This is a genomic window from Salmonella sp. SSDFZ54, assembly GCF_004010735.1.
GTDB classification, from domain to species: Bacteria; Pseudomonadota; Gammaproteobacteria; order Enterobacterales; family Enterobacteriaceae; genus Salmonella; species Salmonella enterica.
Genome location: NZ_CP034819.1, coordinates 4,714,707 through 4,771,465, shown reverse-complemented (window position 1 = coordinate 4,771,465; position 56,759 = coordinate 4,714,707). Strand labels below are relative to the sequence as shown.

Genomic DNA, 56,759 nt, shown 5'->3' with positions numbered 1-56,759 from the left:
TTAATTTGTTGTCAGTGTTTATCATGGTGTTCTGGTCAGTTATCCTTATTTCCAATATGCAAACTGATATTAATCATAATGAAAAATAAAACTATTTTTTGTGTCTGTTATATTTTTAGTAAATCCATGAAGCTCGCTGTACCCCATCGGGATTCACAGTGATGTCACTCGCGGCGACTTAACGCCGTCGTCCTCGGTAATCATCGCACCCGGCCTGTTGCCCGAAATGTTCCCCTGTAGACATGGGCGCCGGGCAGAAGATTAATTGCTGTCAGGGAAACGCGCTGGCGCGTGGCGATAACTTACGCTGCGGGACTGTCGACGCTGTACAGAAAATCTGGCCTCCAGGCTGGCTTAAATATGCGCACATGACAATACAACCGGAAAATTTACAAAACCCATAATTTGAACTGAGAGAGAAACTTACAAACGAAGCGACGAAGATTTAAACAGCCGCAGCGACTCCGGTATCTTGCGCGCATGTTCAAATAATACTACTGTATATAAAAACAGTATTCGAGGTATGGATTATGGAATTTTTCAGACCTACAGAGTTGCGCGAAATTATTCCTCTCCCATTTTTCAGTTACTTAGTGCCGTGTGGATTCCCCAGCCCCGCGGCGGACTACATTGAGCAGCGTATCGATCTTAATGAGTTGCTCGTTTCTCATCCCAGCTCAACATATTTTAAAGAGATACCTTTTTTCTACGAGTTACCATGAAAAGGAGTTTATTCTTTTTAAATCATAGTGTTTTATTAATGAGTGATTCATATATTTACGAATTACAATTTACGAGTTATGATTTTTAAGGCAGGTGTAAGTATCCCGCATAATCGTGCCATTCACATTTAGAGATCCTCCGGCATAATCAATCTGCCAACAAAGGAGATCGCTATGCGTAAAGCCCGTTTTACTGAGCATCAGATCATTGCCGTAATTAAATCGGTTGAAGCCGGACGAACCGTTAAAGATGTCTGCCGGGAGGCCGGTATATCTGAAGCCACCTGGTACAACTGGAAGTCCAGATACGGCGGCATGGAGGCTTCTGATATTAAAAAGATCAAGGATCTTGAGGACGAGAATCGGCGTCTCAAACAGATGTTTGCCGACCTGAGCCTTGAGAACCGGGCCCTGAAAGACGTTATCGAAAAAAGCTTTAAAACCAGCCTTTAAGCGTGAGCTGGTCACTCATCTGATAACGACATTTGGACTCAGTATCCGTCAGGACTGCCGGAGTCTGAACCTGAGCAGAACGGTTTACCATTACCGTCCGGATACCACGCGTGACGAACCCGTTATTGTCGCGTTGTAGGCAGTGGCAGAGCGATACCCACGGTACGGTTTTCCAAAACTTTTCCAGGTTCTGCGGCGGCAGGGATACCCGTGGAATCACAAAAGGATCCATCGTATTTATTGTCTGCTGAAGCTGAATTTTCGCCGTAAAGGCAAACAACGATTGCCGGTGCGTAATCCCTCGCCACTGGCCACACCGGAAGCGCTGAACCAGAGCTGGTCTGTCGATTTTATGCATGATGCTCTGGTCTGTGGCTGTCGTTTTCGCACGTTCAATGTCGTTGATGGCTTTAACCGTGAGGCATTGTCGATTGAAATCGATCTGAATCTGCCAGCTTTGCGCGTGGTCCGTGTACTCGACAGGATCGCGGCAAATCGCGGCTATCCGGTCATGCTACGCATGGATAATGGTCCGGAATTTATCTCACTTGCACTGGCTGAATGGGCAGAGCAACATGCAGTAAAACTGGAATTTATTCAGCCGGGTAAGCCGACGCAGAACGCTTTTATTGAGCGCTTTAACTGAACATACCGTACAGAAATACTCGATTTTTATCTGTTCAGAACGCTGAATGAAGTGCGGGAAATCACGGAAAGATGGGTGTCAGAATATAACTGTGAACGCCCTCATGAATCACTGAACAATATGACGCCGGAAGAATATCGGCAACACAATCATTTGGCCGGGATCTCAAAAAATGCCTGGAACTAAATCGGGTCTATTTACAGGTAATACCTGATAAAGAAAGTCATATATAGAATTAATGATGGAATAATGCTGATACCTCAATTGACGCACTAAAAAATCAAAAGTTGTCATAGGTTTTATGGAGCAGGATACTTTGATGAGTAATCGATGGTGGGTAAGAAAAAAATGAGTATAAGGGAGGATTTGTGAAGTTTATTGAGACAGAGCTATTTGGAACCGTGGTTGTTCCAAATGATATCTCACAAATTTTAGAGATTATAGATGAACAGCCTGATAATTCGATTTCTCATGGCATTTTCATGTGGAGAGGTCAAGGTGATATTGGCTGGGCTATTCACAGTGCTGCCTACAGACGTTTAGCAAATTCCATTGCGGGTAGATTACCAGATGAGCAGGATATGCGCGACTATGAGCGAACTCTTATTAGTGAAGCGCGGCATCAGGGGTATGGTTTCGGAGGTGGTCGCAAACTGAGCGACTTCGAGTTGCTTGCAAAGCTCCAACACCATGGAGCAGCAACAAGACTAATTGATGTATCCAGAAATATGCTTGTCGCCTTGTGGTTTGCATGTACATCTCGGCCAGAAAGTACAGGGCTGTTGTTTGGTATTTCCGCTGCGGTAGTTCTCGGCCTCGAAGGTAGTTATGGCTATGACAACGGGAATTACAATGAAAAATTTCCGCATAGTGAAGCTGAAGGTGAACAACATGGTGATTTACCCATTGTCTGGCAACCTCCCGTTGTTACTAAAAGAATAGCTGCTCAAAGTGCTCAGTTCGTTTATAGCGATGTTTCGCATGGACGTATGGGGAGTTTGGTTCTTGACAGTGCGGTTTGCCACAATGGGGTACTGGCACTGGCGATCACGTCAGATATGAAGAAAAAATTTTTGAAAGTTCTGGAACGCTCTTTTGATATACGTTCAATAACTCTTTTTCCTGATTTTGACGGATTTTGCCGCGCTAACTCTGAGGGCTTCAGTCTCTTAAGTAATAACCGTTGGTAGTATTAGGCACTTGTCTATTCTGGAGAGCAGGAAAACTAACTATCAAAGAAGCTAGAAAATCTTTTAACAAGGCAACATCAGCTCTGATCAATGGAAGCTGATGTTGTTCTTTTGTCGGGAGAACGTCTGTTTAGGCTTTTGTTGAGGTTTCAGGTATTTTTTACACAATCTACAGCAACTTCCCTATAGCAACCAAAGGTCCAAAAACAAACCTTTCGTCAGGAAAATTACAGAAAAAACAAGGAGTTCAGTGACTAGTCCTGATATAGGTTGACAGTTTTTTGTCTGTAAAACGCCTGATGAACATCATCGGGCGTTTTGTATTTCAGGGCCAGGTGTGGCCGTTCATGGTTATAAATTGCCACGGACTCTTTTACTATTTCCCGCGCTTGCGCCAGGTCTGCAGGACGCGAGAGTAAAAACTCATTTTTCAGTATCCCGTTTATTCTCTCAGCCAGCGCATTCTGGTAGCAGTCGTAACCATCGGTCATTGAACAGGTTATTCCGTTTCGCTCATGAACTGACTGATAAAGTACCGAACAGTATTGCAGCCCTCTGTCAGAGTGATGTACCAGCGGACCTGTCGTTTTTCTCCGCCTCAGAGCCTGCCTGAACGCCTTTACCACATTTTCTGTCTGCAGGTTTTCCCCGACATGGTAACCCACGATTTTTCTGGAGCAGGCATCGGTGACCAGACTCAGATAGGCCGTGCCGCTGCGTAGTGGAAGATAAGTAATATCGGCGACCCAGACCTGTTCTGGCTCAAGGGCGGTAACCTGTTCAGGGCCGGGTTTCAGCAAGTTAGGATGCCGGTAAAAGCGATGATGGCTGTTGGTGGTTTTGTGATATGCCCGTTTCACGGGTACCAGGAGCCGGTATTCACCCAGCAGATTAAACAGACGGTCCCGTCCGATATTCAGCGTTTTATCGGCCTGCATGTTCAGCAGATAGTGCAGTTTACGCGTACCGATTCGCGGCTGACGGCACCGGGTACGGGCAACAAAATCAAGAACCTGAGCATGATGCTCCTGCCGTTTATTACATCTTGTATTGTACTGGTACCACGCCTGTCTGCTGTGCCACAGGAACTGGCATGCACGCGTAACTGTTATTTTGGGGGCCTGACTTTGCGTGAGGACTTGCCGGGCCGCTTTTTTACAACACTTACCCCGTAATCATTTTTCAGGACGTTGATAACGGACTCAAAAAACTCAGCTTTCTGGTTTGCCAGCTCAAGCTGTTCTTCAAGTTCCCTGATTCTTTGCTCGGGTGTCAGCGGGATAGTTGTCTGAGCCACAGGCAGTTTCCTCTTCACCAGGTCAGGAAGTCCGGGTCTCCAGTCAAGCCGGCCATATTTACGCAGCCAGACAAGTACGGTGGAGCGCCCCTGAATGCCATATCGCTGCTGGGCCTGTTTATAGGTCATCTCGCCTTTTTCGACCTGCTCAACGACGGCTATTTTAAAGGATAGAGGATAATCACGTTGGGTGCGTTTGAACTCAGTCATCATCACGTTCTCCGGATTTAAGTCTGGAACGTGTCAACGCTATTCAGGACGGGTCAAATACGAAAAAAAAGCCCGTACTTTCGTACGAGCTCCTTCTTGAAGATGGCGGTGAGAGGGCTGCCATATTTACGTTCATTATCATTCGCATTAATCATAATTATTTCTTTATATACAATGCGTTGCCATTATTCTTTGTTCGCTGGCGTATTGCTATCTTTTCGTAAAATCGTCATTTTATGCAGTACAGGATGCATGGCAGAATAGTGGGGATTATGCCAAAGAAAGCCAGAGAACTGTCCGCCTTAGCCGTTTCCAGGCTTAAAGCGGAAGGTCGCTATGCTGTAAGTGGTGTTGACGGATTGTATCTGCGGATCGCCAGACGCTCACGCGCATGGGGCCTTATTTATATGCTCATAGACTACATCAAGTTCTGTAAAGGGGGATTTTGCTTCTGAAATGGTCTTATAGCAACCAGTAGCATAGAGATTATTAGTTCCTGCGATTAGCTCAGGTTTAATACTGCCCGGTTTTACATCTGATGGGAGTAATATCTTGTAATATAATTTTGTTACTTCTGAGGATGTATAACGGCATCGCTAAAAATGTTCTTTCTGGTATTCAAAATTACATGTCACTGCCCACAGGAAGGATGGTTTATTATTGCTTTCTTTCATTACAATAACTTTCTCTGGATTATCTACATTTTATTTTTTAACATAAAATACATCACAACTAGAAAACTTAAACATTTTATATTAAAACTTTTTCTAATATTCGAACATTATAAATTTAATAGCCATGTAGGAATAAAATATAGCAATAAGAATCTCTAAAGAGAAATTTATCGTATATTTATGTTTCATTAATAAGAGTATTGGCTGTTTATTAATGTTTTTATTATTGTATTTAATGTGGAAGTAGTGTATCCCCCCCCCAATCCCAATGTCTACTAATGAAAATGCATTATAATAAAAGAATATATATCCTGATAATGCTACAAGGAACTTAATAAATATAATGCCATGTATATTATTTATATTCCTGATCAATAAAAAACAAATTAGCGAGGACTTTACGATGCCAAAAAAATCTAAATAAATTATTATGATACACCTTGATAATCTTGCCTGACAGTTTCATAAGATACCATTATCCACCAGTGTTAACATTTGTTTTCCCGGTCAATATAGCCCCCGATGTTGAACCCGTCAACTCTGGTAATACTGGCCAAGGGGTTTCAACAAAGGGGCTTGGTTATATATATCCCTCCAGGTCAATTCCAATACCCGGTGCTTTATTTCACCACACCCGCGATATTTTACTCATTGTTTAATGTCATTCTCATTACCTAAACGCCACAGTATCTATATTTGATTTATTTCACTGCAGGAAAAACTGAGCGCGTACCATTTACCTGATCATCCATATCGATATCTGACTCCATTTTATGCGTTTTCTTGTTTACGAATACGCTAAATATTCTGGGCGCAGTTTGAGGATCGCCCGAACAACTTCCACCATGTTTCTCCACAATATCAACAACATCTATACTGGGCTCACTATCCGGAATGTATACATAATCAACACATTGTGGTTCACGAACAAGTTTTTGTTTCTCAACTATATTTTTTACCTGCTGAGCAACAGGGGATAATTTTTCTGAATGCACATTGCTGGTTACAAGTATACACATCAGAGCAAAACCATAAATTATTTTTTTATTATGCCGCATACTAATTATTTGTCGACCTCACTGATTAAATAACTACGCAGAATAGTAGACCACTTTGAGGGAATTCAGCCCGGATTGTGCGATCTGATCAATCGCCAAAACAACCAAAATCACCAACCAGACGGCTTTGTTGAATAAATAAGATTTGAGATAAGCATCCTCGTAGTCGGTTGCTGCTGTCAGGCTATACGCATGCTTTCTGATATGCCGGTATTCCCTATAATATCAATTCTCTATCTTAACTTAGATAAATTTAATATTATAAGAAATGATTCGTTTTAAAGAAATATTATATGTTAATTCCTAAATTTTTTCGATGAAAAACATCAGGGGAAATAAATTTAATAAGATTGATATTTTCACTTGAATCCATGAAAATCACGATAACTAAAAAATCATGAAAAAACGTTAAAACTCTTCTTTCTGGCAACCCGTTTTGATTATCTTTTAACTCTTTTCCCAGCTTTTCTCTTAAGAATTGTAGATGGTCATTGAAATTTAATTTATATGGTAAGTCATCCTTGTTTTTTTGATAGACCACAAGTTCAGAAAAAACAAACTTCCCATCAGACTTGATGGGAAGCAAACTCTCAGACTCATAAGTGGATCTGATTCTAAAACCAAGAGAAACACTACCATCTGGAATATCAAAATATTCTATTCCACCTTTATCTTGAGGGCGATTTCTTATTCCATTAGTTATCAAATATAAATCAAATTGTGGATGAATAGTTGTAAACCTTAGAAAGCTAATGCATTCAGTAATATTCATATTATTTCCTTAAATATTTTATGATATGCTTGTTTTGGTTAAGTTGCTCATTAATATATTTATACCAATCAACCTTAGATAATTACGCTACGGATTTTTTATACGTCTCACTACATTCTAGGCCAGTTTACCAGCCCCGGCAGCATCTCCAGCTATTGGTATTGCAGCAAAAAGAGAAAAAACAGCCTCAACATAACTCCCTCGGCACAAGCTTATTCCTGCATTCAGCAGGTCAGGAAAAATGCTAGGCCCTGGAACAAGGCCAGCCACATCAAGTTCCGTCTGTAATCCATCTAACCAGCCATCACCTTCATTTTTTTCTGCCGGTGTTTCCTGTTTTACTGGTGGAGTTGCTTCTTCTGCGCTTTTTCCGATGCAGGGAACTATATCCAACAAATCTAAAAGATTCTCAAGAAAATAGTTGGGTTATTTATCATGTATTATATCATTCCTGTCTAAGTCTGTTATCTTTACATAGCCAGCCTCAGGTCAATATTCATCTATTTCAAGCCATTTCCAGAATTGATAAATCCCTCCTTTAGAAGCCTATAATATTAGGGGAAGATAACTCTCTCAGAATCATCAAATGTATTTGACAGTCCACTTTACTCAAATTTTCAATTTTTATTTCTCCGCCAAAAATGTATGCAGGTTCCAAACTAAACATTTCATTATCAGCTAATACGCCTGGTTGTTTAACTGCCCGGTCAAAAATGTAATTATCATTACAATCAAATAAATCAAACTCTTCAACACTTGAAAATGCAAGAAAAGATTCAATTTCACTATTTAATTCATCTGTTGTTTTTACCATAAAACCATTTTCGAAAAAAATTATTTGATTAAATAAAGGCTGAATCGTAATATTTCTTCCGGTAGACTCACCAAAAACATATAATTCGCCAAAGGCACTCCTGGCTATGACATGGTATGCGTCCATTTCTTTAAATGGAGTATCTTCTAGCCATATATCCAGTACATCTTCATACTCATCAGGATTGACAAGACTAAACAATCCATTTTTATACGTTCCCCATCCCTCTGTTTTCCAGTAAGAAAGTAGTTTATCCGGAAGAATTCCTTTCCATTTTGTCATACTTTTCTCTGGAACAGCGCTATAAGATGTAGCTTCTCCAAATTTCTCAATGAAGTAACTAAAGTCTTGATCTCGCATAATATTTCCCCCTGGATTCTAAGCCCTTTGCCCCGGCATAATACCAGTTTAACATTCATCTTTTCTCAAACATGGCCTGATTTAATGCTATCATTAGGTGCTTCATCTGGTGTTTTTAGTCTTTCATTCTGATTCCAGCTTGCACCTGTTGAACTGTTGATACCACTAGAGGGGAAGCCGACGACAGCGGTTGCCGTCGGCGTTAATCCGTCCACATCCAGCGTAAAACGCAGGCCATTTTGTGACATAACCTTATCCTGGATTCATTGGCGAAAAAGGAATCACGGCCCGTTCGTGGCAGTGGGGAGGGCAGGCGTTTCAGACACACTACCGCCGAAGTTTCCGGCATCCGCCATCTCCCATATATGAAACGTAACAGACGTAACTCATTGCTGGAACGGGTTTTTTGTCTCCGTTTCCGGACAAAAACAGCATCCTGCCATTAAGGCGGAATGCTGTGGATTTAACGGATTGGAGGTGATTTACACACGCTTACCGAATACGTAGTCAATAACGCTCAAGCTTGGGTCTTCCCGGATATAGCCTTTGAGACGGATGTAGAAAGCCATACCGCTATGACGCTATGGAGGCTGGTGTCGACGCTGGACACTGCCATTCTCAGTCTTATTGGTGAAAACAATATTTCCGAAGACCAGGAACGCTACATTTCGCGGGATGGAAGCGGCTGATACTAAAAAACCACAGGCCTGGAAGACGAGAACCGACGACTCAAACAGATTTTGCTGACTTCAATCTGGAATGTTGGGCGCTAAAAAATGTAACTCATAGATACCCATAGATGTTGAATGATGGTAGTACCTGAAGAAACGGGAAAATCATTATCAGCGGATGGTAATAAAAGACGGTGAGTACATGGAATGAGTGAGAAGGAGAGCTAAAATCAGTCGTGTCCAGCGAAAAAGGGACATTGCTTCCGAGGTGATCATGGGCAGGGTAGGGTATGTGAAAGCAGGTTATCGATGGCTCAGATGGCACACTTTTTTGGTGCCGATCCAGACCATGCCAGAACCTATTTGTGCTGAACGGCGAAATTGCCTGCTGGAGATTTTAAAAAGTTAAGCCGAGAAAAATACCGAAAAAGCGTGGCATTCAGATGCAAAAAAAGTCCGTTTATACGAGCTTCTTTATGCAGCATTTTATGCAGGACAAAACTAATATTACATTGTAAGTGATTGATTTTGTATAGAATATGGCGATGATGGGGGATTGACTCGCTGCGCTCGCCCTTCGGGCAGTCTCCTCGCAAGCTCGTCGTCTGTCCAACTGGCTGCGCCAGTTGTCGAACCCCGGTCGGGGGTTCTCATCCCCCCTTGGTTTGGGGGATACATATAAGCAAAAAGCCCGTACTTCTGTACAGGCTCTCAACTTAAATATGGCGGTGAGGGGGGGATTCGAACCCCCGATACGTTGCCGTATACACACTTTCCAGGCGTGCTCCTTCAGCCACTCGGACACCTCACCATATTGTCGCTCCAGCATTACTGGAACGGGCGCTAATGTAGGGAAATATCCTTTCTACGTCAATCAACTTTTTTAAAAAAAAGCGCGTTTATACAAACTTCCACCAATCTGTGGCTTTAATAAGCGAAAACTGCTTTTTTTGCCCGCGCCGGGAAATTTGCTATGCTGCACATCCCGTTGAAAACGCTGATAACAGGCGCAATCACATTCCGCACAATACTGCTCAGGAGATAACATGGAGATAATTTTTTATCACCCGACATTTAACGCCGCCTGGTGGGTAAATGCGCTGGAGAAGGCTCTCCCACATGCGCGCGTTCGTGAATGGAAGGTCGGTGATAACAACCCCGCAGACTATGCGCTTGTATGGCAGCCCCCGGTTGAAATGCTGGCCGGAAGACGCTTAAAAGCCGTCTTTGCGCTGGGCGCGGGGGTGGATGCAATTCTGAGTAAATTAAATGCGCATCCGGAAATGCTGGACGCCTCCATTCCTCTATTCCGTCTGGAAGATACCGGAATGGGCCTGCAAATGCAGGAGTATGCCGTCAGCCAGGTATTACACTGGTTCCGTCGTTTCGATGATTATCAGGCGCTGAAAAATCAGGCGCTATGGAAACCGTTGCCGGAATATACCCGCGAAGAGTTTAGCGTCGGTATCATGGGCGCAGGGGTGCTGGGCGCAAAAGTGGCAGAAAGTCTACAGGCATGGGGGTTCCCGTTACGTTGCTGGAGTCGTAGCCGCAAATCCTGGCCTGGCGTGGAAAGTTATGTAGGGCATGAAGAGCTGCACGCTTTCCTGAACCAGACGCGGGTGCTGATTAATCTGCTGCCGAATACGGCCCAAACGGTAGGAATTATTAATAGCGAATTGTTGGATCAATTGCCGGATGGCGCTTACGTGTTGAATCTCGCGCGCGGCGTGCATGTTCAGGAGGCGGATCTGCTGGCTGCGCTTGATAGCGGTAAGCTGAAAGGCGCGATGTTGGATGTCTTTAGCCAGGAACCGTTACCGCAGGAAAGTCCATTATGGCGCCATCCGCGAGTCGCCATGACGCCGCACATTGCGGCAGTCACCCGTCCGGCGGAAGCCATCGATTATATTAGCCGCACCATTACCCAACTGGAGAAGGGAGAGCCGGTGACGGGGCAGGTGGATCGGGCGAGAGGATATTGACATCAACCCGGCGCGGGCCGGGTTTCGCTAAAAAACGCTGGCGATACCTGCTATCCTTGTCGGAAATGACTACAGGAGAGAGCAATGTATCCCGTTGACCTGCATATGCATACCGTCGCCAGCACTCATGCCTACAGTACTCTGAGCGATTATATCGCGGAAGCCAAACGCAAAGGCATTAAACTTTTTGCGATTACCGATCATGGTCCGGACATGGAAGATGCGCCGCATCACTGGCATTTTATTAACATGCGCATCTGGCCGCGTCTGGTTGACGGCGTGGGGATACTGCGTGGCATTGAGGCGAATATCAAGAACATTAACGGTGAAATTGATTGTTCCGGAAAGATGTTCGACTCGCTGGATCTGATTATCGCAGGCTTCCATGAGCCCGTTTTTGCGCCACATGATAAAGAAACCAATACCCAGGCGATGATCGCGACCATCGCCAGCGGCAAGGTGCATATAATTAGTCACCCCGGAAATCCAAAGTATCCAGTGGAGGTTAAAGCCATCGCGCAGGCGGCGGCGAAACACCATGTAGCGCTGGAAATCAACAACTCTTCTTTTCTGCATTCGCGTAAAGGAAGCGAAGATAATTGCCGCGCGGTCGCTGCCGCCGTACGCGATGCGGGAGGCTGGGTAGCGTTAGGCTCTGATTCCCATACGGCCTTTACGCTTGGCGATTTCACCGAATGCCGGAAAATTCTGGATGCGGTGAATTTTCCGGAAGATCGAATCCTGAACGTCTCGCCGCAGCGCTTACTGGCCTTTCTCGAATCACGCGGTATGGCGCCTGTACCGGAATTTGCCGAACTATAATCGTTATTTACGGGAAGATATCAATGAATGAGTTTTCAATCCTGTGCCGTGTGCTGGGATCGTTGTTTTACCGCCAACCGCAAGATCCTTTACTGGTTCCGCTGTTTACGTTAATCCGTGAAGGTAAACTGGCGGCAAACTGGCCGCTGGAGCAGGATGAAATGCTGGCGCGTTTACAGAAAAGCTGCGATATCACGCAGATTTCCACTGATTACAATGCGTTATTTGTTGGGGAAGAGTGCGCGGTAGCGCCATACCGCAGTGCGTGGGTCGAAGGCGCGGAAGAGTCTGAGGTGCGCGCTTTTTTAACGTCGCGAGGGATGCCGCTGGCCGATACGCCTGCCGATCACATTGGCACTTTATTGCTCGCGGCCTCCTGGCTGGAAGATCAGTCTGCCGAAGATGAAAGTGAAGCGCTGGAAACCTTATTTGCCGATTATCTGCTTCCCTGGTGCAATACCTTCCTCGGTAAAGTTGAAGCCCATGCCGTTACGCCATTCTGGCGCACTCTGGCGCCGCTAACGCGTGATGCGATAGGGGCCATGTGGGATGAACTTCAGGAAGAAGATGAAGAATAATGTGATGTAAATCACCCTTAACTGCAACGGGTTTTACATCATTGCATAAAATGTGTGCGTGATCTCATTAATGTGCCGCTTTTCTGTTATGATGCGCGCCATGAACATACTTCTTTCTATTGCTATCACTACGGGCATCCTTTCTGGAATATGGGGATGGGTGGCCGTCTCCCTGGGGTTACTAAGCTGGGCCGGTTTTTTAGGCTGTACGGCTTATTTCGCCTGTCCGCAGGGCGGCTTTAAGGGATTGTTAATTTCTGCCTGTACGCTGTTAAGCGGTATGGTGTGGGCGCTGGTCATTATTCACGGTAGCGCGTTGGCGCCGCATCTGGAAATTGTCAGTTACGTGTTGACGGGGGTCGTGGCATTCCTGATGTGTATCCAGGCAAAGCAGCTATTGCTTTCTTTTGTTCCGGGAACATTTATCGGCGCCTGCGCGACATTTGCAGGGCAGGGTGACTGGCGGTTGGTATTACCGTCGCTGGCGCTGGGGCTAATCTTTGGCTATGCCATGAAAAATAGTGGGCTATGGCTGGCATCACGCCGCGAGCAACATTCAGCGAATACGGCGGTCACAAAATAAAAAAGCGTGGGGTTCTTCCCCACGCTTTGTCGTATTCATCAGGATTCTGGCGGTACTGACAGCTCACGGTATTTCACCAGAATATCATTTTGCCTGTCCGCTTTATTCTGCAAATCCCACAGTCCACGATCGATACCATCATTAATGAGGAAGATAACGCCGGTTTCAATGGCTGACATCAGACACAGCATCACCGGTTCGTTCGAGGTATAGCCGATTTCGCCTTCCAGTAAGCGCTGGTAATCAATAAAACGGAACACGCCTGCCTGTACTTCATAGGAAAGGATAGTTTTACTGGTGTTCACCGAAGAAAGGATCTCGCCCGTACTGACGTTAACCACGCGCAGGTTGACAGCAATCTGATCCAGCTGATACTGCGTATCGGCGCCAATACCGAAATATCTTGCGCCGACCCCGCCGGATTTGACATTACTTTCATAACCAATAATAGAACCTTCCACCATAATATTTGCCGCCGTCAGCGACTGAAGCGGGATACGGTTATTCATCGCCACGGTGCCGTTTTCCTGGGCTGCGCGAATAATTTTCCTTTCATTCAAAAGATTCTGTAAGCCTTGTCGTTCCAGCGGGATAAACCAGCGCGAATCTTTCAGCGCAGTGACCAACATAGCGGTGGCGCTCTGCGGCACAGCCGTAGAAAAGTTACTTGCCGGGTAAGGTTTAAATTGGCCCGTTTCATCCTGAATGTTATATACCGAAACAAAGATCTTACCGGTGGGAGCAGGTAAGTGCGTCAAATCTTTGTAACTTTGTGCGCGGGGCATTAATGTCGGTTTCGCAGCTTGTTTCGGCGGGGCAGTTAAGCATCCGCTCAACAATAAAACGGCAACCAAAATAAGTAAGCGCGGCATGATTTATATCCTTTAGTGACTGTAGCTTAAAAATCGGTTGACTGAGTTTGTAAACCTGACACTTCGATGGTCGAGGTTCTTCCCGTTTTTCTGTCCGTGACGTTGAGCTGGAGCTGTCCGTCGCGATTAGCGATATCGATAATAAAATCGTTGGTCACCATACGTCCTGGTTTCCCGGTATTAATATTGGTCAACAAGCCGCCCAGAATTTGCGATTGAATAGCCTGTGTAAAGTTATCCAACGCTGAGGGGGTTTCGATACCAAAATCGTTATCATAAGCGGGGTCTTTATATGAATTTTGCGCCTGGGCGCTATTCAATAAAAAGGAACCGTTATTGGGGTTTCCACCAAAGTTAGGATTACGGAACTGGAACGTCATATTTCCAGCCCAGGTTAATGGCGAAAAAAGCATGAGCAGCACTACTGCATGTTTAACACGCATGACAGCCTCCGGATAAAAATCATGTTTTAGAATTCATCACGCGCTAAATCACTCGTACTTAATAGCGTTTGATCTATTTGTCGGCGATTTAATGCTTCCTCTGTTTGCGCTAATGCGAAGACGACGGTTTTCTCGAAGTCTCTTTTCATTGGAAATAAAAAAGTCTGGAAAATAACGTCCTGATTTACCGTTATGGTGATCCAGCTTCCCCAACGCGCACTGGGTCTTTCATTAATGGTCAGATTGCCGGTGTAGTCGCTTTCCCATTTGTCGCTGAATGCACGATAGAATTCATGTCCTATCGAAGAGACGGTATGGTCGGTTAACAATCCGGGAACCTCGACTTCAACTTCATTGGCATGCAGGTTTCCGGTAGCGAACAGTAACTCTGCTGCTACAATCCAGGTCAGATAGCGTTTCATGGCCTTACCGCCTGAGATTATCGTTTGCCCATGAAACTGCCTGGGTGCGATTTTTGACAGCTATCTTTTTGAAAAGATTATAAAGATGTGTCTTAACCGTATTCTCGCTGATAAATAGCGACCTGGCGATTTCATTATTAGAGGCACCAATACGTAACTTATTGAGGATCTCTTTTTCGCGATGAGTGAGTAATGCGGACTCGGTGCTGTTGTAGCGGTAATTTCCTGAGTGTGTAATCAGGTAACTGGCTAATTTTTGTGAAAAATAGCATTCGCCCCGCAGAATACCCTGTAATCCGCTGACCACGTGTTCCTGGTCTTCAGTGGCGTAAAACACGCCGTTAATATGAGGCCAGTTTTCAATTTCACGGTAGGGATAATCGTCAGGGGTATTTAACAATAATGTTTTTATATTATTGTTTTTGCGGCTTAAATTATCCTGCCAATAGTGGATAAGCTTCTTATCCGCTTCCATCATATCCATTAAAACAATGCAACCGGCTGAGATATCTTCCAGAGAGCGTTGAATATTATGCAGTTTTCCGGTTATGGCCAGCGATTGCTTTAAATGTTGCAATAATGCCGTAGCTTGCAGAGATGGCTTTGTGATCAACAATAGTGTGTGACCATGACTACTATGGACTTCATTAAACATGATGAAACTCCACTTTTTTTAATCGCACATCTGACAGCTGCCCCCATAAAATAAAGGCACCAGAAGTACTGACAGATGTTGCACTGCTGTGGGTTGAAATAGCCCATTATCCAGAAAGAGAAAAATATTTACGAAAATACTTTTAACTGTTTTCAATCTAGCCATTACAAATCTTAAAGCAAGTGTTAAACTTGTAACAATATGTAAAAATATATATTAAAATGTTGTTTTTGGGTTTTTTTGAAGTTTAGATTTGATAGTAAAGTTGTACATTTCGCTGTTATTGCATAGATTTAAAAAATCATACAAATTATAATAATTCATTGATTTTTAATCATTTTAATTATTATATGTTATGTTTTGATTTTATTTTTTCTTAAAATTTGAGACGTGGCATTAACCTGGACAGCACAAAGACAAAAAAAACGAAGTGTGTCACGTCTTGTGCGTATTGCCCCCCATAGGAAGCATAAGAACATCCCCATGGCGGCATAACACACACCAACACTTCATTTTTTGGGTTCGCGATACACTATCTTCTATGGCCAAAAATCAATTATAAAAAATCACATGGCTATCGTTTTATTAGCACTTTGGTATGAGCTTAAATAACAAAATACCACGCGTGGGTGAGTTATTAAAAATGTTTCCACGGACATACTCTTCATCGTAACGACGCGTTAACAAAAAACGCATGTCGCTAACAAGGTAATAGATAATTTTCGCTATGTACGACCAGGTCCAGGGTGACAGCATGAAAAACAAATTGTTATTTATGATGTTGACAATACTGGGTGCGCCTGGGATTGCAACCGCGACAAATTATGATCTGGCTCGTTCAGAGTATAATTTTGCGGTAAATGAATTAAGCAAGTCTTCATTTAATCAGGCGGCCATTATTGGTCAAGTCGGCACGGATAATAGTGCCAGAGTACGCCAGGAAGGATCAAAACTATTGTCCGTTATTTCACAAGAAGGAGGAAATAATCGGGCGAAAGTCGACCAGGCAGGGAATTATAACTTTGCGTATATTGAGCAAACGGGCAATGCCAACGATGCCAGTATATCGCAAAGCGCTTACGGTAATAGTGCGGCTATTATCCAGAAAGGTTCTGGAAATAAGGCCAATATTACCCAGTACGGTACGCAGAAAACAGCAGTTGTAGTGCAGAAACAGTCGCATATGGCTATTCGCGTCACCCAACGCTAATACCGTTACGACTTTTAAATCAATCCGATGGGGGTTTTACCATGAAACTTTTAAAAGTGGCAGCATTCGCAGCAATCGTAGTTTCTGGCAGTGCTCTGGCTGGCGTCGTTCCACAATGGGGCGGCGGCGGTAATCATAACGGCGGCGGCAATAGTTCCGGCCCGGATTCCACGTTGAGCATTTATCAGTACGGTTCCGCTAACGCTGCGCTTGCTCTGCAAAGCGATGCCCGTAAATCTGAAACGACCATTACCCAGAGCGGTTATGGTAACGGCGCCGATGTAGGCCAGGGTGCGGATAACAGTACTATTGAACTGACTCAGAATGGTTTCAGAAACAATGCCACCATCGACCAGTGGAACGCTAAAAACTCCGATATTACTGTCGGTCAATACGGCGGTAATAACGCTGCGCTGGTTAATCAGACCGCATCTGATTCCAGCGTAATGGTGCGTCAGGTTGGTTTTGGCAACAACGCCACGGCTAACCAGTATTAATTTAGCGTCTGCGCTAATAAAAAAACAGGGCATAAGCCCTGTTTTTTTTCGGGAGGAAATTATGCATACTTTATTGCTCCTTGCCGCACTTTCAAATCAGATTACGTTTACCACGACTCAGCAAGGCGATATTTACACGGTGATCCCTCAGGTCACATTAAACGAACCCTGCGTCTGTCAGGTGCAAATTCTCTCTGTGCGCGACGGCGTCGGGGGACAAAGCCATACACAGCAAAAACAAACGCTATCTTTACCTGCTAATCAACCGATTGAGTTGTCTCGTCTTAGTGTAAATATATCTTCAGAGGACTCGGTTAAAATTATTGTTACTGTTTCGGACGGACAATCACTGCATTTATCACAACAATGGCCGCCTTCTGCACAGTAGTTTTTGATGGTGGCGGAAATGGATTGGCTGACCTGGGTATTAAAGAGGCGATAAAAGCGTCTCATCGTCTCGGCATGTCGCTAAAAGGTAACGCCGAACCCTCGAGGATGACTAATCATTGAGGAGTTAACATGTCCGTAATCAAGAAAAATATCCCTGCCATAGGCCTGTGTATCTGCGCTTTTTTTATCCATTCTGCGGTAGGGCAACAAACGGTACAGGGCGGCGTTATCCATTTTCGCGGCGCGATTGTTGAGCCACTGTGCGATATTTCTACTCACGCCGAAAATATTGATTTAACCTGCCTACGCGAAGGTAAAAAGCAAATGCACCGGATTGACCTTCGGCAGGCATCTGGATTACCGCAGGATATTCAGTCCATTGCGACGGTACGGCTGCATTATCTCGATGCGCAAAAAAGCCTGGCGGTGATGAATATTGAGTACCGTTAACGGCGGTGTCATAGATATAAAAAGAGCGACTCTGTTGAAAGCCCTGCTGTACACTTTGCAGATAAGGTGAGACAAAGGGGGGGGGTTATGACATCACGTCTTCAGGTCATACAGGGTGATATCACTCAACTTAGCGTCGATGCGATTGTGAATGCCGCTAACGCATCATTAATGGGCGGCGGTGGCGTAGACGGCGCGATTCATCGCGCGGCGGGGCCGGCATTGCTGGACGCCTGTAAACTCATCCGCCAGCAACAGGGCGAATGTCAGACGGGACATGCGGTTATCACGCCTGCTGGCAAGCTTTCGGCAAAGGCGGTTATTCACACAGTGGGGCCCGTCTGGCGAGGCGGCGAACACCAGGAAGCTGAGCTACTCGAAGAGGCATACCGAAATTGTTTGCTGCTTGCCGAGGCGAATCACTTTCGTTCCATCGCTTTTCCGGCAATCAGTACCGGCGTTTATGGCTATCCACGCGCCCAGGCCGCTGAGATCGCCGTCAGGACGGTTTCAGATTTTATTACCCGTTACGCTCTGCCTGAACAGGTATACTTTGTCTGTTATGATGAAGAAACTGCCCGGCTTTACGCAAGATTACTTACTCAGCAAGGCGACGACCCTGCCTGATAAAACACGCCTGGAGCGTGCCGTTGAACCGCTATGCGCGCGCCATCCCGGAGAGTGCGGCATTCTCGCGCTGGATAACAGTCTGGACGCTTTTGCCGCCCGCTACCGCCTGACCGAAATGGCGGCGCGGACGCTGGATGTGCAGTATTATATTTGGGAAGACGATATGTCCGGGCGGCTGCTCTTTTCGGTTCTGCTGTCGGCGGCGAAGCGCGGCGTTCATGTTCGTCTGCTGCTGGATGATAACAATACGCCTGGTCTGGATGATACGTTGCGCTTGCTGGATAGCCATCCTAATATCGAAGTTCGTCTGTTTAATCCTTTCTCTTTTCGTACGCTACGCGCGCTGGGATATTTGACGGATTTTGCGCGGCTGAATCGGCGGATGCACAATAAAAGTTACACTGCCGACGGCGTAGTGACGCTGGTCGGTGGGCGCAACATCGGCGATGCCTATTTCGGCGCTGGTGAGGAGCCGCTATTTTCCGATCTGGACGTGATGGCCATTGGTCCGGTGGTCAATGATGTCGCCAATGATTTTGAACGTTACTGGCGCTGTAGTTCAGTGTCGACATTGCAGCAAGTATTATCCCTTTCTGAGCAGGAACTGACGCAGCGTATCGAACTTCCCGAATCCTGGTATAACGATGAGATCACCCGCCGTTATCTGCATAAGCTGGAAACCAGCCAGTTTATGGCGGATCTCGATCGCGGAACGTTGCCGCTGATTTGGGCAAAAACACGCTTGCTTAGCGATGACCCTTCTAAAGGCGAGGGGAAGGCGCAGCGCCATTCGCTTCTTCCGCAGCGATTATTTGACGTGATGGGGTCGCCGACGGAGCGTATCGACATTATTTCCGCTTACTTTGTCCCTACGCGCGCAGGCGTGGCGCAGTTGCTTAATCTGGTCAGGAAAGGCGTGAAGATCGCCATCTTAACTAACTCTCTGGCGGCCAACGATGTGGCGGTCGTTCACGCAGGGTACGCGCGCTGGCGCAAGAAATTACTGCGCTATGGCGTGGAGCTCTACGAACTGAAACCGACCCGCGAACATGAAACCGCCGTACATGATCGCGGACTCACCGGGAACTCAGGTTCCAGCTTACATGCTAAAACGTTCAGTATTGATGGTAGTAAGGTGTTTATCGGGTCGCTTAATTTTGATCCCCGTTCAACGCTTTTAAATACCGAAATGGGCTTTGTCATTGAAAGTGAAACGCTGGCGACGCTTATTCATAAGCGTTTTACGCAGAGCCAACGCGATGCGGCCTGGCAACTGCGGCTGGATCGCTGGGGACGAATTAACTGGATCGATCGTCAGCAAGAAGAGGAAAAGGTGTTAAAGAAAGAACCCGCTACGCGTTTCTGGCAGCGAGTTCTGGTACGGTTGGCGGCAATTTTACCTGTGGAATGGTTGCTGTGAACCCGCGCGCGGAAAACTACCCGATCGCGGCGTGGCTTTCTTGTTTTACCGGCGGTTTACCTGAAAAGAGAAATTTCAGGAGCGGGATGCGTAAATGAATTTCATACAGAATTAACGCAATACCCATAACAAATATCAGCCCGCACAAGAACCCGATCAGGTTGGAGGAGATATGCGGCGTAATATACGCGCCAAAGAAAAGCGTTAAGGGATGATGCACCAGATAGATAAACAGCGAAGCATTTACGAAATAGGTGACACGCGCGGACTGGAAGTTTAACAAGCGATGCCCCAGTGAGAATACCACGTTCACCATCCACAGCCCCATTACCATCGTAATCACGGATTCGGTTTCGTACATCCAGGCGTCGCCGCTCCCATAACGTTGATTCAGCAGATACGCGATAAAAGCAACGGCAGCGCCTAAAGTGCATCCGCGTGAGGGCGTGGTGAAGCGCGCTTTCAGATCGGGGTGAATGAAGGCCAACGCGCCGAGAATAAAAAATGGCACATAAAATAGCGTTTGCATCACAATAAAATTGAACATGCCGTCACTGAGGATTGCCGGATATACGATGAAAATAATGCGCCTGATAGCGGCGTAAGCCATCCCCAGCAGGAAAAAAATAAGCGAAAGCCTGGCCAGTGAAATAGCGGCGGGACGAGGCTTACTTGTTTCCTGCCTTTTTTGGAACCAGGTAAAAATCCCGATGCTGACTGTGGTTAATATCACCAGCACCAGTAAAAACCACAGATGTGAAATGAGTTCCCACGCTAACGTATTATATTTTTCATAGGCAGAGAGTGTAGGCCAGTTCTCTGTTTTCTCTTTGACATATTGCAACAGGATAAATTGCGGCAAGGTAAGCAAAGGGATTGCGGTAAGCATGGGAATACCCACACGTTCTACCCGTACTTTCCACCAGCGTTTTAACGGATAACGCAAAAACAACATGTACGAAAAATAACCAGAAATAACAAAAAACACCTGCATACGAAAAGCGTGGATAAAATCGTTAAACAGGGTTAGCCACCACGATGGCGTGGCGCTATTGACATGCCAACTGTGAGTGGAATAGATCAACGAGATATGAAAGGGAATCCCTAACAACATCAGCCATGCGCGGATAGAGTCAAGAAAATATTCGCGCGGCGCGGGTACAGAGCTCATATAAGGTCACGTATTCTCAGATTTTTCACCTTATCCATAAGGCGAATTATAGTTACATTCGGTAGCAACCCTACACCAACTCCGACAACCTGTCTCCAGGATAAGCACGCAAAGTGAAAACAGGCGCGGGAGGTGCTTAATCCATGAGCCAGCGCGCTGAACAAAGCCTGGATTCAGTTGTCGTAATGCCTGATTATCCATTAAAATGGATCGGATCGATATAAGCACACAAAGGGGGAAGTGCTTACTTATTATGAAACATAAACGACAAATGATGAAAATGCGTTGGTTGGGCGCAGCTATTATGTTAACGCTCTACGCATCATCGAGCTGGGCGTTCAGTATTGATGACGTGGCAAAACAAGCTCAATCTTTAGCCGGGAAAGGCTATGAGGCGCCTAAAAGCAACTTGCCCTCCGTTTTCCGCGACATGAAATATGCGGATTATCAGCAGATCCAGTTTAACAGCGATAAAGCCTACTGGAACAACTTAAAGACCCCTTTTAAGCTCGAATTTTACCATCAGGGGATGTACTTCGATACGCCGGTCAAGATTAACGAAGTGACGGCGACGACGGTCAAAAGAATCAAATACAGCCCGGATTACTTCAATTTTGGCAATGTTCAGCACGATAAAGACACGGTAAAAGATTTAGGCTTCGCCGGGTTCAAAGTCCTGTACCCCATCAACAGTAAAGATAAGAACGACGAAATCGTCAGTATGCTTGGCGCCAGCTATTTCCGCGTTATCGGTGCAGGCCAGGTATATGGCTTATCTGCGCGCGGCCTGGCGATTGATACCGCCTTACCATCTGGTGAAGAGTTTCCCCGCTTTCGCGAGTTCTGGATTGAGCGTCCAAAACCCACCGATAAGCGTTTGACCGTCTATGCCTTACTGGATTCTCCGCGCGCGACCGGCGCTTACCGTTTTGTGATCATTCCTGGCCGCGATACCGTGGTGGACGTGCAGTCAAAAGTCTATCTGCGCGATAAAGTGGGCAAGCTGGGCGTTGCGCCATTAACCAGTATGTTCCTGTTTGGGCCAAACCAGCCGTCGCCGACGACCAACTATCGTCCGGAACTGCATGACTCGAACGGCTTATCCATTCATGCGGGTAATGGCGAGTGGATTTGGCGTCCGCTGAACAATCCAAAACACCTCGCTGTGAGCAGCTATGCAATGGAAAACCCTCAGGGATTCGGCTTGTTGCAGCGTGGCCGCGAGTTCTCGCGCTTTGAAGATTTAGACGATCGCTACGACCTGCGTCCAAGCGCCTGGATTACCCCGAAAGGCGACTGGGGCAAAGGTAAGGTTGAACTGGTTGAAATTCCGACCAATGATGAAACCAACGATAACATCGTCGCTTACTGGACTCCGGATCAACTGCCGGAACCGGGTAAAGAGATGAACTTCAAGTACACTCTGACCTTCAGCCGCGATGAAGATAAACTTCATGCGCCGGATAATGCCTGGGTGCTGCAAACACGCCGCTCAACGGGCGACGTTAAACAGTCGAATCTGATTCGCCAGCCCGACGGCACTATTGCCTTTGTGGTGGATTTCGTTGGCGCCGACATGAAAAAACTGCCGCCGGATACGCCTGTCGCTGCGCAAACCAGCATTGGCGATAACGGTGAAATCGTTGACAGTAATGTACGCTATAACCCAGTCACTAAAGGCTGGCGTTTAATGCTGCGCGTGAAAGTCAAAGACGCGAAGAAAACCACGGAAATGCGTGCCGCATTGGTGAATGCCGATCAGACGCTAAGTGAAACCTGGAGCTACCAGTTACCTGCCAATGAATAAAACAACTGAGTATATTGACGCACTGCTGCTTTCTGAACGTGAGAAAGCGGCATTGCCGAAAACTGACATCCGCGCCGTGCATCAGGCGCTGGATGCCGAGCATCGGACTTACTCGCGAGAAGACGATTCACCGCAGGGTTCCGTAAAAGCCCGCCTTGAACACGCCTGGCCGGATTCATTGGCGAAGGGGCAGTTAATTAAAGATGATGAAGGGCGCGATCAGTTGCAGGCTATGCCAAAAGCGACGCGCTCTTCGATGTTTCCCGATCCCTGGCGAACCAACCCGGTTGGCCGTTTCTGGGATCGTCTGCGTGGGCGGGATGTGACGCCGCGCTATGTTTCTCGTCTGACAAAAGAAGAGCAGGCGAGCGAGCAAAAATGGCGTACCGTCGGCACTATACGCCGCTATATTTTGTTAATTTTGACTCTGGCGCAAACCGTCGTCGCGACCTGGTATATGAAGACCATTCTGCCTTATCAGGGATGGGCGCTCATCAATCCTATGGATATGGTGGGGCAGGATATTTGGGTCTCCTTTATGCAGCTCCTGCCCTACATGCTGCAAACCGGTATCCTGATTCTGTTTGCCGTGCTGTTCTGCTGGGTGTCAGCCGGATTCTGGACGGCGCTGATGGGCTTCCTGCAACTGCTTATCGGGCGCGATAAGTACAGCATCTCCGCGTCTACGGTTGGCGATGAGCCCCTCAATCCGGAACACCGGACGGCGCTGATCATGCCTATCTGTAATGAAGACGTTAGCCGCGTTTTCGCCGGTCTGCGCGCGACCTGGGAGTCCGTTAAAGCCACAGGCAACGCCGCGCATTTCGACGTCTATATCCTTAGCGACAGTTATAACCCGGATATCTGCGTGGCGGAGCAAAAGGCGTGGATGGAGCTTATCGCGGAAGTGCAGGGCGAAGGCCAAATTTTTTACCGTCGCCGTCGCCGCCGTATGAAACGCAAAAGCGGCAATATTGACGATTTTTGCCGCCGCTGGGGCAATCAGTACAGCTATATGGTGGTGCTGGACGCGGACTCAGTGATGAGCGGCGAGTGTCTGAGCGGGCTGGTGCGTCTGATGGAAGCGAATCCAAACGCCGGGATTATCCAGTCTTCGCCGAAAGCGTCGGGAATGGATACTCTGTATGCCCGCTGCCAACAGTTCGCGACCCGTGTTTATGGACCGCTGTTTACCGCCGGGCTGCACTTCTGGCAGTTGGGGGAGTCGCACTACTGGGGGCACAATGCCATTATCCGCGTGAAGCCGTTTATCGAGCACTGCGCTCTGGCGCCGCTGCCGGGAGAAGGTTCGTTCGCCGGATCGATTCTTTCCCACGACTTTGTGGAGGCGGCGCTAATGCGTCGGGCAGGGTGGGGCGTCTGGATTGCCTACGATCTCCCCGGTTCCTATGAAGAGCTGCCGCCAAACCTGCTGGATGAGCTTAAACGCGACCGCCGCTGGTGTCACGGCAACCTGATGAACTTTCGTCTGTTCCTGGTGAAAGGAATGCACCCGGTGCATCGCGCCGTGTTCCTGACGGGGGTAATGTCATATCTGTCCGCGCCGTTATGGTTTATGTTCCTCGCGCTTTCTACCGCGCTGCAGGTCGTTCATGCGTTAACAGAGCCGCAATATTTCCTTCAGCCGCGCCAGCTTTTTCCGGTCTGGCCGCAGTGGCGTCCGGAACTGGCAATCGCGCTGTTTGCGTCAACGATGGTGCTGCTGTTCCTGCCGAAGCTGCTCAGTATTATGCTGATCTGGTGTAAAGGCACCAAAGAGTATGGCGGTTTCTGGCGCGTTACGCTGTCGCTGTTGCTGGAAGTGCTGTTCTCCGTGTTGCTGGCGCCGGTGCGTATGCTGTTTCATACCGTGTTTGTGGTCAGCGCGTTCCTCGGCTGGGAAGTGGTCTGGAACTCACCGCAACGCGACGATGATTCTACGCCGTGGGGAGAAGCCTTTATGCGTCACGGTTCTCAACTGCTGCTGGGGCTGGTCTGGGCGGTGGGTATGGCGTGGCTGGATTTACGCTTTCTGTTCTGGCTGGCGCCGATTGTCTTTTCGCTGATTCTGTCGCCATTTGTTTCGGTGATCTCCAGTCGTTCAACGGTAGGATTACGCACTAAACGCTGGAAGCTGTTCCTGATCCCGGAAGAGTATTCGCCGCCTCAGGTGTTGGTCGATACCGATAAATATCTGGAGATGAATCGCCGCCGTATTCTGGACGATGGCTTTATGCATGCGGTATTTAACCCGTCGCTTAATGCGCTGGCGACCGCGATGGCCACCGCGCGTCACCGCGCCAGTAAGGTGCTGGAAATAGCCCGCGATCGTCATGTGGAGCAGGCGCTAAACGAAACGCCGGAGAAACTGAACCGCGATCGGCGCCTGGTTTTGCTCAGCGATCCGGTGACGATGGCGCGTTTACACTATCGGGTCTGGAATGCGCCAGAGAGATACTCTTCCTGGGTAAACCATTATCAGTCTCTCGTCCTGAATCCGCAGGCGTTGCAGGGACGAACATCGTCAGCGGGATAAGGTCTTCAGGTCTGGAGTGAGGTGAAAAATACCGGCGTGATGCCGGTATTTTTATAGTGAAATGAGGTATCAGGTGCGTATATTCGCGGTGAGCATAATGGTGATTACCCTGAGCGGCTGCGGCAGTATTATCAGCAGAACGATCCCCGGACAAGGACACGGCAACCAGTATTACCCTGGCGTGCAGTGGGATATGCGTGATTCCGCATGGCGCTATATCACTATCCTCGATCTGCCCTTCTCACTGATCTTCGATACACTGCTACTGCCGCTCGATATTCACCACGGGCCTTATGAGTAATTAACGCTCATCCCATTCGTCTGCCGCAGTACGGCCTTCCTCGGTATCAAGCGGGGGTTCAAGCTGGAATTCCCCCTCATCCCATTCATGCAAAGTATTCTCTTCCTGCCATTCCTGGCGGATCTCTATCTCATCATAATCGCCGTCAAACACGCTCTGCGCGGCTTCACCACTCAGCATCGGCAGACATTCGCCATCTTCACCTTCATCGGCGAAAAATTCGACCTGCCACATGATGTCCCCATCCTGCAGTACATATTTCTGAACGTTGAACTGCTGCACATTCGCTTCATCTTGTTCGAGGCCTGGATGGTCAGCCAGAAATTCTTCCCGGGCTGCATCGATAGCTTCTTCCAGCGTGGCATACATGGTCATCAGTGTCTCCCTTTGATTTGACGAGGTATTTAGGGAAAGAATAGCTGATTATGTGATATTGCAAGTATGAAAGCGCAAAAATCATTCTATTGCCAGTCTGCGCCGTCGTAAGCTGTTCCATGAATAGATAGCATTGAACAACACCACGCCTGCCGTGACGCAGAATACGGCGCGGAAGCCATAGCTCGCGGAAATTGCGGCGCCCATGAGAGGGCCGGTGACGTTGCCGATATCGCGGAAAGATTGGTTGTAACTGAATATGCGCCCGGCTATCTGGTTGGTAGAGTTGTAAACCAGCAGAGTTTGAACGGCTGGCAGCAGCGCGCCATCCGCCGCGCCAAGCAGAAACCGCAATAGCGCGAGTTGCCACGGCGTTTGCACAAAAGACATTGGAATCAGCAGCAGTACGGAAATAATCAGCGCGACGATAAGAATCTTTTCCGGGCCAATTCTGTCGCCGAGCTTGCCGAGCCGGGGGGCGCTAAGTAATGCCGCCACGCCGGGAACGGACGCTATCATCCCGCTAATGAACGCAATATTACTGACATTTCCCGCCAGTTCGCGCACATAGAGCGTCAGGATGGGCGCAATAGACCCCGTCGCCACCTGAATAATCAGCGTGGTGACAAACAGGCTTAACACCAGGCGGGGATTTTTTAACGAGGCGACCACTTCCCGAACGTGAAGCATCTCTTTTTTGCTCACCGGCAGGAAATTCTCGCGAATAAAAAAGAAAGTGAGCAGAAAACAGATAAACAAAACGCTGGCGGTAATAAAAAAGACCGGTCGAAGGCCGTAATGGTCGGCGAGCAGACCGCCCGCAAGTGGGCCAAGCAGAGCGCCGCTGACGCCGCCAGTAGAGAGCGTCCCTAACGCCCAGCCGCTTTTATGGCGTGGCACCTGAGTGGCGATGAGCGCATTGGCGTTGGGAATAAATCCGCCCAGCAGGCCTAATAACGCGCGGAGGATCAGAAATTGCCAGATATTTTGCGCCATGCCCATTAACAGCATCACAATGGCCATGCCGAGAGCGGAACGCAACAGCATGATCTTACGTCCTTTACGATCCGCCAGACCGCCCCAAAAAGGGGAAGCGATAGCTGAAAAGAGGAACGTAATACTAAAGACCAGCCCGGACCACATGTTGAGCGCGCTATGGCCTGTTACGCCGAGTTGCTCAACGTAGAGAGGGAGAAAAGGCATGACCAGACTGAATGCCGCGCCGGTTAAAAAACAGCCCAGCCAGGTAACGGTTAGATTGCGTTTCCAGTTTATGGGGACATCAGAGGGTGACATAGCGTTCCACAGTATGATGCGCGGTTTGCGCTATCATCAATTTAATTATGAGCGTACTAATTATAATTATGCGCCGACCTTACCAGCCTCGCAATGTGGGGAGCTTTTAAAGCTAAAAGAGGGGAAAAATTGCAGCCTGACGGCTGCAATCCTGTCAATAGCGCGACGGTACGCCTTCAGGGCGAGTTTTAAAGCGGCGATGCAGCCACATATACTGCTCTGGCGCCATCATAATGCACTGCTCAACAATCTTATTCATCCACGCGGCAGTCGCTTCTGCGCTCTCCAGCGGAGGCGAATATTCCGCAGGAAGAATGATCAGTTCGTAGCCTTTCCCATCGGGTTTACGGCGAGGCACGAAGGGGATAATACAGGCTTTAGACATGCGCGCGAGCATCCAGGTACCGGAGGTCGTGGCAGCCTGGTCGACAGCGAATAATGGTACAAAAACGCTGGCGCGCGGGCCATAATCGTGATCCGGCGCATACCAGATCAATTCGCCGCTTTTCAATGCCTTAACCATGCCTTTCAGATCTTTGCGATCCAACATCGATTTATTGGAGCGTAAGCGCCCCCAGGTCTGTAACCAGTCGAGCAACGGATTATCATTCGGGCGATAAACCCCGATCCCCGGGTTATGCATACCAAACATGCGGGCGCCAAACTCAAGGGTAAGAAAATGTATTCCTACCAGAATGAACCCCAGCCCCTGCGCCTTAACTTCACGGATATGCTCCAGACCGCTCGCTTCCATCCAGCGGTTCACTCGCCGATCGGGCCAGAACCAGGCCATGCCGGTTTCCATCACGCCCATACCGACGGATTCAAAGTTTTTGACCACCATGGTGTGGCGTTCCTGCGCGGTCATTTCCGGAAAGCATAATTCAAGGTTGCGATAGGCGATTTTCGCGCGGCGTTTCATTACGCGTCGCGCCAGGTGGCCCAATGCGCAACCCAATTTATAGATGACCGGGTAGGGGAGTTGCACGACCAACCAAAGCGCGCCTATACCCAACCAGGTTAACCAATAGCGCGGGTGCAGTAAGGCCACGGAGAACTTAGGCAACTTCGTCATTTCTATCCTGTCTTTCAACGAACAATTCCCCGTATTCTCGCATCTTTTTGCGTTGAGCAAAAATATTTAGCAGGAGAGTGGCGATTAAATCGACAATTGTTGTTAATTATTTAGTGTAAAGCAGGAAATGTAGCGCAAAATGTGTGGATGTAAATTGGCGAGACTTGCCTTATCATGCCTGCCCACTTTATTTTTTGCTGATTGCAGGATACGTACACCATGCCAGTGTTACACAACCGCATCTCTAATGACGAGCTGAAAGCCAAAATGCTGGCGGAAAGCGAGCCGCGTACGACAATTTCTTTTTATAAATATTTCACAATCGCCTCGCCGCAACAGACGCGGGACGCGTTGTATCAGGTGTTTACGGCGTTGGACGTTTTTGGTCGCGTTTACCTGGCGCATGAAGGCATCAATGCGCAAATCAGCGTGCCGCAAAGCAAGCTCGAGACGTTTCGTCAACAGCTTTATACGTTCGACCCCGCGCTGGACGGGCTGCGTTTAAATATTGCGCTGGAGGATGACGGAAAGTCATTTTGGGTGCTGCGTATGAAAGTTCGCGACCGTATCGTTGCTGACGGTATTGATGATCCGAGTTTTGATGCCAGTAATGTCGGCGATTATCTGAAGGCGGCAGATGTGAATGTGATGCTGGACGATCCTGACGCGGTCTTTATTGATATGCGCAACCACTATGAGTATGAAGTTGGCCATTTCGAAAATGCTCTGGAAATCCCGGCGGATACGTTTCGTGAACAGTTGCCAAAAGCGGTTGAAATGCTGCGGGAACATGCAGATAAAAAGATAGTGATGTACTGTACCGGCGGTATTCGTTGTGAGAAAGCCAGCGCCTGGATGAAACACAACGGTTTCAATAAAGTCTGGCATATTGAGGGTGGCATCATTGAGTACGCCCGTCGCGCGCGCGAGCAGGGGCTTCCCGTTCGCTTTATCGGCAAAAATTTTGTATTTGATGAGCGAATGGGCGAACGAATCTCGGATGAGGTTATCGCGCATTGCCATCAGTGCGGCGCGCCCTGCGATAGCCATACCAACTGCAAAAATGACGGTTGCCATCTGCTGTTTATCCAGTGTCCGCAGTGCGCCAGTAAATTTAACGGCTGCTGTAGTGAACAATGCTGTGAAGAGCTGGCCTTGCCGGAGGAAGAACAGCGCCGACGTCGTGCGGGTCGCGAGAACGGCAACAAAATTTTTAATAAATCGCGTGGTCGGCTTAATAGCAAACTGAGCATTCCCGATCCGGCTGAGTAATATTTTGCCGGATAGCCGCGTAAAGGCCGCTATCCGGCATTTCGCCAGGCGTTACTTCTGCTGAACGCCTTCTACTGAGATGATAAGCTCAACCTCTTGTGAGGCCGGGCCGAGATCGGTAGTTATATTGAAATCCTTCAGCTTAATTTTTCCTTCGGCCTCAAAGCCCGCGCGCTTACCGCCCCACGGATCGTCGCCCTGGCCCATCAGCTTCGCTTCCAGCGTCACCGGTTTAGTCACGCCATTGAGTGTCAGATTGCCGGTAATATCCAGTTCATCGCCCTCTTTTTTCACGCTGGTAGAGGTGAAGGTTGCCTGCGGGAATTTCGCAACATTAAGAAATTCCGCGCTACGCAGGTGTTTGTCACGTTCGGCATGGTTAGTGTCGACGCTATTGGTGTTAATGGTCACGTTCACTTTGTCGGCCGACGGATTTTTTTCGTCAAAAGTGAACGTGCCGTCGAAATCTTTAAAGGTGCCGTATAGCCAGCTGTAGCCCAGATGCTGGATGCGGAAATTGACGAACGCATGTTGGCCTTCTTTATCAATTTTATACTCCGCCGCCACGGCGGAACCGGTCGTGAATAACAAGGATGCGAGGGTGAATCCCAGCAGGTTTTTTTTCATTTTTGAGCTCCATAGTCAGATGACGACATTCCTGTCATACGTTTCAGTGTGTCGTCTTTATCGATGAAATGGTGTTTTAGCGCCATAACCCCATGCGAGAGCGAGATAATGACCAGCGACCAGGCAAACCACAGATGCAGCGTTCCGGCGATGTCAGCCTGCGCGCCCGCGTCCGTAAGCGTGGCCGGAATCTCAAACCAGCCAAAGACGCTAATCGGTTTACCGTCGGCGGTGGAAATCAGGTAGCCGCTAATGATTATCGCAAAGAGCAGGAGATACAGGAGGAGATGACCTGCGGCGGCGCCAGCGCGCGTTAAACGGGAATAGCTGGTCAACGCAACGGGTGGTGGAGAATAAAGCCGCCAGATAATACGCACGATCAGCGCCATCATCAGTAATATGCCAATACTTTTATGTATTTCCGGTGCCTGGTGATACCAGCCGTCGTAATAACTGAGCGTGACCATCCATAAACCCAACGCAAACATGCCATAGACCACCAGGGCGGTCAGCCAGTGGAGCGCGGCGGAAACCACGCCATAACGCTGTGGAGTATTTTTAAATTGCATAAACACACCAATGAATATTTCACGAGAGAATGAAAATGGCGTGGAAAAGCGCCGAATGCAACTTATAAATAAGAATTTGAATGATATTTATTTTTATTTCAATAATTTTGATGTTGTTTGCGGTTCAGCTTCAGAAGTTTCGAGATATTTCCCCCTGATAACCGCGCAATGGCAGGAACTGGCATTATTGCCGTGCTTAACGTTATGAAATAAAAAGCGAGGAACTTTCAGGAAGTGTCAGTTAACGTCAATGAAAAGCAATCAAAAGAAAAGGAGATAAACAATATCCATCACCGCCAGCAGCGACCAAAGAATAACGTAAAGCATGAAATGTTCGCGAATATTATTCATCAGAAAATGAAAGAGACGGCGCATAGCTTACCTTAATAAACAGCCCCTTTACGGGGCCGACAAATTATTGGCTAAAACGGGAAAGCCGGAACGGCGTCAGATCAAAGGAGGATGTTTTTCCCAACGCAAAATCCGCAGCGATTTCTCCTAACACCGGGGCGAATTTAAAACCATGTCCGCTGAGTCCAGTGATGACAAGCGTGTTCTCATGGCCAAGCAGCGTATCGATAATAAAATCCTCGTCCGGCGAATTATCATAGGTACATGCCGCCCCATGTAAACAACCGCCGATACCCGGCAGTACGTTACGCAGGAAAGGAAATGCTTCCGCGCCATCGCTGGCAACGGCGGCAAAGGGCTTGCGCTCTTCCTGAGCCTGTATTAGCTGTCCGCCATTGTGTTTGCCGATTTTTAACTCGTCGTTCTCCGCCGGGAAACCGTAATATTGATCGCCGTTGGGCATTTCGCCAGTAAAGGCCGGAAAGCGGTTTTTAGTGCTGTAACGTCCATCCGCCTTAAACCAGGCAAAAACTTTACGTACGGGCTGAACGGGCAGCTCCGGTACCAGCGTTTTGACCCAGGTGCCCGCGCTAATCAGCGCCTTGCTGGCGTGGTAGCAGCCTTCACTCGTCTCTATCGTCACACCGTTATCATCATGGTGAATATGGCTTACCGGGCTGTTAAATAGCTGTGCGCAGCCTGCTTCTCGGGCCAGACGAAGCCATGTGGTAATGGCTAATTCGCTGCGCAGGAAACCGGAGTCAGCTTCAAACAGCCCGATATAATTTTCGGGCACGCGAATTTCCGGCCAGCGCGTCATGAGGGCCGTCGCGTCCAGGCGCTCGACGTTCAATTGCCACTGTTGCGCGCTTCGTGCGACGTTGGCTAAGAAAGCGGAATCGGCCGGGCCGAGGTTAACGACGCCGGAGCGGACAAAAATAGGCTCTTCATTGTGTGTGGAGAGTTCATCCCAAAGCGTCTGGGCGCGAAGCACCAGCGGGACATATTTTTCGCCTTCACCATAAGCGTGGCGGATAAGACGGGTATCGCCGTGGTGGCTGCCCTGTTGATGAGGCGGTATATGCGCATCGGTCATCAGGACCTTTAGCCCGGCGCGGGTGGCGTAATAACCAGCGGCGGCGCCAACCGAACCGCTGCCGATAATAATAAGGTCGTATTTCATCAGCTTCTCTCTGCTATCGCGATGATTTCAGGGTAAATAACTGCGCTGAGATATACAAGCCAGAAATAAGTGAGGCACCTTACGGTGCCTGAGAGAGGGGGAGCGCGTCACGCTAATGGCGACGATACTCGTTTTCCTGGTAATCACCTGATTCTATTTTGGCGATGCCGGCTTCTAATATTGAAATAAATTGCCTGGCTACATCTGTCGTTAACCAGAGCGTTTGACCAACTTCAGTCCCTTCCGGTTCCGGACGATTTGGGGTCTGGTAGTGCAAACGCAGCATCAGCGCATCATAGCTATCGACGGTGCTGATGTCCCATCCTACAAGCGGATGGGTCTGAATGACTTCATTATTCTTTTCCATCATGCCCCCCTGGTACGTGTTATAAGACAACGGTTCTCGAGGTTCAATGCGTGTTTTTCTTCTGAAGCAACTTCAGTATACCAATTAATAAGGCTATTCACTGCGTTTTTAAAGAGACCGGAGGATAAATTTCTCTTTTTAAGAATTATATGAACAATAAAGCGGCAGTTCATTCATATTTTTTTAGGATGTTGTGCAATTATTTTGACGGTCAGGCGAAATATTCATCAGTTGCGCAAATAAAAAAGCCGGGGCGACCCGGCAAACATACATCACTGCATATCATTTTTTATTCATTGATGAACCAGTCATCAGCGCTCTCCCAGGTCTCCTGGAGAATCTCGCTAATGCGTTCTTTGTCCTCTTTTGATGCGCCAATGACGGACAAGTTGTTGGCGGTAGCGTAACGCACGGTGACGTTACCCAAATTCTCAGGAAAATGATGGCTAATACGGCGGGAGAGTTCGCCCGCCAGCGCATCAATCGCACCGGCAGGCAGAGGTGACGTTTTGGCTATAGTGACTTCAATACGCATAATGGCCCCCTGTTGAATATACTGGATATATATACAGTTAAATCCAATATATAGCAACAGGTAAGCGCATTTTTTATTTTTTTACTGACCAGCGTACTGTTTCACCCGCTAAAAAAGGCACCAGCGAATCATCAGCCAGCGCGATATTTTCCGGTACATGTTGTTCATCGCGAACCAGTTCCACCCACCCCGTATTCACCGGCAGGCCATAGAATTGCGGGCCATTCAGTGAACAGAACGCTTCAAAGTGCGCCAGCGCGTTCATTTCCTCAAACACGGCGGCATAACTGCCAAGGGCGGAGGGAGCGTTGAAACAACCGGCGCAGCCGCAACTGGTCTCTTTACGATGACGTGAATGCGGCGCTGAATCCGTCCCCAGGAAGGCGCGCGTAAAACCACTGGCGACCAGTTCGCGTAACGCCTGCTGGTGAATATTGCGTTTCAGAATCGGCAGACAGTACAGGTGAGGACGAATGCCGCCGACCAGCATATCATTACGGTTAAACATTAAATGTTGAGGCGTAATGGTAGCCGCCAGGTAGTCGTTGCCGTCACGGACATACTGCGCGGCATCTTTGGTCGTGATGTGCTCAAAGACCACTTTAAGCGTGGTCAGACGCTGGCGTAGCGGTTCCATTACGGTGTCGATAAAACGCGCTTCGCGATCGAAGATATCAACATCCGCATGGGTCACCTCACCGTGGACCAGTAATGGCATTCCGAGTTTTTCCATCCGCTCCAGTACCGGCATGATAGCGTCGACTGACGTTACGCCATGACTGGAGTTAGTGGTGGCATTGGCCGGGTAAAGCTTAGCCGCAGTAAATACGCCTTCATGGAAACCACGCTCCAGTTCATCGGCATCGAGCGAATCCGTTAAATAGCAGGTCATTAACGGCGTGAAATCATGCCCGGCGGGCACCGCATCGAGAATACGCTGGCGGTAGGCGATCGCTGCATCAACGGTCGTGATGGGGGACGCCAGGTTCGGCATCACGATAGCGCGACCATAAATTTTGCTGGTATAGGGTACGACCGTTTTTAACATGTCGCCATCGCGAAGGTGAACGTGCCAGTCGTCCGGGCGGCGGATCTTTAAAACCTGGGATGGTGCAGTCATTAATAAGCTCCGGCTGAGGAATAGTCTTTTTGCCGGAAACAAAGGATAAGCGGAAACGTTTTCGTTTGCACGTAAAAAAAAGGGCGCGAGCGCGCCCTCCGAAATCAATTGGTGAAAGGAATAACGATTTCACCAGGTTTAACTTCAATGCCTTTCGCGAGTTTCTTCGCTAACGCTTCGCCTTTACTGCTGTCCTCACGCAATACGTAAGCGGGCCGCTGGTTAAAGTAGCTACGTAAAGACTGATTTAAATAGGGCAGGAGCGTTTGTAGCACCGATTGCATTTTCTCCGGCGTCACGGTGGCGTCTACTACTTCCATCTCCTGAAGATAGATGGCGCCTTTTTCTTTATCAAAGACCGGCAGGGCTTTTAGCTTGAGTTTCATCGTCGCTTTTTGACTGCCAAACAGGGAATTCATATCCAGCCTGGCATCGCCAGTAAGGGTGACTTTATTAGGCTCTTCCCGACCAATCTGGCTGGCAAGGTTAGTCAATACGATATGCGCGTCGGCAATGCCGGGCAGACCAATATCTTTTGAGAAATTATTCCGTTTTTCAAGCGCTTGATTGATTTCTTGTTCGCTAATGGTGTATTGCGTAAGTTGATTACAACCCACTAACAGGCCGCTAACTACCAGCGCAGCGGCAAAAAAAAACTTTTTCATGGCGTTCCTTAGCATGTTGCCTGTGCCCTAATCTTGACACAAAGCAGCATGTCGCGCCAGCGGACATGGCGCCACTAGAAAAAGCTGAAAAAGGCGGCAAGAAAGGGTTGCCGCCTGGCGGGAGTTAGATAGCCATTGAGGAGAGTAAATTAATTTGCGTCTGCTTCGCCATATTATCGCGATAGTCCGCGACTTTTGTCGGCCAGTGGATACCGGCGACCAGCGTCAGATTACGCAGAAGCGGAAACAGATGAATATCATCTTCCGATAATTCACCGTTAACGGCGTTAGGCTGTACGATGAGTTTATCCAGCAAACGTAAATCATCGCCGATCTTTTTAATCAGTCCGGCAGAGTGCGCAAGATGGTTGTCAAAACTGCCAGATGAGGCTTCTTTTTTGCGGATAAAATACTGGCGCGCCGCAGGGGTAGAAAATTCATCGAAAGCGGATTTTGCAAATCGCGGCAGCAGTAGCTGATTAACGTAACCGTTAACTTTGCGCAACCACTCTTCAATGGCTGGATTGCGTTTCCCGGTTAACAGCGGTTTGCCGTCGAGGTTGTCGACATAATGTACAATATCCATACTTTCAGGAAGGTAGCGACTATCATCTTTTTGCAGGATGGGCACCATCTTTTGACCAATCATCCGGGTGGGCGTCGCCTCGTCGTCATTTTGTAACACGTTAAGTTCAACGGGGATGTTCTTCAGGCCGAAAATCATGCGGGCTTTAACGCAGAAAGGGCAATGATCGTAAATATAAAGCTTCACGTTTCTCCTCCATTTGACTGTCGGTATCTGACCAGTATGGAGGAGATAGCGACAGGTATCAAATCAGGCGCCGGGTTCCAGCATCCGGCGCGGCGTGCGTTTATGACTAAATTGCCAGCCTAAAGCCAAAAAGGTGATAAAGCCGATAATACCGAGCATCATCCACGGTAGTTCAGGCTGCGCAAGCGCTTTCCCCATATCAAACAACCAGCCGCCGCCGATATAACCAATCGCGCCGCCAATGGCTAATCCCAGACGGCTAAAGCCCATATAGCTTCCCCGCGCCCTCGCGTCTGCGAGCGACGCGCTGAGCGTTTCGCGCGCCGGTTCGGCGATAACCGAGCCGATGTAGAAAGCGCAAATAAGCGTAAAAAGCTGCTGTAAATTGCCCACCATCCCGATGGGGAGCATGCTCAGCGACATGACGAGCAAACCGGCCATCAGCCGATGCTCCAGCCGAAAACGCTTTTCGCTCCAGCGGGCAATCGGGTAGAGCAACGTCAGCGAGAGACACGCCTCTATAGCGTACATCCATTTCACGGCAGCAGGCGAACCGGCGATATCGTTTACCATAATCGGCAGCATTAACATGACCTGTACCGCCAGCATATAGTAGCCCGCCAGCGTCAGCACGTAGGTGACAAACCTTTTATCGCTCATGACGCGGCGCATTCCTTCACGCACCGGCGTTCTGACCGTTGATAGCTTCCAGGCCGGAAGCAGCCATGCGTTGAAAAGGGCGCATAATATGAACAAAATAGCGCCTGTCGCGCAGACCAGGCGAAAATCGTATTGTAGCAACCAGCTTCCCAGCAGCGCGCCAATCACCGCGCCCGCGCTGTCCTGCATCATCAATAGAGAGAAGAAGCGGCCCCGTTGCTCCGGACGAATTAATTTGACCACCAGCGCTGAACGCGGCGGGTCAAAAAGCGTACCGCCGAGACCGGAAAGAAAGCAGGAAAACCACAAGAGCCAGGGCTCATGCGCGATACCCATGGTGGCAAAGCCTGCGGCGCGCATCAGCATACCGGTGACAATCATCGGTTTCGCGCCAAAGCGATCGGCGATGGCGCCGCCAAAAATGCCCAGACCTTGTTGAATAAACTGGCGCAGGCCGAGCGCGATCCCTACCATTACGGCAGCCCACCCCATTTGATCGACAAAGCGAATAGAGATGAGCGGGAAGACGACGAAAAAACCCAGCACCACCAACATGTTATCGATGAGAAGAAAATATTTACCCAGGTTCCTCGCCTGCGAGACGCGCGACATTTCCCCTCCCGGGAAATAAAAGATGAGCGTCTTCTATTCTGCGGCGGCGTTTCGTTTTTTCCTACCGTTAGCGGGACAATATTTTTTTATCAAAAGTCCTTTTTAATCGAGAGTTTTCATCAAAATGTGGCAGCAATTCAAAAAATGACGATTTGCGCTTTTCACAGAGCCTGGTTGCGCAGGTATAGTAATGTTACTGGCGTGCTGAAGACGTTACAGGAAGGAGTAGGTATAGAATGTTTGGCTATCGTAGTAACGTGCCAAAAGTGCGCTTAACCACCGATCGTCTGGTGGTACGTTTAGTGCATGAGCGTGATGCCTGGCGTCTGGCCGATTATTACGCGGAAAATCGTCATTTTTTAAAACCCTGGGAACCGGTCCGTGATGAAAGTCATTGTTATCCTTCAGGATGGCAGGCGCGTCTGGGAATGATCGGTGAATTTCACAAACAGGGCTCCGCCTTCTATTTCGCGCTACTTGATCCGGAAGAAAAAGAAATTATCGGCGTGGCGAATTTTTCCAATGTGGTGCGCGGTTCTTTTCATGCCTGTTATCTGGGCTATTCCATTGCGCAAAAGTGGCAGGGGCAAGGGCTGATGTTTGAAGCCTTAACCGCTGCGATTCGCTATATGCAGCGCACTCAGCATATCCACCGTATCATGGCGAACTATATGCCGCACAACAAACGTAGCGGCGCGTTGCTGGCGCGGCTTGGCTTTGAAAAAGAAGGCTATGCGAAAGATTACCTGTTGATTGATGGACAATGGCGCGACCATGTCCTGACGGCGTTAACCACGCCGTTATGGACGCCGGGGCGTTGAGCGGCTTACGGAATGAGAGGCAAAGGGAGAAAACGATGAAATATGAATTAACTGCCACTGAAGCGCGAGTGATTGGCTGTCTGCTGGAAAAGCAGGTGACAACGCCGGAACAGTATCCGCTTTCCGTCAACGGGGTGGTGACAGCCTGTAATCAGAAAACCAACCGTGAACCGGTGATGAACCTGACGGAACAAGAGGTACAAGAACAGCTCGATAACCTGGTGAAACGCCACTTTTTGCGTACGGTCAGCGGGTTTGGCAATCGCGTCACCAAATATGAACAGCGTTTCTGTAATTCCGAATTTGGCGATCTGAAACTTAGCGCGGCGGAAGTGGCGCTTGTCACTACGCTGCTGCTGCGCGGCGCGCAAACGCCCGGCGAGTTGCGTAGCCGGGCGTCGCGGATGCATGAATTCAGCGATATGGCGGAAGTTGAATCCACGCTGGAACGGCTTGCCAGTCGTGAGGACGGCCCGTATGTCGTCCGTCTGGCGCGTGAACCGGGTAAGCGCGAAAGCCGCTATATGCACCTTTTTTGCGGCGATGTCGATGAACTGTCTCTCCAGACGTCTGCGCCGGAAAGTGCGTCGGGCGATCTTCAGTCGCGCGTCGAAGCGCTGGAAAGCGAAGTGGCGGAGTTAAAGCAGCGGCTGGATTCTTTGTTAGCTCACCTGGGGGAGTAATGTGAGAACATTACGGATTGGCATTGTCGGATTAGGCGGTATTGCGCAGAAGGCCTGGCTGCCGGTATTAACCAACACCGCCGGATGGACGTTACAGGGCGCCTGGTCTCCTTCGCGGGATAAAGCCTTATGTATCTGCGAAAGCTGGCGCATACCGTATGTGGATTCGCTGGCGAATTTAGCGTCCGGCTGCGATGCGGTCTTCGTCCACTCCAGTACCGCAAGCCATTATGCCGTGGTCAGCGAACTTCTCAATGCCGGCGTCCATGTCTGCGTGGATAAACCGCTGGCGGAAAATCTACGTGATGCTGAACGGCTGGTGGCGCTGGCGGCGCAAAAAAAATTGACGCTGATGGTTGGCTTTAATCGCCGTTTCGCGCCGCTGTACCGCGAACTGAAGACGCGCCTCGGCACTGCGGCGTCACTGCGTATGGATAAACATCGTACCGATAGCGTCGGGCCGCACGACTTACGTTTTACTTTGCTCGATGACTATCTGCATGTCGTGGATACCGTACTGTGGCTGGCGGGCGGCGAGGCGCGCCTTGCCAGCGGCACGTTGCTCACCAGCGAGTCCGGCGAAATGTGCTATGCGGAACATCATTTTTCCGCCGACAAACTACAAATTACCACCAGTATGCACCGGCGCGCCGGAAGTCAGCGTGAATCGGTCCAGGCCGTCACCGATGGCGGGTTGTATGACGTGACGGATATGCGTGAATGGCGCGAAGAGCGCGGGCAGGGTATTCTCATCAAACCCATTCCGGGTTGGCAAACGACGCTTGAACAGCGTGGTTTTGTCGGATGCGCGCGGCATTTCATTGACTGCGTACAAAATCAGACGGTTCCGGAAACGGCGGGGGAGCAGGCGATTTTGGCCCAGCGCGTCGTGGAGGCGCTGTGGCGGGACGCCATCAGCGAATAACCCTCTGTAACATCTGGCGGTAGTAATTCATCGTAATCCAGGTACTATACCCTCAATAATTCGAGTTGCAGAAAAGCTAACGCACATGCAGCTCGAAGTATGGCGGGTATATATGCCCACTCTACATAATACCTCTTTTCACAGTGAATAATGGCAAACCGTGGGGAGTCTGTAAGGCCTGATAAGACGTTTTAACGTCGCCGTCAGGCGCGGTGATACAGCCGGATACGGCAGAAGTTGCGTTATCCGGTCGATGGATCAGCCATGCAGGAGTTTTACGCCAGGGTCTGGAATACAAAAGAAATGAATTTATTGAAATCGCTGGCTGCCGTCAGCTCGATGACTATGTTTTCACGCGTGTTGGGCTTTGCCCGTGATGCGATTGTCGCCAGAATTTTTGGCGCAGGGATGGCGACCGACGCCTTTTTTGTGGCGTTTAAACTCCCCAACCTACTACGCCGGATCTTTGCCGAAGGCGCTTTTTCTCAGGCCTTTGTGCCTATCCTGGCGGAATATAAGAGCAAGCAGGGTGAAGAAGCGACGCGGATCTTTGTCGCTTACGTTTCCGGCCTGTTGACGCTGGCATTGGCCGTCGTGACGGTGGCCGGTATGCTGGCCGCCCCGTGGGTGATTATGGTAACCGCGCCGGGTTTTGCCGATACTGCGGATAAATTCGCGCTGACGACGCAACTGCTGCGGATTACGTTTCCCTATATTCTGCTGATCTCGCTGGCTTCACTGGTTGGCGCCATTCTCAACACCTGGAATCGCTTCTCTATTCCCGCTTTTGCGCCGACATTTCTTAATATCAGCATGATCGGTTTTGCATTATTCGCCGCGCCATACTTTAATCCGCCGGTGCTGGCGTTAGCCTGGGCAGTCACCGTCGGCGGCGTGCTGCAACTGGTGTATCAACTTCCGTATTTGAAAAAGATCGGTATGCTGGTGCTGCCGCGCATTAACTTTCGCGACACCGGGGCGATGCGGGTGGTCAAACAGATGGGGCCGGCGATTTTGGGCGTTTCCGTCAGTCAGATCTCCCTTATCATCAATACCATTTTTGCCTCGTTTCTGGCCTCTGGCTCGGTCTCATGGATGTACTATGCCGATCGGTTGATGGAGTTCCCGTCCGGCGTGCTGGGCGTGGCGTTGGGGACCATCCTGTTGCCGTCATTGTCGAAAAGCTTTGCCAGCGGCAATCATGATGAGTACTGCCGCCTGATGGACTGGGGGTTGCGTTTGTGCTTTTTACTGGCGTTGCCGAGCGCGGTAGCGTTAGGCATTCTGGCGAAGCCGCTGACGGTCTCGCTGTTTCAGTACGGTAAATTCACCGCCTTTGATGCGGCGATGACGCAGCGGGCGTTAATCGCCTATTCGGTGGGGCTGATTGGCTTGATCGTCGTAAAAGTGCTGGCCCCGGGCTTCTATTCTCGCCAGGATATTAAAACGCCGGTGAAAATCGCCATAGTGACGTTAATCATGACGCAGTTAATGAACCTGGCGTTTATTGGACCGCTGAAACACGCCGGGCTGTCGCTCTCTATTGGTCTGGCGGCATGTCTCAATGCGTCGCTGCTGTACTGGCAACTGCGCAAACAGAATATCTTTACGCCACAACCGGGTTGGATGTGGTTCCTGATGCGTCTGATCATTTCCGTACTGGTGATGGCTGCCGTATTGTTCGGCGTGTTGCATATTATGCCGGAGTGGTCGCAAGGGTCGATGTTATGGCGTTTGCTACGTTTGATGGCGGTAGTGATCGCGGGTATCGCGGCCTATTTCGCCGCGCTTGCCGTGTTGGGCTTTAAAGTGAAAGAGTTTGTTCGCCGGACGGCGTAAATTCAGTGCCTGATAGCGCTGTGCTATCAGGCCTACAAGGCATTCAGGCCGGAAAGGCGCAACGTCGCCATCCGGCAATGATTAGATAGAAATTTTTTTACCGCCGCGGTGAGAGACGGAAGTCTGACCGTCAGCCCCGTACAAGGTCGGTTCCTGGTGAGGTTTCAGCACCTCCAGCGCCTGTTGATTACGCTCGATTTGCCCTTCCAGCAGCCAGCCGTTGTGCTGGTTGAGGTCGCGCAGATGCTGCGTTTTTTCGGTAATCGCCTGCCAGCGCTCTGCAATGTCATCGTTTGCGCTACGCTGCGCGTTCTGCTCCAGACGGCGCTGTTGTTCCAGATAATCCAGCGTCGCCAGCAACGAGCTTTTTTCTTCTGTAATACGCTGTAGCTGGCTGCCGTTAATCTGGCCTACGGAAAGCTGTTGTTGCTCGGCGTCCATCACCGTCTTCAGGTCATTCAGGACGGTGGTCATCTGGTCAAGTATTTCTGACAAACGAGTCATACGCTTATTTACTCTGTAAGTAGCTCTGCGCCTCGCGAATGAGCGAGTCTGCTATTTTTCCCGTATCCATTTTTAACTCACCGTTACGGATAGCCGTTTTTAATGCTTCGACGCGTTCCATATTAATGTCGCTGACGCCTGGCTGCATGAGCTTCGCTTGCGCGTCGCTTAACGTTACGCTGGCGCTCGTCGCGGCGGACGTTTTTTCCTGACGCGTTTTTTGTACCGGCGTGTCGCTGGTTTCGCGCGTCTGGACAGTGCTAACGGGTTTCAAAGGTGAGGTACGGTCAATGCTCATTTATTTATCCTCATCGAGGGTTACGTTGTAGCGGCCAGCTACCATCATGGTTGAATATCTCATCGGCAGCCGCGACAAAATCTTTACACAATTATAGGTTAATAAGAATATTCCCATCAGAATCGACGGTTCCACTCACGATTTGACCCGATGTCATGCGTACGCGCGCATTTTGCGCGACGGCGGCATTATTCATCGCCTGACCTTCCGCATTGACGCTAAACCCCTCGCCATTGGCGATGACCTGTACTCGTTGACCCGCTTTGACGCGCCAGGCCTGACGTATCATCGTAAGCTGTACCGGCTGCCCGGGAGCGAGATCGCGCAAACTGACGGCATCCTGAATCTGACGGATATCCAGTACCGTCCGCGGCGGTAACTGATCCAGCCTGCCACGTTTTAGCGTGACGTTGGCCGGCGTCAATTTTCCGCCGCGCGCGATGGGCGCGGCAACGGCGACATAATTGCCGGTCGCTTGCACATTCACCTGCAAATAACGTTTTTCATTGGCGCAGCGCGCCACCACATTGACGTTGCCCCACAGCTTCGCGCTGCCCGTCATGCTGAAGGCTGGCTGCTCGCAGCTCGGTAGCAGATTGGGCGATGAACGGAGCGTGACAACCACCTCGTCGCTGAAGCCAGCCAGACGCTGGGAAAACCACGTGGTCAGCTGGGCGTTGATGTCCTGCGCCATTGTCAGGGGGCTGAACAGCAAAGCCGCCACGGCGAATCCTCGTTTTAACGTTTGCATGGTACTTCCCCCTGGTTGATGTCATGACAGGATTCTACCCGTGTGAAGCAAGCATCAACGCAATAAATAGCGACGCATTTTGCGTTTATTCCGGCGATAACGCGCGCGTGAAGGCATTTAAGCTGTCGGCTGAATTTTGCCATTTGCGGAGGAGATATGCTCGACAGGCTCGATGCCGCCTTACGATTTCAGCAGGAAGCGCTAAATCTGCGCGCGCAACGTCAGGAAATATTAGCGGCGAATATCGCCAATGCCGATACGCCGGGGTATCAGGCGCGCGATATTGATTTTGCCAGTGAGTTAAAAAAGGTGATGGTGCGTGGACGGGAAGAAACCGGCGGCGTCGCGTTAACGTTGACTTCCTCTCACCATATTCCCGCCCAGGCGGTCTCTTCTCCCGCAGTGGATCTGCTTTACCGCGTACCCGATCAGCCTTCTTTGGATGGTAACACCGTAGATATGGACAGGGAACGTACGCAGTTTGCGGATAACAGTCTCAAATATCAGATGGGGCTTACCGTTCTGGGTAGCCAACTCAAAGGCATGATGAATGTGCTACAGGGAGGAAACTAATTCGTGGCGCTGTTAAACATTTTTGATATTGCCGGATCGGCGCTTGCCGCGCAGTCCAAGCGGTTGAACGTTGCGGCCAGTAACCTGGCGAATGCGGATAGCGTCACCGGCCCGGACGGACAGCCTTATCGCGCCAAACAGGTGGTTTTTCAGGTGGACGCCGCGCCGGGGCAAGCCACTGGCGGGGTAAAGGTCGCCAGCGTGATTGAAAGTCAGGCACCGGAAAAGCTGGTTTATGAGCCAGGCAATCCGCTGGCGGACGCTAATGGTTACGTCAAAATGCCCAACGTCGATGTGGTCGGCGAAATGGTTAACACGATGTCAGCCTCGCGCAGCTATCAGGCAAATATCGAAGTCCTGAATACCGTAAAAAGCATGATGCTTAAAACGCTGACATTAGGCCAGTAAAGGAGGCGCGTATGTCTATTGCCGTAAATATGAATGACCCGACCAACACGGGCGTCAAAACGACGACCGGCAGCGGGTCGATGACTGGAAGCAACGCTGCCGATCTGCAAAGCAGTTTCCTGACCTTACTGGTCGCGCAATTGAAGAACCAGGACCCGACTAACCCATTACAAAATAATGAGTTAACGACGCAGTTGGCGCAAATCAGTACCGTGAGCGGCATTGAAAAACTGAATACGACGCTGGGGGCTATTTCTGGGCAAATCGATAATAGTCAGTCCCTACAGGCGACCACGCTGATTGGACATGGCGTTATGGTGCCTGGCACCACAATTCTGGCGGGTAAAGGCGCGGAAGAAGGGGCCGTGACGTCCACGACGCCGTTTGGCGTGGAATTGCAACAGCCTGCGGACAAAGTGACGGCAACCATTACCGATAAAGATGGCCGGGTGGTACGGACGCTGGAGATCGGTGAGTTGCGAGCCGGGGTACACACCTTTACCTGGGATGGTAAGCAAACGGACGGAACAACGGTACCGAATGGTTCTTACAACATTGCGATTACCGCCAGCAATGGCGGAACGCAACTGGTGGCGCAGCCGCTGCAATTCGCTCTGGTACAGGGCGTGACGAAGGGCAGTAACGGCAACCTGTTGGATCTGGGTACCTACGGCACCACCACACTCGACGAAGTTCGGCAAATAATCTAAGCCCTTACACTTATCAGGAGTCAGTCATGTCTTTTTCTCAAGCGGTTAGCGGCCTGAACGCTGCGGCCACCAACCTTGATGTTATCGGTAATAACATCGCCAACTCCGCCACCTATGGCTTTAAGTCCGGTACGGCATCATTTGCCGATATGTTCGCCGGTTCCAAAGTGGGGCTGGGCGTAAAAGTGGCGGGGATTACCCAGGATTTTACCGACGGTACGACAACGAACACCGGGCGCGGGCTGGATGTCGCGATTAGCCAGAACGGTTTTTTCCGCCTGGTAGACAGCAACGGTTCCGTGTTCTATAGCCGCAACGGCCAGTTCAAACTGGACGAGAACCGTAACCTGGTCAATATGCAGGGGATGCAGTTGACCGGCTATCCGGCCACCGGTACGCCGCCGACCATTCAGCAGGGGGCGAATCCTGCGCCGATCACCATTCCGAACACGCTGATGGCGGCGAAATCGACCACCACCGCGTCAATGCAGATCAACCTGAACTCAACGGACCCTGTACCGTCTAAAACGCCCTTTAGCGTGAGTGATGCGGATTCGTATAACAAAAAAGGCACCGTCACCGTTTATGACAGCCAGGGTAATGCCCATGACATGAACGTCTATTTTGTGAAAACCAAAGATAATGAATGGGCTGTGTATACCCATGACAGCAGCGATCCTGCAGCCACAGCGCCAACAACGGCGTCCACTACGCTGAAATTCAATGAAAACGGGATTCTGGAGTCTGGTGGTACGGTTGACATCGAAACCGGTGAAATTAATGGCGCGACTAAGGCCACCTTCTCCCTCAGCTTCCTTAACTCTATGCAGCAGAACACCGGGTCGAACAATATCGTCGCCACCAATCAAAACGGCTATAAGCCTGGCGACCTGGTGAGCTACCAGATTAACAACGACGGCACCGTGGTTGGCAACTACTCCAACGAGCAGGAGCAGGTGCTGGGGCAGATAGTGCTGGCTAACTTCGCCAATAACGAAGGTCTGGCATCCCAGGGCGATAACGTCTGGGCGGCAACGCAGGCTTCTGGGGTAGCGCTGCTGGGGACTGCCGGTTCCGGCAACTTCGGTAAGCTGACGAACGGCGCGCTGGAAGCCTCTAACGTGGATTTGAGTAAAGAGCTGGTGAATATGATCGTCGCGCAGCGTAACTACCAGTCGAATGCGCAGACCATCAAAACCCAGGACCAGATCCTCAATACGCTGGTTAACCTGCGCTAAGCGCCTGACGGGATAGCTTAATGGATCACGCAATTTATACCGCCATGGGGGCGGCCAGCCAGACGCTTAACCAGCAGGCGGTAACGGCCAGCAACCTGGCTAATGCCTCGACGCCGGGCTTTCGCGCACAGCTTAACGCGTTACGCGCAGTGCCTGTTGATGGCCTCTCTTTAGCAACGCGCACGCTGGTTACGGCGTCGACGCCCGGGGCGGATATGACCCCGGGTCAGTTGGACTACACTTCCCGCCCGCTGGATGTTGCGTTGCAGCAGGACGGCTGGCTGGTGGTGCAAGCGGCGGATGGCGCTGAAGGATATACCCGTAACGGGAATATCCAGGTGGGCCCGACCGGGCAGTTAACCATTCAGGGACATCCGGTTATCGGCGAAGGCGGACCGATTACCGTTCCTGAAGGGTCGGAAATCACCATTGCGGCAGACGGCACGATCTCCGCGCTCAATCCCGGCGACCCGCCAAACACGGTGGCGCCCGTTGGGCGACTGAAGCTGGTCAAAGCGGAAGGCAATGAGGTGCAGCGGAGCGATGACGGTTTATTCCGCCTTACCGCCGAGGCACAGGCTGAACGCGGGGCGGTACTGGCCGCCGACCCGTCAATTCGCATTATGTCGGGCGTGCTGGAGGGCAGTAACGTCAAGCCGGTTGAAGCCATGACCGACATGATCGCCAACGCACGTCGTTTTGAAATGCAGATGAAGGTTATCACCAGCGTAGATGAGAACGAAGGGCGAGCTAACCAACTGCTGTCGATGAGTTAATACAGGACATTTTATGATCAGTTCATTATGGATCGCCAAAACCGGTCTGGACGCGCAGCAAACCAATATGGATGTGATTGCCAATAACCTGGCAAACGTCAGCACCAATGGTTTTAAGCGTCAGCGCGCGGTATTTGAAGATCTGTTGTATCAGACCATCCGCCAGCCGGGCGCGCAGTCGTCCGAGCAGACGACGCTGCCTTCCGGGCTGCAAATCGGTACCGGCGTGCGTCCGGTCGCCACGGAGCGCCTGCACAGTCAGGGGAACCTGTCGCAGACCAACAACAGTAAAGATGTGGCGATTAAAGGGCAGGGCTTTTTCCAGGTCATGCTGCCGGACGGTACGTCTGCCTATACCCGCGACGGCTCTTTCCAGGTGGATCAGAATGGTCAACTGGTGACGGCGGGCGGTTTTCAGGTGCAGCCGGCAATCACCATTCCGGCCAACGCGTTAAGCATCACGATTGGCCGCGACGGCGTGGTCAGCGTGACCCAGCAGGGGCAGGCCGCGCCGGTTCAGGTCGGGCAGCTTAACCTGACCACCTTTATGAACGACACCGGGCTGGAAAGCATTGGCGAGAACCTCTATATCGAAACGCAATCGTCCGGCGCGCCGAACGAAAGCACGCCGGGGCTCAACGGCGCGGGGTTGTTGTATCAAGGGTATGTCGAAACGTCGAACGTTAACGTGGCGGAAGAGCTGGTGAACATGATTCAGGTTCAACGCGCCTATGAAATTAACAGTAAAGCAGTATCGACGACCGATCAGATGCTGCAGAAACTGACGCAACTCTAAGGGGCCGCCGGTGGGGGATACGCCACCGGCTCCCTGATTTTGAAGATGAAGGTAATGCAAAAATACGCGCTTCACGCTTACCCAGTTATGGCCCTGATGGTCGCGACGCTGACAGGATGCGCCTGGATACCCGCTAAACCGCTTGTGCAGGGGGCGACCACGGCGCAGCCGATACCTGGCCCGGTACCGGTGGCGAATGGCTCCATATTTCAGTCTGCGCAGCCGATTAATTATGGCTATCAGCCGCTTTTTGAAGATCGTCGACCGCGTAATATCGGCGATACGCTCACGATTGTGTTACAGGAAAACGTCAGCGCCAGTAAAAGCTCGTCGGCAAATGCCAGTCGCGACGGCAAAACCAGCTTTGGTTTTGATACGGTACCGCGTTATCTGCAGGGATTATTCGGTAATTCCCGCGCGGATATGGAGGCCTCCGGCGGCAACTCTTTTAATGGTAAAGGCGGCGCGAATGCCAGCAATACCTTTAGCGGCACGCTGACCGTGACCGTCGATCAGGTTCTGGCCAATGGCAATTTACACGTCGTGGGGGAAAAACAGATCGCGATTAATCAGGGAACGGAATTCATCCGCTTCTCCGGCGTGGTAAATCCACGCACCATCAGCGGCAGCAACTCTGTTCCCTCGACACAGGTGGCGGATGCGCGGATTGAATATGTCGGGAACGGCTATATTAACGAAGCGCAAAATATGGGCTGGCTGCAACGTTTCTTCCTTAATTTGTCGCCGATGTAAGCGAGGTGTATGTGTTTAAAGCTCTTGCAGGAATCGTTCTGGCACTGGTTGCCACTCTGGCGCACGCCGAGCGTATCCGGGATCTGACCAGTGTCCAGGGAGTACGGGAAAACTCGCTGATCGGCTACGGGCTGGTGGTCGGGCTGGACGGTACGGGCGACCAGACGACCCAGACGCCATTTACCACCCAGACGCTGAATAACATGCTGTCACAACTGGGGATTACGGTCCCCACCGGCACCAACATGCAGTTGAAAAACGTGGCGGCGGTGATGGTGACGGCGTCGTATCCGCCTTTTGCGCGACAGGGACAAACGATCGATGTCGTCGTTTCCTCAATGGGGAACGCTAAAAGTCTGCGTGGCGGGACGTTATTAATGACGCCGTTAAAAGGGGTGGACAGCCAGGTGTATGCTCTGGCGCAGGGCAATATTCTGGTCGGCGGCGCGGGCGCTTCCGCAGGCGGCAGTAGCGTGCAGGTTAACCAGCTTAATGGCGGGCGCATCACTAATGGCGCGATTATCGAACGCGAGTTGCCGACTCAGTTCGGCGCTGGCAACACCATTAACCTGCAATTGAACGACGAAGATTTTACGATGGCGCAGCAAATTACCGACGCCATCAACCGCGCCCGCGGTTACGGCAGCGCCACTGCGCTTGATGCGCGAACGGTACAGGTACGCGTGCCCAGCGGCAACAGCTCGCAGGTGCGTTTTCTGGCGGACATTCAAAATATGGAAGTCAACGTGACGCCGCAGGATGCAAAAGTCGTGATCAACTCGCGTACCGGTTCGGTGGTCATGAATCGGGAAGTCACGCTGGATAGCTGCGCTGTGGCGCAGGGCAATTTGTCAGTGACAGTCAATCGCCAGCTCAACGTCAACCAGCCGAATACGCCATTTGGCGGCGGGCAGACCGTGGTGACGCCACAGACTCAGATAGATTTGCGTCAGAGCGGCGGATCGCTACAGAGCGTGCGTTCCAGCGCCAATCTGAACAGCGTAGTGCGCGCGCTGAATGCGCTTGGCGCGACGCCGATGGACCTGATGTCGATTTTGCAGTCCATGCAGAGCGCGGGCTGTCTACGCGCCAAACTGGAAATCATCTGATGATCGGAGACGGTAAATTGCTGGCCAGCGCGGCCTGGGATGCGCAATCTCTGAACGAACTGAAAGCGAAAGCGGGCCAGGACCCGGCGGCGAATATCCGTCCTGTGGCCCGTCAGGTGGAAGGGATGTTTGTGCAGATGATGCTGAAAAGTATGCGCGAGGCTTTACCCAAAGATGGTTTATTCAGCAGCGATCAGACACGTCTGTATACCAGCATGTATGACCAGCAGATCGCCCAGCAGATGACCGCCGGTAAGGGATTGGGGCTGGCGGATATGATGGTTAAACAGATGACGGGCGGGCAGACGATGCCTGCGGATGATGCGCCGCAAGTACCGCTTAAATTCTCCCTGGAGACGGTAAACAGCTATCAAAATCAGGCGCTGACCCAACTGGTGCGCAAAGCCATACCGAAAACGCCGGACAGCAGCGATGCGCCGCTCTCCGGTGACAGTAAAGACTTTCTGGCCCGGCTTTCGCTCCCGGCGAGGCTGGCCAGCGAACAAAGCGGGGTGCCGCATCATCTGATTCTGGCGCAGGCGGCGCTGGAGTCCGGCTGGGGGCAGCGGCAAATCCTGCGGGAGAATGGCGAACCCAGCTATAACGTATTTGGCGTGAAAGCGACCGCCAGTTGGAAAGGGCCGGTGACGGAAATCACCACCACTGAATACGAAAATGGCGAAGCGAAAAAAGTGAAAGCGAAATTCCGCGTCTATAACTCGTATCTGGAGGCGTTATCGGATTATGTCGCGCTGTTAACGCGTAACCCACGCTACGCTGCCGTGACCACTGCCGCCACGGCAGAGCAAGGCGCAGTGGCCCTGCAAAACGCCGGATACGCCACTGACCCGAATTACGCGCGTAAATTGACCAGCATGATTCAGCAGTTGAAAGCGATGAGTGAAAAGGTCAGCAAAACCTACAGCGCGAATCTCGACAATCTCTTTTAAATTGCTCAAGTCCACGTAGTCGCTGCCGATAACAACGAGTATTGAAGGATTAAAAGGAACCATCATGTCCAGCTTGATTAATCACGCCATGAGCGGACTTAACGCCGCGCAGGCCGCGTTAAATACGGTCAGTAATAACATCAACAATTATAACGTTGCGGGTTATACCCGGCAGACAACTATTCTGGCGCAGGCAAACAGTACGTTAGGGGCTGGCGGCTGGATAGGTAATGGCGTTTACGTTTCAGGCGTACAGCGCGAATATGATGCGTTTATCACTAATCAGCTACGCGGCGCGCAAAACCAGAGCAGCGGCTTAACCACGCGCTATGAACAAATGTCGAAAATCGACAACCTGCTGGCCGATAAATCCAGCTCACTGTCTGGTTCGTTGCAGAGTTTTTTTACCAGCCTGCAAACGTTAGTCAGTAATGCGGAAGATCCTGCGGCGCGTCAGGCGCTGATTGGTAAAGCGGAAGGGCTGGTAAACCAGTTCAAAACCACCGATCAGTATCTGCGCGATCAGGATAAACAGGTCAATATCGCGATTGGCTCCAGCGTGGCGCAAATCAACAATTACGCGAAGCAGATAGCTAACCTGAACGATCAAATCTCCCGTATGACGGGCGTAGGCGCGGGCGCATCGCCGAACGACCTGCTCGATCAGCGTGATCAGTTGGTCAGCGAGCTTAACAAGATCGTTGGCGTCGAGGTGAGTGTACAGGACGGCGGCACCTATAACCTGACGATGGCCAATGGCTATACGCTGGTGCAGGGGTCGACGGCGCGTCAGTTGGCGGCGGTTCCCTCCAGCGCCGACCCGACGCGAACGACTGTCGCTTATGTCGATGAGGCCGCCGGTAACATCGAAATTCCGGAAAAGTTGCTGAACACCGGTTCGCTCGGCGGATTACTGACGTTCCGTTCTCAGGATCTGGATCAGACTCGTAATACGCTGGGCCAGTTGGCGTTGGCGTTTGCCGATGCGTTTAACGCGCAGCATACCAAAGGTTATGACGCCGACGGCAATAAAGGGAAAGACTTCTTTAGCATTGGCTCGCCGGTGGTATATAGCAACAGTAATAATGCCGATAAAACGGTATCGCTAACCGCTAAGGTGGTCGACAGCACGAAGGTTCAGGCGACGGATTATAAGATTGTTTTTGACGGTACAGACTGGCAGGTTACTCGCACTGCGGATAACACCACCTTCACGGCGACAAAAGATGCTGACGGAAAACTGGAGATTGACGGTCTGAAAGTGACGGTAGGGACTGGCGCACAGAAAAACGACAGTTTTCTTCTCAAGCCGGTCAGCAATGCTATCGTCGACATGAACGTTAAAGTGACAAATGAAGCCGAGATTGCGATGGCGTCTGAGTCAAAACTCGATCCTGACGTGGATACCGGCGACAGCGATAACCGCAATGGTCAGGCATTGCTGGACTTACAAAACAGCAATGTAGTGGGCGGCAACAAAACCTTTAACGATGCTTACGCCACGTTGGTCAGCGATGTGGGTAACAAAACGTCAACGCTGAAAACCAGCAGCACCACGCAAGCGAATGTGGTTAAACAGCTTTATAAACAGCAACAGTCGGTTTCCGGCGTTAACCTCGACGAAGAGTACGGCAATTTGCAGCGTTATCAGCAGTATTATCTGGCGAATGCGCAAGTATTGCAGACCGCGAATGCGCTGTTTGATGCGTTACTGAATATTCGCTAAAGGAGAAGGATGACATGCGTATCAGTACCCAGATGATGTACGAACAAAATATGAGCGGCATCACTAATTCTCAGGCCGAATGGATGAAGCTGGGCGAGCAGATGTCTACCGGTAAGCGCGTTACCAACCCATCTGACGATCCGATCGCCGCGTCGCAGGCGGTAGTACTCTCTCAGGCGCAGGCGCAGAATAGCCAGTACGCCCTGGCGCGTACGTTTGCCACCCAAAAAGTGTCGCTGGAAGAAAGCGTACTCAGTCAGGTGACGACGGCGATTCAAACCGCGCAGGAAAAAATCGTCTATGCCGGAAACGGCACGTTAAGCGACGATGACCGCGCGTCGCTGGCGACGGATTTACAGGGGATCCGCGATCAGCTGATGAACCTGGCAAACAGCACTGACGGCAATGGTCGCTATATCTTTGCCGGGTATAAAACGGAAGCGGCGCCATTCGACCAGGCGACAGGTGGTTATCATGGCGGCGAGAAAAGTGTTACCCAGCAGGTGGATTCCGCACGCACGATGGTAATTGGCCATACGGGCGCGCAAATTTTTAATAGCATCACCAGCAATGCGGTGCCGGAACCGGATGGCTCGGACTCCGAAAAGAATCTGTTTGTCATGCTCGATACGGCAATTGCCGCGCTCAAGACCCCGGTGGAAGGCAATGACGTGGAAAAAGAAAAGGCCGCTGCCGCCATTGATAAAACCAATCGCGGCTTAAAAAATTCGCTCAATAACGTCCTGACCGTTCGTGCGGAACTGGGAACGCAACTGAGCGAACTCAGTACGCTGGATTCACTGGGAAGCGACCGTGCGCTGGGACAGAAGCTGCAGATGAGCAACCTGGTAGATGTGGACTGGAACTCGGTCATCTCCTCCTACGTCATGCAACAGGCGGCATTACAGGCGTCCTATAAAACGTTTACCGACATGCAGGGAATGTCGCTTTTCCAGTTGAACCGGTAACGCCTCTTTTTGAAACATATCACGAAACTGGATATGTTTTGTCTGCCCGCGCCATCCACCCCGGCGCGGGCATTTTTTTAGTCGTCATTGAGTTAGTGGTCATATTGTCGCGCCCGTAGCGACGCCATCCGTACGTATTATCCCGCCCGATCTCATAAACGCCTGGAGTGACTAAAAGACGCCATGGGGTGAGGCATCGCCCTGTAAGGGGCATAAAAAAGCCGACCTGGCGGTCGGCTTTGTATCAGCATTTACATCATTCTACCGGCTGTGGTCGTGTTGCCGGGGCGCTGGCGTGACGTGTGGCGCTGTGTCCGCCTGCTGCGCCTTTACCTTCAAAGTGGAAGGAAGGGCGCTGCCAGTCGCTATGGTGCGGGGTTTCCGGCACATATTCCGGCGCTGGCGCACGCGTCATCGGCGCGCTGGCGTGGTTATGATCGTCAACGCAGACAACGTCCTGCGGCTTTTCCACCACCTGGGCCGGTGCGATAACGGTTTCTTCTGCCGTGTGCTCCACAACAGCCGCTTCCGCTTTTGTCTCTTCTTCTGGCTCGACAACGACAACATCAGCTACGTTTTCAGCCACCGTAATGGACGCGTCGGCGGTTTCTGCTACCGGTTCGGCGTCAGCAATAACCTCTTGCGCTTCCGGCGTATCGCTTTCGACAATCAGTTGCGGCTGTTCATCAACCGGCGCGGCAATCACTTCCGGATGCGTTGTCTCGACCTCGACGACTTCCGGCGCCTGTGGTTCGGCGACGGTCTGCGGCTCAACGGCAACGTTTTCTACTGCCTGTACCGACGCTTGTGGTTCGAGCGCTACGGTCGCAGCGATAACCTGCTGTTCAGCGACAACCGGTTGTGGCAGCGCCAGATCTGCTTCACGCTGCTCTTCAACAACCTGCGTTTCCTGAGGACGGACAATCGGGTAGCGGATCCAGACTTTACCGGATGCCATTTCCGGCGACGCGCAGGCGACGGTTAACGGCATTGGCGATTGTGTCGGGTAGCGCTCGTCACGATAGCGACGGCGACGCTGACCGCTTACGCGCAGGTGGCGCGGAGAACGGCGGGAGCGACGCGGCATACCGGTATTATCGCGAGGTTCTACGCTATCATCCTGCTCCGGCGTGATATCGGCAACGACAGGTAAATCAACTTTCGCCAGCTCGGTACGCGGCGCTGGAACGGGCTGTTCAACGTTTTCAACCGGGCGTGGTTTGTCGTCGACGACCGGCGTGTCAACCGTTTCAACCACTGCGCTGTTGGTAAAGCGGACTTTCTGATTAAGCTGACGCTGCTTGCGGCGCGGCTGAACCTGCTGAACGCGTTCTTCCTGCTCGGTCTCCTGGACAGGTTGTTCTTCGCGGTTAAGCGCTTTTACTTCCTGCTGCGCCTGGCGCTTGTCATCATTGCGGCGGCGGCTGCGTTCGCGACGCGGCGTCTGTTGCTGCTCATCGCCAGTTTTCACTTTTTCCGCCGTTTCCTGCTGGCGGGTGTCGCGCGTTTCCGCATTTTGCTGCTGCGCCTGGCGACGGTTACGACGATTATCGTCGCGGCTCTCGCCGCCGTCACGTCCGGCACGGTTATCACGGGTGTCGCGGCGTTCGTTACGATCGCGACGGTTGTTCTGCCGTGGCTTGCGACGATCCTGCTGACGCTCCGCTTTTTCTTCCGCTTTCGGTGCGGCTGTTTCAACGGCTTTCGTTTCTTCACCGCTGAACAGTTGTTTCAGCGCGTTAAGGAAGCGGCTAAACAGACCCGGCTGGGCAGGCTGTGTGGCGGCAACATTATCCTTTTTCGCCGTGGCGACGCTAACCGCCGGTTCGACAGGCGTCGGCGCTGGAGGCACATCTGGCATAGCGAATGTCGCCAGCGCAGGCTGTTCCGGGCGTTTACGCTCGGCGTACTCTTCTTCAGAAGGCAGCGCCATCGCTTCTTCGTGCAGCTTCGGCAGCATGTAGCTCAGGGTCGGCGTTTCTTCCCCTTTGCGTACGCGCAGCACGGAATAGTGCGGCGTTTCCATCTGATCGTTCGGGACGATGACACAGCGGACGCCATCCTGACGCGTCTCAATAGCGTTCACTGCCGTCCGTTTTTCGTTAAGCAGATAAGAGGCGATCGGCACCGGAACAATGGCATGGACTTCCTGCGTATTCTCTTTCAGCGCTTCTTCTTCAATCAGGCGCAGAATGGACAGCGACAGAGATTCGTTATCGCGCACGGTGCCGGTACCGCTACAGCGCGGACACACGTGATGGCTGGATTCGCCCAGCGACGGGCTCAGGCGCTGACGCGACATTTCGAGCAGGCCGAAGCGGGAAATATGGCTAATCTGAATACGCGCCCGGTCCTGACGCACCGCTTCACGCAGACGGTTTTCTACCGCGCGCTGGTGACGTACCGGCGTCATATCGATAAAGTCGATAACGATCAGGCCGCCCAGGTCGCGCAGACGCAACTGGCGGGCAATCTCGTCGGCCGCTTCGAGATTGGTGTTGAACGCGGTTTCTTCGATATCGCCGCCGCGAGTCGCGCGGGCGGAGTTGATATCGATGGCGGTTAACGCTTCGGTACTGTCAATGACGATGGAGCCGCCGGAGGGCAGGCGCACTTCACGCTGGAACGCTGACTCGATCTGCGATTCGATCTGGTAATGGCTGAACAACGGGATTTCACCGGTGTACAGCTTAATTTTGCTGCTAAAATCCGGGCGGCCCAACGCGGCGATATGCTGACGCGCCATTTCCATCACTTTTGGATTGTCGATCAGGATTTCACCGATATCCTGACGCAGATAGTCGCGAAACGCGCGTACGATGACGTTGCTTTCCTGATGGATCAGGAACGGCGCGGGACGGCTTTCAGCGGCTTTCTGAATGGCTTCCCAGTGTTTCAGGCGGAAGCTTAAATCCCACTGCAACGCTTCGGCGGATTTACCCACGCCCGCGGTACGTACGATAAGCCCCATCCCTTCAGGAAGTTCCAGGCTGGCCAACGCTTCTTTTAACTCGGTACGATCGTCGCCTTCAATGCGACGGGAAATACCACCCGCGCGCGGGTTATTCGGCATCAGCACCAGGTAGCTGCCCGCCAGACTGATAAAGGTGGTTAACGCCGCGCCTTTGTTGCCGCGCTCTTCTTTATCGATTTGAACAATGACTTCCTGGCCTTCGCGTAACACGTCTTTAATGTTCGGGCGACCATGAGCGCTGTAGTTAGCGGGGAAATATTCGCGGGCAATTTCTTTTAACGGGAGGAAACCGTGACGTTCTGCGCCGTAATCAACAAAAGCCGCTTCCAGGCTCGGTTCAATACGGGTAATTTTGCCTTTATAGATGTTCGCTTTTTTCTGCTCGTGTCCGGGGCTTTCTATATCCAGATCGTACAGACGCTGCCCATCTACAAGGGCGACGCGCAACTCTTCCTGCTGAGTCGCGTTGATTAACATTCTTTTCATCGTAACTTACTCATTATTCTTACGTTGACGACTAAGCTGCGGGCATGGTGACGCCTTACCGGGCATGAACCGATGGCCTCGTGACTATTTCGCGTCGCCAACCTCACGGTTATCGTCAGCTCAAAGAGGCGCAGAGTGTCGGTTGCCTGTATTTCATACGGAAACACAGCGCAATTATCAGGGAAGCAGCCTGGGCATTACTCTCCAGAGAAGATCCTATCTACCGGTAAGGACTGCAACCCGCAGCCCGCTAACTGTCTGAAAAATCAATACGTCTTACGCCATTGCTGCGTTGATGATCGGTCAGACAAAATGGGTTATTCCGCTAAACTTTTTGTTTTAACAAGTTTCGG

At 50.6% G+C, this 56,759-nt stretch carries 58 protein-coding genes, 1 tRNA gene, 1 other RNA gene and 3 pseudogenes; 33 read left to right on the top strand and 30 right to left on the bottom strand.

All coding sequences use genetic code 11. The annotated features are described in order from the left end of the window. Positions 1-530: 530 nt before the first annotated feature. The 3 genes and pseudogenes from EOS97_RS23885 to EOS97_RS23875 form a co-directional block, all read left to right on the top strand. Positions 531-689: pseudogene (locus EOS97_RS23885) on the top strand (DNA polymerase V subunit UmuD); the annotation flags it as partial. Between the two features lie 207 nt (positions 690-896). Next, positions 897-2,007 (top strand): annotated as a pseudogene (locus EOS97_RS23880) (IS3 family transposase). 182 nt (positions 2,008-2,189) lie between these two features. Next, positions 2,190-3,011 (top strand): FRG domain-containing protein, encoded by an 822-nt coding sequence (locus EOS97_RS23875; RefSeq protein WP_023165964.1) that lies wholly within the window; start codon positions 2,190-2,192, stop codon positions 3,009-3,011. Between the two features lie 254 nt (positions 3,012-3,265). Here EOS97_RS23875 and EOS97_RS23870 read toward each other — a convergent pair. Then, positions 3,266-4,521, bottom strand: a protein-coding gene (locus EOS97_RS23870) for an IS3-like element ISSen1 family transposase (protein ID WP_095055929.1) whose coding sequence is annotated in 2 segments (ribosomal slippage) — positions 3,266-4,170 and positions 4,170-4,521 — 1,257 coding nt in all. Because the reading frame shifts where the segments join, the coding sequence is not laid out codon by codon here. A 269-nt stretch (positions 4,522-4,790) separates the two neighbouring features. Here EOS97_RS23870 and EOS97_RS27310 point away from each other — a divergent pair. After that, a pseudogene (locus tag EOS97_RS27310) lies at positions 4,791-4,919 on the top strand (integrase); the annotation flags it as partial. Between the two features lie 974 nt (positions 4,920-5,893). On the opposite strand, the gene EOS97_RS23855 reads toward EOS97_RS27310, so the two are convergent. From EOS97_RS23855 to EOS97_RS23825, 7 genes are all read right to left on the bottom strand, one after another. Next, positions 5,894-6,250 (bottom strand): hypothetical protein, encoded by a 357-nt coding sequence (locus EOS97_RS23855; RefSeq protein ID WP_001805614.1) that lies wholly within the window; start codon positions 6,248-6,250, stop codon positions 5,894-5,896. Positions 6,251-6,539: 289 nt separating this feature from the next. Continuing rightward, entirely contained in the window at positions 6,540-7,022 is a 483-nt protein-coding gene (locus EOS97_RS23850; RefSeq protein WP_001027752.1) for a hypothetical protein, read from the bottom strand. A 117-nt stretch (positions 7,023-7,139) separates the two neighbouring features. Further along, positions 7,140-7,418 (bottom strand): hypothetical protein, encoded by a 279-nt coding sequence (locus EOS97_RS23845; RefSeq protein ID WP_001805616.1) that lies wholly within the window; start codon positions 7,416-7,418, stop codon positions 7,140-7,142. Between the two features lie 142 nt (positions 7,419-7,560). Beyond that, the gene (locus tag EOS97_RS23840) at positions 7,561-8,196 is read right to left on the bottom strand and encodes a GAD-like domain-containing protein (RefSeq protein WP_001205573.1); all 636 of its coding nucleotides are present in this window, start codon (positions 8,194-8,196) and stop codon (positions 7,561-7,563) included. A 65-nt stretch (positions 8,197-8,261) separates the two neighbouring features. Then, positions 8,262-8,444, bottom strand: a complete 183-nt coding sequence (locus tag EOS97_RS26810; RefSeq protein WP_001805617.1) for a hypothetical protein — start codon at positions 8,442-8,444, stop codon at positions 8,262-8,264. A gap of 963 nt (positions 8,445-9,407) precedes the next feature. Continuing rightward, positions 9,408-9,542: non-coding RNA, RtT sRNA (locus EOS97_RS23830), on the bottom strand. Between the two features lie 48 nt (positions 9,543-9,590). Beyond that, positions 9,591-9,678, bottom strand: a tRNA-Ser gene (locus tag EOS97_RS23825). 235 nt (positions 9,679-9,913) lie between these two features. On the opposite strand from EOS97_RS23825, the gene ghrA reads away from it, so the two are divergent. The 4 genes from ghrA (at position 9,914) to EOS97_RS23800 (ending at position 12,835) form a co-directional block, all read left to right on the top strand. After that, positions 9,914-10,852 (top strand): glyoxylate/hydroxypyruvate reductase GhrA, encoded by a 939-nt coding sequence (ghrA, locus tag EOS97_RS23815; protein WP_000402548.1) that lies wholly within the window; start codon positions 9,914-9,916, stop codon positions 10,850-10,852. Between the two features lie 84 nt (positions 10,853-10,936). Continuing rightward, positions 10,937-11,674 (top strand): phosphatase, encoded by a 738-nt coding sequence (locus EOS97_RS23810; RefSeq protein ID WP_000283643.1) that lies wholly within the window; start codon positions 10,937-10,939, stop codon positions 11,672-11,674. A gap of 23 nt (positions 11,675-11,697) precedes the next feature. Further along, entirely contained in the window at positions 11,698-12,252 is a 555-nt protein-coding gene (locus EOS97_RS23805; protein ID WP_023165850.1) for a molecular chaperone, read from the top strand. Between the two features lie 100 nt (positions 12,253-12,352). Beyond that, positions 12,353-12,835, top strand: a complete 483-nt coding sequence (locus EOS97_RS23800) for a DUF1097 domain-containing protein (protein WP_023204999.1) — start codon at positions 12,353-12,355, stop codon at positions 12,833-12,835. A gap of 38 nt (positions 12,836-12,873) precedes the next feature. Here the strand turns inward: EOS97_RS23800 and csgG are convergent, their stop codons facing one another. The 4 genes from csgG to csgD are packed head-to-tail and all read right to left on the bottom strand — an operon-like array spanning position 12,874 to position 15,227. Then, complete coding sequence (csgG, locus tag EOS97_RS23795) at positions 12,874-13,707, bottom strand: curli production assembly/transport protein CsgG (protein ID WP_001137620.1); 834 nt, start codon at positions 13,705-13,707, stop codon at positions 12,874-12,876. A 26-nt stretch (positions 13,708-13,733) separates the two neighbouring features. Beyond that, positions 13,734-14,150, bottom strand: a complete 417-nt coding sequence (gene csgF / locus EOS97_RS23790) for a curli production assembly/transport protein CsgF (RefSeq protein WP_001264073.1) — start codon at positions 14,148-14,150, stop codon at positions 13,734-13,736. Between the two features lie 26 nt (positions 14,151-14,176). Then, positions 14,177-14,572, bottom strand: coding sequence for a curli production assembly/transport protein CsgE (gene csgE / locus EOS97_RS23785; RefSeq protein WP_000833305.1), 396 nt, complete (start codon positions 14,570-14,572; stop codon positions 14,177-14,179). Positions 14,573-14,576: 4 nt separating this feature from the next. Further along, on the bottom strand, positions 14,577-15,227 hold the full coding sequence (gene csgD, locus EOS97_RS23780) for a biofilm master transcriptional regulator CsgD (protein ID WP_000481517.1): 651 nt from the start codon (positions 15,225-15,227) through the stop codon (positions 14,577-14,579). Positions 15,228-15,981: 754 nt separating this feature from the next. Between csgD and csgB the strand changes: the two genes are divergently transcribed. The 6 genes from csgB (at position 15,982) to EOS97_RS23750 (ending at position 19,824) form a co-directional block, all read left to right on the top strand. Next, positions 15,982-16,437, top strand: a complete 456-nt coding sequence (gene csgB / locus EOS97_RS23775) for a curli minor subunit CsgB (RefSeq protein ID WP_000791655.1) — start codon at positions 15,982-15,984, stop codon at positions 16,435-16,437. 41 nt (positions 16,438-16,478) lie between these two features. Beyond that, a complete protein-coding gene (csgA, locus tag EOS97_RS23770) occupies positions 16,479-16,934 on the top strand; it encodes a curli major subunit CsgA (RefSeq protein ID WP_000771416.1) in 456 nt (151 codons plus the stop codon). Positions 16,935-16,995: 61 nt separating this feature from the next. Further along, positions 16,996-17,322, top strand: coding sequence for a curli assembly chaperone CsgC (csgC, locus tag EOS97_RS23765; protein ID WP_000557256.1), 327 nt, complete (start codon positions 16,996-16,998; stop codon positions 17,320-17,322). 131 nt (positions 17,323-17,453) lie between these two features. Continuing rightward, the gene (locus EOS97_RS23760) at positions 17,454-17,774 is read left to right on the top strand and encodes a type 1 fimbrial protein (protein WP_000111254.1); all 321 of its coding nucleotides are present in this window, start codon (positions 17,454-17,456) and stop codon (positions 17,772-17,774) included. Positions 17,775-17,861: 87 nt separating this feature from the next. Further along, positions 17,862-18,401 carry an O-acetyl-ADP-ribose deacetylase gene (gene ymdB / locus EOS97_RS23755; RefSeq protein WP_000203941.1) on the top strand — a complete coding sequence of 180 codons (540 nt, stop codon included), beginning with the start codon at positions 17,862-17,864 and terminating at the stop codon, positions 18,399-18,401. Continuing rightward, positions 18,337-19,824, top strand: coding sequence for a phospholipase D family protein (locus EOS97_RS23750; RefSeq protein ID WP_000976323.1), 1,488 nt, complete (start codon positions 18,337-18,339; stop codon positions 19,822-19,824). Before ymdB ends, EOS97_RS23750 begins: the two co-directional genes overlap by 65 nt. 16 nt (positions 19,825-19,840) lie before the next feature. On the opposite strand, the gene mdoC is transcribed toward EOS97_RS23750, so the two are convergent. Continuing rightward, positions 19,841-20,995 carry a glucans biosynthesis protein MdoC gene (mdoC, locus tag EOS97_RS23745; RefSeq protein ID WP_000100067.1) on the bottom strand — a complete coding sequence of 385 codons (1,155 nt, stop codon included), beginning with the start codon at positions 20,993-20,995 and terminating at the stop codon, positions 19,841-19,843. Between the two features lie 271 nt (positions 20,996-21,266). Between mdoC and mdoG the strand changes: the two genes are divergently transcribed. The 3 genes from mdoG to EOS97_RS23725 all read left to right on the top strand — a co-directional run bounded on the left by mdoG (position 21,267) and on the right by EOS97_RS23725 (position 25,639). Further along, the gene (gene mdoG, locus EOS97_RS23735; RefSeq protein WP_001562609.1) at positions 21,267-22,802 is read left to right on the top strand and encodes a glucans biosynthesis protein MdoG; all 1,536 of its coding nucleotides are present in this window, start codon (positions 21,267-21,269) and stop codon (positions 22,800-22,802) included. Beyond that, positions 22,795-25,338, top strand: coding sequence for a glucans biosynthesis glucosyltransferase MdoH (mdoH, locus tag EOS97_RS23730; RefSeq protein WP_001044609.1), 2,544 nt, complete (start codon positions 22,795-22,797; stop codon positions 25,336-25,338). Before mdoG ends, mdoH begins: the two co-directional genes overlap by 8 nt. Before the next feature lie 73 nt (positions 25,339-25,411). After that, positions 25,412-25,639 (top strand): YceK/YidQ family lipoprotein, encoded by a 228-nt coding sequence (locus EOS97_RS23725; protein ID WP_001217832.1) that lies wholly within the window; start codon positions 25,412-25,414, stop codon positions 25,637-25,639. Here EOS97_RS23725 and EOS97_RS23720 read toward each other — a convergent pair whose 3' ends face one another. From EOS97_RS23720 to EOS97_RS23705, 3 genes are all read right to left on the bottom strand, one after another. Beyond that, complete coding sequence (locus tag EOS97_RS23720; protein ID WP_000180050.1) at positions 25,640-26,014, bottom strand: MysB family protein; 375 nt, start codon at positions 26,012-26,014, stop codon at positions 25,640-25,642. An 81-nt stretch (positions 26,015-26,095) separates the two neighbouring features. Next, the gene (gene mdtG / locus EOS97_RS23715; protein WP_000075053.1) at positions 26,096-27,310 is read right to left on the bottom strand and encodes a multidrug efflux MFS transporter MdtG; all 1,215 of its coding nucleotides are present in this window, start codon (positions 27,308-27,310) and stop codon (positions 26,096-26,098) included. Between the two features lie 154 nt (positions 27,311-27,464). After that, positions 27,465-28,385 (bottom strand): Kdo(2)-lipid IV(A) acyltransferase, encoded by a 921-nt coding sequence (locus EOS97_RS23705; protein ID WP_000163977.1) that lies wholly within the window; start codon positions 28,383-28,385, stop codon positions 27,465-27,467. A 219-nt stretch (positions 28,386-28,604) separates the two neighbouring features. Between EOS97_RS23705 and EOS97_RS23700 the strand changes: the two genes are divergently transcribed. Continuing rightward, positions 28,605-29,657: a rhodanese-related sulfurtransferase gene (locus tag EOS97_RS23700; RefSeq protein ID WP_001144625.1), complete on the top strand. Its 1,053-nt coding sequence runs from the start codon at positions 28,605-28,607 to the stop codon at positions 29,655-29,657. Between the two features lie 51 nt (positions 29,658-29,708). On the opposite strand, the gene EOS97_RS23695 is transcribed toward EOS97_RS23700, so the two are convergent. From EOS97_RS23695 to mdtH, 10 genes are all read right to left on the bottom strand, one after another. Then, positions 29,709-30,284 carry a YceI family protein gene (locus EOS97_RS23695; RefSeq protein WP_000739886.1) on the bottom strand — a complete coding sequence of 192 codons (576 nt, stop codon included), beginning with the start codon at positions 30,282-30,284 and terminating at the stop codon, positions 29,709-29,711. Then, on the bottom strand, positions 30,281-30,853 hold the full coding sequence (locus EOS97_RS23690) for a cytochrome b (RefSeq protein ID WP_001159784.1): 573 nt from the start codon (positions 30,851-30,853) through the stop codon (positions 30,281-30,283). The genes EOS97_RS23695 and EOS97_RS23690 overlap by 4 nt, the downstream gene beginning before the upstream one ends. Positions 30,854-31,114: 261 nt before the next feature. Next, positions 31,115-31,228 carry a YceO family protein gene (locus EOS97_RS23685; RefSeq protein ID WP_001253282.1) on the bottom strand — a complete coding sequence of 38 codons (114 nt, stop codon included), beginning with the start codon at positions 31,226-31,228 and terminating at the stop codon, positions 31,115-31,117. A gap of 40 nt (positions 31,229-31,268) precedes the next feature. Beyond that, a complete protein-coding gene (solA, locus tag EOS97_RS23680; protein WP_000872752.1) occupies positions 31,269-32,387 on the bottom strand; it encodes an N-methyl-L-tryptophan oxidase in 1,119 nt (372 codons plus the stop codon). 112 nt (positions 32,388-32,499) lie between these two features. Beyond that, a complete protein-coding gene (gene bssS, locus EOS97_RS23675; RefSeq protein WP_000414441.1) occupies positions 32,500-32,754 on the bottom strand; it encodes a biofilm formation regulator BssS in 255 nt (84 codons plus the stop codon). A gap of 289 nt (positions 32,755-33,043) precedes the next feature. Further along, a complete protein-coding gene (gene dinI / locus EOS97_RS23670; protein ID WP_001217763.1) occupies positions 33,044-33,289 on the bottom strand; it encodes a DNA damage-inducible protein I in 246 nt (81 codons plus the stop codon). 73 nt (positions 33,290-33,362) lie between these two features. Continuing rightward, complete coding sequence (pyrC, locus tag EOS97_RS23665; RefSeq protein ID WP_000126611.1) at positions 33,363-34,409, bottom strand: dihydroorotase; 1,047 nt, start codon at positions 34,407-34,409, stop codon at positions 33,363-33,365. Positions 34,410-34,513: 104 nt separating this feature from the next. Further along, a complete protein-coding gene (locus EOS97_RS23660; RefSeq protein ID WP_000713054.1) occupies positions 34,514-35,074 on the bottom strand; it encodes a lipoprotein in 561 nt (186 codons plus the stop codon). A gap of 124 nt (positions 35,075-35,198) precedes the next feature. Beyond that, complete coding sequence (gene grxB, locus EOS97_RS23655) at positions 35,199-35,846, bottom strand: glutaredoxin 2 (RefSeq protein ID WP_000780893.1); 648 nt, start codon at positions 35,844-35,846, stop codon at positions 35,199-35,201. A 63-nt stretch (positions 35,847-35,909) separates the two neighbouring features. After that, entirely contained in the window at positions 35,910-37,118 is a 1,209-nt protein-coding gene (gene mdtH, locus EOS97_RS23650; protein WP_000092178.1) for a multidrug efflux MFS transporter MdtH, read from the bottom strand. 236 nt (positions 37,119-37,354) lie between these two features. Between mdtH and rimJ the strand changes: the two genes are divergently transcribed. From rimJ to murJ, 4 genes are all read left to right on the top strand, one after another. After that, positions 37,355-37,939, top strand: a complete 585-nt coding sequence (gene rimJ, locus EOS97_RS23645) for a ribosomal protein S5-alanine N-acetyltransferase (RefSeq protein ID WP_000468204.1) — start codon at positions 37,355-37,357, stop codon at positions 37,937-37,939. 35 nt (positions 37,940-37,974) lie between these two features. Next, positions 37,975-38,622, top strand: coding sequence for a YceH family protein (locus EOS97_RS23640; protein ID WP_000873047.1), 648 nt, complete (start codon positions 37,975-37,977; stop codon positions 38,620-38,622). Between the two features lies 1 nt (position 38,623). Then, positions 38,624-39,547 (top strand): Gfo/Idh/MocA family protein, encoded by a 924-nt coding sequence (locus tag EOS97_RS23635; RefSeq protein WP_001259720.1) that lies wholly within the window; start codon positions 38,624-38,626, stop codon positions 39,545-39,547. Positions 39,548-39,850: 303 nt separating this feature from the next. Beyond that, positions 39,851-41,386, top strand: a complete 1,536-nt coding sequence (gene murJ / locus EOS97_RS23630; RefSeq protein ID WP_001537775.1) for a murein biosynthesis integral membrane protein MurJ — start codon at positions 39,851-39,853, stop codon at positions 41,384-41,386. Between the two features lie 81 nt (positions 41,387-41,467). On the opposite strand, the gene flgN is transcribed toward murJ, so the two are convergent. The 3 genes from flgN to flgA form a co-directional block, all read right to left on the bottom strand. Next, complete coding sequence (gene flgN / locus EOS97_RS23625; RefSeq protein WP_000197547.1) at positions 41,468-41,890, bottom strand: flagella biosynthesis chaperone FlgN; 423 nt, start codon at positions 41,888-41,890, stop codon at positions 41,468-41,470. Positions 41,891-41,894: 4 nt separating this feature from the next. Then, a complete protein-coding gene (flgM, locus tag EOS97_RS23620) occupies positions 41,895-42,188 on the bottom strand; it encodes a flagellar biosynthesis anti-sigma factor FlgM (protein ID WP_000020893.1) in 294 nt (97 codons plus the stop codon). A 91-nt stretch (positions 42,189-42,279) separates the two neighbouring features. Beyond that, on the bottom strand, positions 42,280-42,939 hold the full coding sequence (gene flgA / locus EOS97_RS23615) for a flagellar basal body P-ring formation chaperone FlgA (protein ID WP_001194082.1): 660 nt from the start codon (positions 42,937-42,939) through the stop codon (positions 42,280-42,282). Between the two features lie 156 nt (positions 42,940-43,095). Here flgA and flgB point away from each other — a divergent pair, with 156 nt between their 5' ends. From flgB to flgL, 11 genes are all read left to right on the top strand, one after another. After that, complete coding sequence (gene flgB, locus EOS97_RS23605; RefSeq protein WP_000887043.1) at positions 43,096-43,512, top strand: flagellar basal body rod protein FlgB; 417 nt, start codon at positions 43,096-43,098, stop codon at positions 43,510-43,512. Between the two features lie 3 nt (positions 43,513-43,515). Next, the gene (gene flgC / locus EOS97_RS23600; protein ID WP_001196448.1) at positions 43,516-43,920 is read left to right on the top strand and encodes a flagellar basal body rod protein FlgC; all 405 of its coding nucleotides are present in this window, start codon (positions 43,516-43,518) and stop codon (positions 43,918-43,920) included. Between the two features lie 11 nt (positions 43,921-43,931). Beyond that, complete coding sequence (gene flgD, locus EOS97_RS23595; RefSeq protein WP_000020450.1) at positions 43,932-44,630, top strand: flagellar hook assembly protein FlgD; 699 nt, start codon at positions 43,932-43,934, stop codon at positions 44,628-44,630. Between the two features lie 26 nt (positions 44,631-44,656). Beyond that, entirely contained in the window at positions 44,657-45,868 is a 1,212-nt protein-coding gene (flgE, locus tag EOS97_RS23590; protein WP_000010564.1) for a flagellar hook protein FlgE, read from the top strand. Positions 45,869-45,888: 20 nt separating this feature from the next. After that, on the top strand, positions 45,889-46,644 hold the full coding sequence (locus tag EOS97_RS23585; RefSeq protein ID WP_000349278.1) for a flagellar basal body rod protein FlgF: 756 nt from the start codon (positions 45,889-45,891) through the stop codon (positions 46,642-46,644). Between the two features lie 13 nt (positions 46,645-46,657). Then, the gene (gene flgG / locus EOS97_RS23580; RefSeq protein ID WP_000625851.1) at positions 46,658-47,440 is read left to right on the top strand and encodes a flagellar basal-body rod protein FlgG; all 783 of its coding nucleotides are present in this window, start codon (positions 46,658-46,660) and stop codon (positions 47,438-47,440) included. Between the two features lie 54 nt (positions 47,441-47,494). After that, on the top strand, positions 47,495-48,193 hold the full coding sequence (gene flgH, locus EOS97_RS23575; RefSeq protein WP_001174897.1) for a flagellar basal body L-ring protein FlgH: 699 nt from the start codon (positions 47,495-47,497) through the stop codon (positions 48,191-48,193). An 11-nt stretch (positions 48,194-48,204) separates the two neighbouring features. Then, positions 48,205-49,302, top strand: a complete 1,098-nt coding sequence (locus EOS97_RS23570) for a flagellar basal body P-ring protein FlgI (RefSeq protein WP_001518955.1) — start codon at positions 48,205-48,207, stop codon at positions 49,300-49,302. Beyond that, positions 49,302-50,252, top strand: coding sequence for a flagellar assembly peptidoglycan hydrolase FlgJ (gene flgJ / locus EOS97_RS23565; protein ID WP_000578680.1), 951 nt, complete (start codon positions 49,302-49,304; stop codon positions 50,250-50,252). Before EOS97_RS23570 ends, flgJ begins: the two co-directional genes overlap by 1 nt. Before the next feature lie 64 nt (positions 50,253-50,316). After that, positions 50,317-51,978, top strand: a complete 1,662-nt coding sequence (gene flgK, locus EOS97_RS23560) for a flagellar hook-associated protein FlgK (RefSeq protein WP_000096425.1) — start codon at positions 50,317-50,319, stop codon at positions 51,976-51,978. A 14-nt stretch (positions 51,979-51,992) separates the two neighbouring features. After that, complete coding sequence (flgL, locus tag EOS97_RS23555) at positions 51,993-52,946, top strand: flagellar hook-associated protein FlgL (protein WP_001223032.1); 954 nt, start codon at positions 51,993-51,995, stop codon at positions 52,944-52,946. 256 nt (positions 52,947-53,202) lie between these two features. On the opposite strand, the gene rne is transcribed toward flgL, so the two are convergent. Further along, complete coding sequence (rne, locus tag EOS97_RS23545; RefSeq protein WP_000827473.1) at positions 53,203-56,406, bottom strand: ribonuclease E; 3,204 nt, start codon at positions 56,404-56,406, stop codon at positions 53,203-53,205. Between the last annotated feature and the right edge of the window lie 353 nt (positions 56,407-56,759).

Bases quoted from the DNA above. Each gene is read 5' to 3' on its own strand.
- EOS97_RS23855 (WP_001805614.1), bottom strand. From the start codon at position 6,250: ATGCGGCATAATAAAAAAATAATTTATGGTTTTGCTCTGATGTGTATA.
- EOS97_RS23850 (WP_001027752.1), bottom strand. From the start codon at position 7,022: ATGAATATTACTGAATGCATTAGCTTTCTAAGGTTTACAACTATTCAT.
- EOS97_RS23840 (WP_001205573.1), bottom strand. From the start codon at position 8,196: ATGCGAGATCAAGACTTTAGTTACTTCATTGAGAAATTTGGAGAAGCT.
- EOS97_RS26810 (WP_001805617.1), bottom strand. From the start codon at position 8,444: ATGTCACAAAATGGCCTGCGTTTTACGCTGGATGTGGACGGATTAACG.
- ghrA (WP_000402548.1), top strand. From the start codon at position 9,914: ATGGAGATAATTTTTTATCACCCGACATTTAACGCCGCCTGGTGGGTA.
- EOS97_RS23810 (WP_000283643.1), top strand. From the start codon at position 10,937: ATGTATCCCGTTGACCTGCATATGCATACCGTCGCCAGCACTCATGCC.
- EOS97_RS23805 (WP_023165850.1), top strand. From the start codon at position 11,698: ATGAATGAGTTTTCAATCCTGTGCCGTGTGCTGGGATCGTTGTTTTAC.
- EOS97_RS23800 (WP_023204999.1), top strand. From the start codon at position 12,353: ATGAACATACTTCTTTCTATTGCTATCACTACGGGCATCCTTTCTGGA.
- csgG (WP_001137620.1), bottom strand. From the start codon at position 13,707: ATGCCGCGCTTACTTATTTTGGTTGCCGTTTTATTGTTGAGCGGATGC.
- csgF (WP_001264073.1), bottom strand. From the start codon at position 14,150: ATGCGTGTTAAACATGCAGTAGTGCTGCTCATGCTTTTTTCGCCATTA.
- csgE (WP_000833305.1), bottom strand. From the start codon at position 14,572: ATGAAACGCTATCTGACCTGGATTGTAGCAGCAGAGTTACTGTTCGCT.
- csgD (WP_000481517.1), bottom strand. From the start codon at position 15,227: ATGTTTAATGAAGTCCATAGTAGTCATGGTCACACACTATTGTTGATC.
- csgB (WP_000791655.1), top strand. From the start codon at position 15,982: ATGAAAAACAAATTGTTATTTATGATGTTGACAATACTGGGTGCGCCT.
- csgA (WP_000771416.1), top strand. From the start codon at position 16,479: ATGAAACTTTTAAAAGTGGCAGCATTCGCAGCAATCGTAGTTTCTGGC.
- csgC (WP_000557256.1), top strand. From the start codon at position 16,996: ATGCATACTTTATTGCTCCTTGCCGCACTTTCAAATCAGATTACGTTT.
- EOS97_RS23760 (WP_000111254.1), top strand. From the start codon at position 17,454: ATGTCCGTAATCAAGAAAAATATCCCTGCCATAGGCCTGTGTATCTGC.
- ymdB (WP_000203941.1), top strand. From the start codon at position 17,862: ATGACATCACGTCTTCAGGTCATACAGGGTGATATCACTCAACTTAGC.
- EOS97_RS23750 (WP_000976323.1), top strand. From the start codon at position 18,337: ATGATGAAGAAACTGCCCGGCTTTACGCAAGATTACTTACTCAGCAAG.
- mdoC (WP_000100067.1), bottom strand. From the start codon at position 20,995: ATGAGCTCTGTACCCGCGCCGCGCGAATATTTTCTTGACTCTATCCGC.
- mdoG (WP_001562609.1), top strand. From the start codon at position 21,267: ATGATGAAAATGCGTTGGTTGGGCGCAGCTATTATGTTAACGCTCTAC.
- mdoH (WP_001044609.1), top strand. From the start codon at position 22,795: ATGAATAAAACAACTGAGTATATTGACGCACTGCTGCTTTCTGAACGT.
- EOS97_RS23720 (WP_000180050.1), bottom strand. From the start codon at position 26,014: ATGACCATGTATGCCACGCTGGAAGAAGCTATCGATGCAGCCCGGGAA.
- mdtG (WP_000075053.1), bottom strand. From the start codon at position 27,310: ATGTCACCCTCTGATGTCCCCATAAACTGGAAACGCAATCTAACCGTT.
- EOS97_RS23705 (WP_000163977.1), bottom strand. From the start codon at position 28,385: ATGACGAAGTTGCCTAAGTTCTCCGTGGCCTTACTGCACCCGCGCTAT.
- EOS97_RS23700 (WP_001144625.1), top strand. From the start codon at position 28,605: ATGCCAGTGTTACACAACCGCATCTCTAATGACGAGCTGAAAGCCAAA.
- EOS97_RS23695 (WP_000739886.1), bottom strand. From the start codon at position 30,284: ATGAAAAAAAACCTGCTGGGATTCACCCTCGCATCCTTGTTATTCACG.
- EOS97_RS23690 (WP_001159784.1), bottom strand. From the start codon at position 30,853: ATGCAATTTAAAAATACTCCACAGCGTTATGGCGTGGTTTCCGCCGCG.
- EOS97_RS23685 (WP_001253282.1), bottom strand. From the start codon at position 31,228: ATGCGCCGTCTCTTTCATTTTCTGATGAATAATATTCGCGAACATTTC.
- solA (WP_000872752.1), bottom strand. From the start codon at position 32,387: ATGAAATACGACCTTATTATTATCGGCAGCGGTTCGGTTGGCGCCGCC.
- bssS (WP_000414441.1), bottom strand. From the start codon at position 32,754: ATGGAAAAGAATAATGAAGTCATTCAGACCCATCCGCTTGTAGGATGG.
- dinI (WP_001217763.1), bottom strand. From the start codon at position 33,289: ATGCGTATTGAAGTCACTATAGCCAAAACGTCACCTCTGCCTGCCGGT.
- pyrC (WP_000126611.1), bottom strand. From the start codon at position 34,409: ATGACTGCACCATCCCAGGTTTTAAAGATCCGCCGCCCGGACGACTGG.
- EOS97_RS23660 (WP_000713054.1), bottom strand. From the start codon at position 35,074: ATGAAAAAGTTTTTTTTTGCCGCTGCGCTGGTAGTTAGCGGCCTGTTA.
- mdtH (WP_000092178.1), bottom strand. From the start codon at position 37,118: ATGTCGCGCGTCTCGCAGGCGAGGAACCTGGGTAAATATTTTCTTCTC.
- rimJ (WP_000468204.1), top strand. From the start codon at position 37,355: ATGTTTGGCTATCGTAGTAACGTGCCAAAAGTGCGCTTAACCACCGAT.
- EOS97_RS23640 (WP_000873047.1), top strand. From the start codon at position 37,975: ATGAAATATGAATTAACTGCCACTGAAGCGCGAGTGATTGGCTGTCTG.
- murJ (WP_001537775.1), top strand. From the start codon at position 39,851: ATGAATTTATTGAAATCGCTGGCTGCCGTCAGCTCGATGACTATGTTT.
- flgN (WP_000197547.1), bottom strand. From the start codon at position 41,890: ATGACTCGTTTGTCAGAAATACTTGACCAGATGACCACCGTCCTGAAT.
- flgM (WP_000020893.1), bottom strand. From the start codon at position 42,188: ATGAGCATTGACCGTACCTCACCTTTGAAACCCGTTAGCACTGTCCAG.
- flgA (WP_001194082.1), bottom strand. From the start codon at position 42,939: ATGCAAACGTTAAAACGAGGATTCGCCGTGGCGGCTTTGCTGTTCAGC.
- flgB (WP_000887043.1), top strand. From the start codon at position 43,096: ATGCTCGACAGGCTCGATGCCGCCTTACGATTTCAGCAGGAAGCGCTA.
- flgD (WP_000020450.1), top strand. From the start codon at position 43,932: ATGTCTATTGCCGTAAATATGAATGACCCGACCAACACGGGCGTCAAA.
- flgE (WP_000010564.1), top strand. From the start codon at position 44,657: ATGTCTTTTTCTCAAGCGGTTAGCGGCCTGAACGCTGCGGCCACCAAC.
- EOS97_RS23585 (WP_000349278.1), top strand. From the start codon at position 45,889: ATGGATCACGCAATTTATACCGCCATGGGGGCGGCCAGCCAGACGCTT.
- flgG (WP_000625851.1), top strand. From the start codon at position 46,658: ATGATCAGTTCATTATGGATCGCCAAAACCGGTCTGGACGCGCAGCAA.
- flgH (WP_001174897.1), top strand. From the start codon at position 47,495: ATGCAAAAATACGCGCTTCACGCTTACCCAGTTATGGCCCTGATGGTC.
- flgJ (WP_000578680.1), top strand. From the start codon at position 49,302: ATGATCGGAGACGGTAAATTGCTGGCCAGCGCGGCCTGGGATGCGCAA.
- flgK (WP_000096425.1), top strand. From the start codon at position 50,317: ATGTCCAGCTTGATTAATCACGCCATGAGCGGACTTAACGCCGCGCAG.
- flgL (WP_001223032.1), top strand. From the start codon at position 51,993: ATGCGTATCAGTACCCAGATGATGTACGAACAAAATATGAGCGGCATC.
- rne (WP_000827473.1), bottom strand. From the start codon at position 56,406: ATGAAAAGAATGTTAATCAACGCGACTCAGCAGGAAGAGTTGCGCGTC.